This is a genomic window from Vibrio sp. SALL6 (assembly GCF_002002385.1).
GTDB lineage: Bacteria > Pseudomonadota > Gammaproteobacteria > Enterobacterales > Vibrionaceae > Vibrio > Vibrio parahaemolyticus.
Genome location: NZ_MQVK01000025.1, coordinates 1 through 57,671 on the forward strand (window position 1 = coordinate 1; position 57,671 = coordinate 57,671).

51 protein-coding genes (1 of these 51 running past the window's edge) are annotated in these 57,671 nt (G+C 44.3%); 24 read left to right on the plus strand and 27 right to left on the minus strand.

Going from position 1 to position 57,671, the window contains the following annotated elements; all coding sequences use genetic code 11:
• Positions 1 to 135 precede the first annotated feature (135 nt).
• A complete protein-coding gene (locus BIW15_RS16810; RefSeq protein WP_077281319.1) occupies positions 136 to 1,260 on the plus strand; it encodes a flagellin in 1,125 nt (374 codons plus the stop codon).
• A gap of 93 nt (positions 1,261 to 1,353) precedes the next feature.
• Here BIW15_RS16810 and crr read toward each other — a convergent pair whose 3' ends face one another.
• The 5 genes from crr to cysZ all read right to left on the minus strand — a co-directional run bounded on the left by crr (position 1,354) and on the right by cysZ (position 6,281).
• Positions 1,354 to 1,863, minus strand: a complete 510-nt coding sequence (gene crr, locus BIW15_RS16815) for a PTS glucose transporter subunit IIA (RefSeq protein ID WP_005382041.1) — start codon at positions 1,861 to 1,863, stop codon at positions 1,354 to 1,356.
• 121 nt (positions 1,864 to 1,984) lie between these two features.
• Positions 1,985 to 3,709, minus strand: a complete 1,725-nt coding sequence (gene ptsI, locus BIW15_RS16820; RefSeq protein WP_005489822.1) for a phosphoenolpyruvate-protein phosphotransferase PtsI — start codon at positions 3,707 to 3,709, stop codon at positions 1,985 to 1,987.
• Positions 3,710 to 3,849: 140 nt separating this feature from the next.
• Positions 3,850 to 4,107: an HPr family phosphocarrier protein gene (locus tag BIW15_RS16825; protein WP_005436894.1), complete on the minus strand. Its 258-nt coding sequence runs from the start codon at positions 4,105 to 4,107 to the stop codon at positions 3,850 to 3,852.
• Positions 4,108 to 4,405: 298 nt separating this feature from the next.
• Positions 4,406 to 5,374, minus strand: coding sequence for a cysteine synthase A (gene cysK, locus BIW15_RS16835; protein WP_005489833.1), 969 nt, complete (start codon positions 5,372 to 5,374; stop codon positions 4,406 to 4,408).
• 163 nt (positions 5,375 to 5,537) lie between these two features.
• Entirely contained in the window at positions 5,538 to 6,281 is a 744-nt protein-coding gene (gene cysZ / locus BIW15_RS16840; RefSeq protein ID WP_005489850.1) for a sulfate transporter CysZ, read from the minus strand.
• 249 nt (positions 6,282 to 6,530) lie between these two features.
• Between cysZ and zipA the strand changes: the two genes are divergently transcribed.
• From zipA to BIW15_RS16860, 3 genes are all read left to right on the plus strand, one after another.
• Entirely contained in the window at positions 6,531 to 7,481 is a 951-nt protein-coding gene (gene zipA, locus BIW15_RS16845; protein ID WP_053302527.1) for a cell division protein ZipA, read from the plus strand.
• 89 nt (positions 7,482 to 7,570) lie between these two features.
• Positions 7,571 to 9,583 (plus strand): NAD-dependent DNA ligase LigA, encoded by a 2,013-nt coding sequence (gene ligA, locus BIW15_RS16850; protein WP_069485216.1) that lies wholly within the window; start codon positions 7,571 to 7,573, stop codon positions 9,581 to 9,583.
• A 510-nt stretch (positions 9,584 to 10,093) separates the two neighbouring features.
• Positions 10,094 to 11,503, plus strand: a complete 1,410-nt coding sequence (locus BIW15_RS16860) for a porin (RefSeq protein ID WP_005454568.1) — start codon at positions 10,094 to 10,096, stop codon at positions 11,501 to 11,503.
• 43 nt (positions 11,504 to 11,546) lie between these two features.
• On the opposite strand, the gene BIW15_RS25150 is transcribed toward BIW15_RS16860, so the two are convergent.
• From BIW15_RS25150 to bcsE, 6 genes are all read right to left on the minus strand, one after another.
• A complete protein-coding gene (locus tag BIW15_RS25150) occupies positions 11,547 to 11,729 on the minus strand; it encodes a hypothetical protein (protein WP_071651861.1) in 183 nt (60 codons plus the stop codon).
• A 540-nt stretch (positions 11,730 to 12,269) separates the two neighbouring features.
• Entirely contained in the window at positions 12,270 to 12,731 is a 462-nt protein-coding gene (locus tag BIW15_RS16865; RefSeq protein WP_077281320.1) for an NfeD family protein, read from the minus strand.
• Positions 12,732 to 12,740: 9 nt separating this feature from the next.
• Entirely contained in the window at positions 12,741 to 13,658 is a 918-nt protein-coding gene (locus BIW15_RS16870; RefSeq protein ID WP_005454552.1) for an SPFH domain-containing protein, read from the minus strand.
• A 157-nt stretch (positions 13,659 to 13,815) separates the two neighbouring features.
• Entirely contained in the window at positions 13,816 to 15,441 is a 1,626-nt protein-coding gene (bcsG, locus tag BIW15_RS16875; RefSeq protein ID WP_025579384.1) for a cellulose biosynthesis protein BcsG, read from the minus strand.
• Complete coding sequence (locus BIW15_RS25155; RefSeq protein ID WP_020840228.1) at positions 15,441 to 15,617, minus strand: hypothetical protein; 177 nt, start codon at positions 15,615 to 15,617, stop codon at positions 15,441 to 15,443. The genes bcsG and BIW15_RS25155 overlap by 1 nt, the downstream gene beginning before the upstream one ends.
• A complete protein-coding gene (gene bcsE, locus BIW15_RS16880) occupies positions 15,614 to 17,197 on the minus strand; it encodes a cellulose biosynthesis protein BcsE (protein WP_025499877.1) in 1,584 nt (527 codons plus the stop codon). Before bcsE ends, BIW15_RS25155 begins: the two co-directional genes overlap by 4 nt.
• A gap of 477 nt (positions 17,198 to 17,674) precedes the next feature.
• Between bcsE and BIW15_RS16885 the strand changes: the two genes are divergently transcribed.
• Genes BIW15_RS16885 through BIW15_RS16910 form a run of 6 tightly spaced genes read left to right on the plus strand, consistent with a single transcriptional unit; the run spans position 17,675 to position 28,421 of the window.
• Complete coding sequence (locus BIW15_RS16885; protein WP_025499879.1) at positions 17,675 to 17,872, plus strand: hypothetical protein; 198 nt, start codon at positions 17,675 to 17,677, stop codon at positions 17,870 to 17,872.
• Complete coding sequence (gene bcsQ / locus BIW15_RS16890) at positions 17,869 to 18,648, plus strand: cellulose biosynthesis protein BcsQ (protein ID WP_025578527.1); 780 nt, start codon at positions 17,869 to 17,871, stop codon at positions 18,646 to 18,648. The genes BIW15_RS16885 and bcsQ overlap by 4 nt, the downstream gene beginning before the upstream one ends.
• A gap of 3 nt (positions 18,649 to 18,651) precedes the next feature.
• The gene (gene bcsA, locus BIW15_RS16895; protein ID WP_025578525.1) at positions 18,652 to 21,285 is read left to right on the plus strand and encodes a UDP-forming cellulose synthase catalytic subunit; all 2,634 of its coding nucleotides are present in this window, start codon (positions 18,652 to 18,654) and stop codon (positions 21,283 to 21,285) included.
• A complete protein-coding gene (gene bcsB / locus BIW15_RS16900) occupies positions 21,275 to 23,560 on the plus strand; it encodes a cellulose biosynthesis cyclic di-GMP-binding regulatory protein BcsB (protein WP_077281321.1) in 2,286 nt (761 codons plus the stop codon). The genes bcsA and bcsB overlap by 11 nt, the downstream gene beginning before the upstream one ends.
• A complete protein-coding gene (bcsZ, locus tag BIW15_RS16905) occupies positions 23,560 to 24,666 on the plus strand; it encodes a cellulose synthase complex periplasmic endoglucanase BcsZ (protein WP_077281322.1) in 1,107 nt (368 codons plus the stop codon). The genes bcsB and bcsZ overlap by 1 nt, the downstream gene beginning before the upstream one ends.
• Positions 24,657 to 28,421, plus strand: coding sequence for a cellulose synthase subunit BcsC-related outer membrane protein (locus tag BIW15_RS16910; RefSeq protein ID WP_077281323.1), 3,765 nt, complete (start codon positions 24,657 to 24,659; stop codon positions 28,419 to 28,421). The genes bcsZ and BIW15_RS16910 overlap by 10 nt, the downstream gene beginning before the upstream one ends.
• 58 nt (positions 28,422 to 28,479) lie before the next feature.
• Here BIW15_RS16910 and BIW15_RS16915 read toward each other — a convergent pair whose 3' ends face one another.
• The 3 genes from BIW15_RS16915 to BIW15_RS16925 form a co-directional block, all read right to left on the minus strand.
• A complete protein-coding gene (locus BIW15_RS16915; RefSeq protein WP_005454528.1) occupies positions 28,480 to 29,334 on the minus strand; it encodes a co-chaperone YbbN in 855 nt (284 codons plus the stop codon).
• Positions 29,335 to 29,782: 448 nt separating this feature from the next.
• Positions 29,783 to 30,610: an SDR family oxidoreductase gene (locus tag BIW15_RS16920; RefSeq protein ID WP_025525610.1), complete on the minus strand. Its 828-nt coding sequence runs from the start codon at positions 30,608 to 30,610 to the stop codon at positions 29,783 to 29,785.
• A gap of 38 nt (positions 30,611 to 30,648) precedes the next feature.
• A complete protein-coding gene (locus BIW15_RS16925; RefSeq protein WP_025521849.1) occupies positions 30,649 to 31,566 on the minus strand; it encodes a TIGR01777 family oxidoreductase in 918 nt (305 codons plus the stop codon).
• A 285-nt stretch (positions 31,567 to 31,851) separates the two neighbouring features.
• Between BIW15_RS16925 and BIW15_RS16930 the strand changes: the two genes are divergently transcribed.
• The 6 genes from BIW15_RS16930 to yfcE all read left to right on the plus strand — a co-directional run bounded on the left by BIW15_RS16930 (position 31,852) and on the right by yfcE (position 35,085).
• A complete protein-coding gene (locus BIW15_RS16930) occupies positions 31,852 to 32,586 on the plus strand; it encodes a DUF1538 domain-containing protein (protein WP_017448755.1) in 735 nt (244 codons plus the stop codon).
• On the plus strand, positions 32,583 to 33,374 hold the full coding sequence (locus tag BIW15_RS16935; protein WP_005454529.1) for a DUF1538 domain-containing protein: 792 nt from the start codon (positions 32,583 to 32,585) through the stop codon (positions 33,372 to 33,374). Before BIW15_RS16930 ends, BIW15_RS16935 begins: the two co-directional genes overlap by 4 nt.
• The gene (locus tag BIW15_RS16940) at positions 33,364 to 33,714 is read left to right on the plus strand and encodes a P-II family nitrogen regulator (protein WP_005382084.1); all 351 of its coding nucleotides are present in this window, start codon (positions 33,364 to 33,366) and stop codon (positions 33,712 to 33,714) included. The genes BIW15_RS16935 and BIW15_RS16940 overlap by 11 nt, the downstream gene beginning before the upstream one ends.
• On the plus strand, positions 33,711 to 34,118 hold the full coding sequence (locus BIW15_RS16945) for a CBS domain-containing protein (RefSeq protein ID WP_025442175.1): 408 nt from the start codon (positions 33,711 to 33,713) through the stop codon (positions 34,116 to 34,118). Before BIW15_RS16940 ends, BIW15_RS16945 begins: the two co-directional genes overlap by 4 nt.
• A 142-nt stretch (positions 34,119 to 34,260) precedes the next feature.
• A complete protein-coding gene (locus BIW15_RS25350; protein ID WP_011105727.1) occupies positions 34,261 to 34,470 on the plus strand; it encodes a hypothetical protein in 210 nt (69 codons plus the stop codon).
• Between the two features lie 69 nt (positions 34,471 to 34,539).
• Complete coding sequence (gene yfcE / locus BIW15_RS16955; protein ID WP_077281324.1) at positions 34,540 to 35,085, plus strand: phosphodiesterase; 546 nt, start codon at positions 34,540 to 34,542, stop codon at positions 35,083 to 35,085.
• Positions 35,086 to 35,143: 58 nt separating this feature from the next.
• Here the strand turns inward: yfcE and BIW15_RS16960 are convergent, their stop codons facing one another.
• Genes BIW15_RS16960 through toxR form a run of 4 tightly spaced genes read right to left on the minus strand, consistent with a single transcriptional unit; the run spans position 35,144 to position 37,651 of the window.
• Positions 35,144 to 35,422, minus strand: coding sequence for a SelT/SelW/SelH family protein (locus tag BIW15_RS16960; RefSeq protein WP_021823418.1), 279 nt, complete (start codon positions 35,420 to 35,422; stop codon positions 35,144 to 35,146).
• 21 nt (positions 35,423 to 35,443) lie between these two features.
• Positions 35,444 to 36,199, minus strand: coding sequence for a sulfite exporter TauE/SafE family protein (locus BIW15_RS16965; RefSeq protein ID WP_025504342.1), 756 nt, complete (start codon positions 36,197 to 36,199; stop codon positions 35,444 to 35,446).
• A 46-nt stretch (positions 36,200 to 36,245) separates the two neighbouring features.
• Entirely contained in the window at positions 36,246 to 36,761 is a 516-nt protein-coding gene (gene toxS / locus BIW15_RS16970) for a transmembrane regulator ToxS (protein WP_005454545.1), read from the minus strand.
• An 11-nt stretch (positions 36,762 to 36,772) separates the two neighbouring features.
• Positions 36,773 to 37,651, minus strand: a complete 879-nt coding sequence (gene toxR / locus BIW15_RS16975) for a transcriptional regulator ToxR (RefSeq protein ID WP_077281325.1) — start codon at positions 37,649 to 37,651, stop codon at positions 36,773 to 36,775.
• A gap of 270 nt (positions 37,652 to 37,921) precedes the next feature.
• On the opposite strand from toxR, the gene htpG reads away from it, so the two are divergent.
• The 3 genes from htpG to hemH all read left to right on the plus strand — a co-directional run bounded on the left by htpG (position 37,922) and on the right by hemH (position 41,859).
• Positions 37,922 to 39,826 (plus strand): molecular chaperone HtpG, encoded by a 1,905-nt coding sequence (gene htpG, locus BIW15_RS16980; RefSeq protein WP_005478520.1) that lies wholly within the window; start codon positions 37,922 to 37,924, stop codon positions 39,824 to 39,826.
• Between the two features lie 320 nt (positions 39,827 to 40,146).
• The gene (gene adk, locus BIW15_RS16985) at positions 40,147 to 40,791 is read left to right on the plus strand and encodes an adenylate kinase (protein ID WP_005454556.1); all 645 of its coding nucleotides are present in this window, start codon (positions 40,147 to 40,149) and stop codon (positions 40,789 to 40,791) included.
• 105 nt (positions 40,792 to 40,896) lie between these two features.
• Positions 40,897 to 41,859: a ferrochelatase gene (gene hemH / locus BIW15_RS16990; protein WP_077281326.1), complete on the plus strand. Its 963-nt coding sequence runs from the start codon at positions 40,897 to 40,899 to the stop codon at positions 41,857 to 41,859.
• Positions 41,860 to 41,935: 76 nt separating this feature from the next.
• On the opposite strand, the gene BIW15_RS16995 is transcribed toward hemH, so the two are convergent.
• The gene (locus BIW15_RS16995; RefSeq protein ID WP_005454549.1) at positions 41,936 to 43,324 is read right to left on the minus strand and encodes a peptide MFS transporter; all 1,389 of its coding nucleotides are present in this window, start codon (positions 43,322 to 43,324) and stop codon (positions 41,936 to 41,938) included.
• Between the two features lie 333 nt (positions 43,325 to 43,657).
• Here BIW15_RS16995 and rfaH point away from each other — a divergent pair, with 333 nt between their 5' ends.
• Positions 43,658 to 44,158, plus strand: a complete 501-nt coding sequence (gene rfaH, locus BIW15_RS17000) for a transcription/translation regulatory transformer protein RfaH (RefSeq protein ID WP_077281327.1) — start codon at positions 43,658 to 43,660, stop codon at positions 44,156 to 44,158.
• Between the two features lie 107 nt (positions 44,159 to 44,265).
• Here the strand turns inward: rfaH and asnB are convergent, their stop codons facing one another.
• The 4 genes from asnB to nagA all read right to left on the minus strand — a co-directional run bounded on the left by asnB (position 44,266) and on the right by nagA (position 50,197).
• Positions 44,266 to 45,930, minus strand: coding sequence for an asparagine synthase B (gene asnB, locus BIW15_RS17005; protein ID WP_023585938.1), 1,665 nt, complete (start codon positions 45,928 to 45,930; stop codon positions 44,266 to 44,268).
• A 242-nt stretch (positions 45,931 to 46,172) separates the two neighbouring features.
• A complete protein-coding gene (locus BIW15_RS17010) occupies positions 46,173 to 47,762 on the minus strand; it encodes a cation:proton antiporter family protein (RefSeq protein ID WP_005454558.1) in 1,590 nt (529 codons plus the stop codon).
• Between the two features lie 81 nt (positions 47,763 to 47,843).
• On the minus strand, positions 47,844 to 49,058 hold the full coding sequence (locus tag BIW15_RS17015; RefSeq protein ID WP_005454586.1) for an ROK family protein: 1,215 nt from the start codon (positions 49,056 to 49,058) through the stop codon (positions 47,844 to 47,846).
• A gap of 2 nt (positions 49,059 to 49,060) precedes the next feature.
• Entirely contained in the window at positions 49,061 to 50,197 is a 1,137-nt protein-coding gene (nagA, locus tag BIW15_RS17020; protein ID WP_005478503.1) for an N-acetylglucosamine-6-phosphate deacetylase, read from the minus strand.
• Between the two features lie 489 nt (positions 50,198 to 50,686).
• Here nagA and nagE point away from each other — a divergent pair, with 489 nt between their 5' ends.
• Together nagE and glnS are read left to right on the plus strand one after the other, a co-directional pair.
• Positions 50,687 to 52,258: an N-acetylglucosamine-specific PTS transporter subunit IIBC gene (gene nagE, locus BIW15_RS17030; RefSeq protein WP_005454584.1), complete on the plus strand. Its 1,572-nt coding sequence runs from the start codon at positions 50,687 to 50,689 to the stop codon at positions 52,256 to 52,258.
• Between the two features lie 235 nt (positions 52,259 to 52,493).
• A complete protein-coding gene (gene glnS / locus BIW15_RS17035; protein WP_025500207.1) occupies positions 52,494 to 54,164 on the plus strand; it encodes a glutamine--tRNA ligase in 1,671 nt (556 codons plus the stop codon).
• Positions 54,165 to 54,293: 129 nt separating this feature from the next.
• Here glnS and fcrX read toward each other — a convergent pair whose 3' ends face one another.
• On the minus strand, positions 54,294 to 54,743 hold the full coding sequence (fcrX, locus tag BIW15_RS17040) for a ferric iron uptake transcriptional regulator FcrX (RefSeq protein ID WP_005489847.1): 450 nt from the start codon (positions 54,741 to 54,743) through the stop codon (positions 54,294 to 54,296).
• Between the two features lie 199 nt (positions 54,744 to 54,942).
• On the opposite strand from fcrX, the gene BIW15_RS17045 reads away from it, so the two are divergent.
• Positions 54,943 to 55,446: a DUF4442 domain-containing protein gene (locus BIW15_RS17045; RefSeq protein WP_077281328.1), complete on the plus strand. Its 504-nt coding sequence runs from the start codon at positions 54,943 to 54,945 to the stop codon at positions 55,444 to 55,446.
• Positions 55,447 to 55,496: 50 nt separating this feature from the next.
• Here the strand turns inward: BIW15_RS17045 and fldA are convergent, their stop codons facing one another.
• From fldA to BIW15_RS17060, 3 genes are all read right to left on the minus strand, one after another.
• The gene (gene fldA / locus BIW15_RS17050; RefSeq protein ID WP_077281329.1) at positions 55,497 to 56,030 is read right to left on the minus strand and encodes a flavodoxin FldA; all 534 of its coding nucleotides are present in this window, start codon (positions 56,028 to 56,030) and stop codon (positions 55,497 to 55,499) included.
• A 48-nt stretch (positions 56,031 to 56,078) separates the two neighbouring features.
• Complete coding sequence (locus BIW15_RS17055; protein WP_005461613.1) at positions 56,079 to 56,300, minus strand: DUF2788 domain-containing protein; 222 nt, start codon at positions 56,298 to 56,300, stop codon at positions 56,079 to 56,081.
• A 112-nt stretch (positions 56,301 to 56,412) separates the two neighbouring features.
• Entirely contained in the window at positions 56,413 to 57,180 is a 768-nt protein-coding gene (locus BIW15_RS17060; protein ID WP_024702835.1) for an alpha/beta fold hydrolase, read from the minus strand.
• A gap of 92 nt (positions 57,181 to 57,272) precedes the next feature.
• Here BIW15_RS17060 and seqA point away from each other — a divergent pair, with 92 nt between their 5' ends.
• On the plus strand, positions 57,273 to 57,671 hold the 5' portion of the coding sequence (seqA, locus tag BIW15_RS17065; protein ID WP_005489857.1) for a replication initiation negative regulator SeqA. It continues 144 nt past the right edge of the window; the window shows 399 of its 543 coding nt (coding positions 1-399); the start codon lies at positions 57,273 to 57,275; its stop codon lies off the right edge, out of view.

Sequence of the window (57,671 nt, forward strand, 5' to 3'; positions counted from 1 at the left end):
GCTAAGTCTTCTAGGTTAATCTACCTAACACGACAAGATACAAAAGCCAGGCTCATCCCTGGCTTTTTGCTTATCGGCTATACCGATTTAGATGCGTCCTAACAGGATGTTCGACAAGGCATTCATATCGATTAGATGGTCTCTTTAAATACCAATGTTGCCGCAATGATGACGCAGCGACATCTTAGCCAAGCAGCTGATCAAAACGTTGAGTCACAGAGAAACCTGTCTTCGGGATATCGGATTAACTCAGCAAGCGACGATGCTGCAGGCCTACAAATATCGAATACTCTCCATGTTCAAACGAGAGGGATTGATGTCGCCTTAAGGAATGCTCACGATGCCTATTCGGTCGCTCAAACCGCAGAAGGCGCGTTGCATGAGAGCAGTGATATTCTGCAACGGTTACGCTCTCTCGGGCTTCAGGCCGCAAATGGCAGCCATGAACAGGATGATCGTACAAGTCTTCAACAAGAAGTGATTGCACTACAAGATGAATTGGATCGTGTGGCAATCACGACGACATTCGCGGATAAAAACCTCTTCAATGGCTCTTATGGTTCTCAGAGTTTTCATATTGGCGCCAATGCGAACTCTATATCATTGACGCTCAGAAACATGCGTACGCACATACCTGAAATGGGCGGGCAACATTATCTGGGTGACAGTTTAGACAAAGACTGGCGGGTGACGAGAGATGACCAACAGTTCGCGTTTGAATATCAAGACAATGAAGGCCAAGCGCAATCTAAAGTATTAACACTCAAAGTAGGCGATAACCTTGAAGAAGTGGCAACCTACATTAATGCCCAGCAATCGGTAGTCGATGCTTCCGTAACGCAAGATCATCAACTGCAGTTTTTTACCTCGACACTGAATGCGCCAGAAGGCATCACATGGAAAGGCAATTTTGCCGATGAGATGGATATAGGTTCCGGTGAGTTGGTGACCGTTGATGATCTCGATATGTCGACAGTAGGAGGCGCTCAGCTTGCCATTGGTGTGGTGGATGCGGCGATAAAGTATGTTGATTCTCATCGCAGTGAAATCGGTGGATTTCAGAATCGTGTAAGTGGCACGATCGATAATTTAAACACCATTAACCGGAGTGTTTCGGAATCAAAAGGGCGAATTCGAGATACAGACTTTGCTCGGGAGTCGACAGTAATGGTGCGCTCTCAGGTGCTGCAGGATGCGACAACTGCATTACTCGCTCAAGCGAAGCAAAGGCCGAGCTCTACACTAGGCTTGCTCAGTTGAACGTGTTTCAGCGATGCGCATCGGCCAGAAAAAATTCAGATAATAAAAAACGCTGCCATTGGCAGCGTTTTTTCGTGTTCGGATAAGTAAAAATTACTTAGTTACACGTAGAACTGGAGTTTCACCAACAGTTACAGAACCAGAAAGCTTGTTCAGCTCTTTGATTTCATCCATGTTAGAGATAACAACTGGAGTTAGTGTTGACTTCGCTTTCTCTTCTAGAAGAGCTAGATCGAATTCAATTACAGTGTCGCCAGCTTTAACAGTTTGACCTTCTTCAGCGATACGCGTGAAGCCTTCGCCTTTAAGTTCAACTGTATCGATACCGAAGTGAACGAAAAGCTCAACACCGTCGTCAGACTCGATAGAGAATGCGTGGTTAGTTTCGAAGATCTTACCGATAGTACCGTTTACAGGAGCTACCATTTTGTTGCCTGCTGGCTTGATAGCAATACCGTCACCAACGATTTTCTCAGCGAAAACAACATCTGGCACATCTTCAATGTTTACGATTTCACCAGATAGTGGTGCGATGATTTCGATTGCACCAGCGTCAGCGCTGTCATCAGATACAAGCTTCTTAAGTTTGTCAAACAGACCCATTGTGTCATGCTCCTAAGGTTTGGTTTTATTCTGTCGAATTATAGTATACCAATATAGCCCATTAGACGACTTTTTTCGCCGTCTAATGGCCATTAAGTATTGAATAACTTGGTACTACTGATTATTGAGTTTTCTCAGCAATGAACTTTTCAACTACTGCTTCAATTTCTGCTGCAGTAGGTAGAGAAAGTGCTTCTTCAGCCATTGCTTTCACTTCTGCGAAGTTAGAGTTACGGATAACTTTCTTCACTTTAGGGATAGAGATACCGCTCATTGAGAACTCATCCAGACCCATACCTAGAAGTAGAAGTGTTGCACGCTCATCGCCTGCAAGCTCACCACACATACCAGTCCACTTACCTTCAGCGTGAGAAGCGTCGATAACTTGCTTGATCACGGTTAGTACAGCTGGTGATAGAGGGTTGTAAAGATGAGAGATCATCTCGTTACCACGGTCAACCGCTAGAGTGTACTGAGTAAGGTCGTTTGTACCGATAGAGAAGAAAGATACTTCCTTCGCTAGGTGGTGTGCGATCGCTGCTGCTGCAGGTGTTTCAACCATTACACCGATTTCGATGTTTTCGTCGAATGCAAGACCTTCAGCACGTAGCTCTGCTTTGTACTCTTCGATTGCGTTTTTAAGCTCGCGGATTTCTTCAACAGAGATGATCATTGGGAACATGATACGTAGCTTACCGTGTGCAGACGCACGTAGGATGCCACGTAGTTGATCACGAAGAATTTCACGACGATCCAAGCTGATACGTACTGCACGCCAACCTAGGAACGGGTTCATCTCTTGAGGTAGATCCATGTATGGTAGATCTTTATCGCCGCCGATATCCATAGTACGGATGATCACAGCTTGACCGTTCATTGCTTCTGCAACTTCTTTGTACGCTTGGTACTGTTCTTCTTCAGTTGGTAGCGCAGTACGGTCCATAAATAGGAATTCAGTACGGTACAGACCAACGCCTTCACCACCGTTACGGATGATACCGTCACAGTCTTTCACTGTACCGATGTTGCCGCAAACTTCTACGCGGTGACCATCTGTTGTTTCTGCGTGTAGGTCTTTAAGTTTTGCTAGCTCTTCTTTCTCAGCTAAGAATGCAGCTTTAACTGCTTTCGCTTCTTCTACTTCAGCTTCTGATGGATTAACAACGATCTTGTTGTTCATCGCGTCAAGAATCAGCATGTCGCCATTCTTAACTTTCTTAGTGATGTCGTTAGTACCAACGATAGCAGGAAGCTCAAGAGAGCGAGCCATGATAGAAGTGTGTGAAGTACGACCACCGATGTCACAAGCAAAACCCAGCACGTAGTCTAGGTTGATTTGCGCTGTTTCAGATGGCGTTAGGTCGTAAGCAACTAGGATAACTTCTTCATTGATGTCGCTTAGCGAAACGATGTTGATGCCTAGTGCGTTCTTCACGAAACGAGAACCGATATCACGGATGTCAGTTGCACGTTCTTTTAGGTATTCGTCGTCTAGAGACTCAAGAGCACATGCTTGCTCTTCGATCACTGAGTGGATAGCGTGATCAGCAGTCATCTTGTCGTTTTTGATAAGTGCTAGGATTTCTTCTTCTAGCTCTTCGTCTTCAAGAAGCATGATATGACCTTCAAAGATCGCTTCTTTTTCTTCGCCGAAAGTTTCAAGCGCTTTTTGCTTGATAGTTTCTAGCTGAGCTGCAGATTTGTTACGAGCGTCAAAGAAACGTGCAACTTCTGCTTCTACTTGATCATCAGAAATAGTGTTTGTGTTTAGGACAATTTCATCTTCTTGAAGTAGTAGTGCTTTACCGATTGCAATACCAGGAGATGCTAGGATGCCTGAAATCATAGCCTTACCTTAAGTTTGGTCAACTTTATAAAACGGGAGAATAATGGGTGCGCTAACGAATAGTTTTAGCTTAGTTTTGAGCCTATTTCCAACGAAGCCATTTTGCTTTCACAAAATGGCTTCTGGAGTAGGAGACCGGATTAGTGTAGTTGGTCCATTAGAGCAACTAGGTGGTCTACAGCTTGCTGAGCTTGTGGGCCTTCAGCAGAAATAGTAACAAGAGTACCTTTTACTAGGCCTAGTGTTTGTAGTTTGAATAGGCTCTTAGCGCTAGCGCTTTTACCGTTAGAAGTCACAGTGATGTCCGCGTCGAATGCTTTAGCTTCTTTAACGAACTGTGCAGCTGGACGAGTGTGAAGACCGTTTTCTGCTGTGATTTCTACTTGCTTCTCGTACATGTGATATACCCCAATAAATGTATTTTTTTGTTAGTTTGTGACTAGATTTAGCTTAACTGCTTTATATCTTGTGCGCTAGCACGGGAGAGTTCAAAGCGTGTCAGTTCTGATACTAGTCAAAAGTTTGGTAACTACGCAACTGTTTGCGTGCGCAATTACTTTGAAACCTTTTTGTGTTCTGCTTCTTTATTTTGAAGCTAGAAATAAAACACCCTGATATTACCAAAGGTAGGGCAGGGATCAACAAAAAAGCCCCTGAACGGGGCTTTTTTAGACGAAAAATTGATTTGACCACATATTATTGTTGGTTCTCTTTTTCGGTAAAGATACCAGCAAATAGCGCCGTACTTAGGTAGCGTTCACCAGAGCTTGGCAGAATTGTTACGATGGTTTTTCCTTCAAATTCAGGTAGTTCTGCAATTCGGTTTGCAGCAACGACAGCGGCGCCTGAAGAGATGCCTGCAAGGATGCCTTCTTCTTCCATTAGTCGACGAGCCATCTCAATTGCTTCTTCAGAAGTCACTGGCTCAACTCGGTCGATAATGTCCAAATCTAGGTTTCCAGGAATGAAACCTGCACCGATACCTTGGATTTTGTGTGGTGCTGGTTGAATTTCTTCGCCTGCTAGTGCTTGCGCGATTACTGGTGATTCTGCAGGTTCTACAGCAACAGAAGTGATCGCTTTACCTTTCTCACCTTTAATGTAACGGCTTGTACCAGTGATAGTGCCACCCGTACCAACGCCTGCTACTAGCACATCGATTTCACCGTCTGTCGCATCCCAGATTTCAGGGCCAGTTGTTTTCTCGTGAATTTGCGGGTTAGCAGGGTTGTTGAACTGTTGTAGAAGAAGGTATTTTTCAGGATTGCTTGCTACGATCTCTTCTGCTTTAGCAATTGCGCCTTTCATGCCTTTTGCTGCTTCAGTTAGCTCAAGGTTTGCGCCTAGTGCTTTAAGTAGCTTGCGGCGCTCAAGGCTCATTGATTCAGGCATAGTTAGAGTCAATTTGTAACCGCGAGCGGCTGCTACGAACGCTAATGCGATACCTGTGTTACCACTGGTTGGTTCTACTAGTTCTACGCCTGGCTTTAAAGTGCCAGCTTTTTCTGCTTCCCAAATCATGTTTGCACCGATACGGCACTTAACGCTGAAGCTTGGGTTGCGTGCTTCAATTTTCGCTAGAACGTTACCTTTGCTCACTTTGTTTAGGCGAACTAGGGGCGTATTACCAATGGTAAGAGAGTTATCTTCGTAGATTTTGCTCATAGTGATGTTCCTTCATTACACGTTGTGTGAATATGGATAGAAGAATATGCGGTATAAAAAAAAGGGAAAAGGATTAAAAAGTTATATCTTATTAGGTTGGCCGAGAATTTAGTAAAAAGAAAGGGAAGCGCATCGAACAGCCTTCCCTTTCACTAAATTTGACCTAGCGCTGATGTTTAAACTCTGCCACCCACATGGCGGTCGCACCGCATATTGCAACAGGCATGACGATAAGGTTCAAAATTGGAATCGTTGTGAATACTGAAACCAACACACCAAAGCCATAGGCTTTACCTTGCTTTTGTTTCAATTTGTAACGCATGTCGTTGAACGGAATTTTGTGGTTATCGAACGGGTAATCACAATATTGAATCGCGAGCATCCACGCGGTAAAGATAAACCATAAAACCGGGCCAACAGTTTGCCCTAGTGCCGGGATAAGTAAGAGCAAAAACAAGCCAATTGCTTTAGGCAGTATATAAAGCAGTTTTCTCCATTCGCGAGCAAGTACGCGAGGCACATCTTTTAGAACAGCCGTAAAGCCGTCGTCATTAATTTTTTTTCCGGTTAGTGTCTCTTCAACTTTTTCTGCTAACAGCCCGTTGAAGGGAGCGGCAATAAAGTTGGCTAACGTGCTAAAGAAATAAGAGAAGGTGGCCAGTATCGTTAGAGCAAGTAGGGGCCACAAGATATACGTGAGCCAAGAGAGAAACTCTGGTAACTGTCCAATCCAACCTTCAATCCACATGTTCAAGTGGGAGAATAGATAGAAGATAGCCCCACCCACGAGAATAATATTTGCTAAAAGTGGTAACACGACAAAACGTCTTATCTCTGGAGAGAGCGCCAATTGAATTCCGTATAGGAAGTAACCGAATCCGGTTCGTTGCTGATTGTTAATCTTCATATCCAATATTTTCGTGTGAGTGAGAACTCATTGTACCTGTCGATGATTTTCTTTCAATGCCCTAACAATTAGGGTCTTGCAAAGTGGAATCGTGGCAAGAATCACAACAAAAAACGGAACTTCTTGCATTAAGTTGTTCTAAACCTACATATAGTTTTGGTAAAGTAAACGTATCATTCAGATTTATTGCACTTGGGTTGCTGCTCAAGGAATTGCGAGTAGTAAAAACAGGTATATTGAGAGTAAATAATGCAGGAATTGCGATTCGTACTCATTGTTGTTGGCGCATTAGCCATCGCGGCATTGCTGTTTCATGGTTTGTGGAGCAGTAAGAAAGAAGGCAAAGCAAAATTTGGCAACAAGCCACTTGGTAAGCTGGATGTTGACCAAGGAGATAAAGATTCGGTTGAGCAAGAGCGCAGTTTCGCTCCTGCCCCTGAAGACGATTTCGAAATCATCCGTAAAGATCGCAAAGAACCAGACTTTGGGATGGAAAATACGTTTGATAGTAAGTTTGAGGCAGATCCCTTGCTTGGTGGTGTGACAGAAGAAAAGCCTTCTGTAAAAGAAGAAACTGAGGAAATCCCTTCTTTTGTCGCGATGAAAAACGATGTTGAAGATGTAGCAATTCAGCCGTCTGAAGTCGAAGAGCCAATGCAAGAGGTGATTGAAGAAGAGATCATGCCTTCTGCATTTGATGCGCCTAAACAAGAGATGGAAATGGTTGAAGAAGTGTCTCCTGCCGTTGTTGAACAACCAGAAGAACCAAAGCCAGAGCCGGAAATGCAAGTGATCGTGTTGAATGTTCATTGTGCGGGCGAAGAGCCATTTATTGGCACTGAACTTTTTGACAGTATGCAGCAAAATGGTCTTATCTATGGCGAGATGCATATCTTCCATCGTCATGTTGATTTATCTGGTAACGGTAAAGTGCTGTTCAGTGTGGCTAACATGATGCATCCGGGCACACTTGAGCATGGTGATCCCGCAGAGTTTTCGACGAAAGGCATTTCCTTCTTTATGACGTTGCCTTGCTATGGCGAAGCTGAGCAAAACTTCAACTTGATGTTGAGAACTGCGCAGCAGATTGCGGATGATATGGGAGGAAATGTTCTCGATGACAAGAGAAACTTAATGACTCCTGACCGTTTAGCTGCTTATCGACGCCAAATAGTTGAGTTTAATGCAGCTAACGCATAATCTTACTACCCAATTATAAAAGGGCTCCGATTGGAGCCCTTTTTCATGGATTCCCAACCTCATCGATTGACAATATACGGGGCTTTACTATGTCTGAATCAGTACATCAACGGCTAGAAGAACTCAAAGAGTCGTTGCACTACCACGCCGTTCGCTACTACGTGGAAGATAATCCAGAGATTCCAGATGCAGAATACGACCGCCTAATGCGTGAACTGCTAGAAATTGAAGCTCAACATCCTGATTTAGTGACGGTTGATTCGCCAAGTCAGCGAGTGGGTGGTAAGCCGCTTTCTGAATTTAGTCAGGTGACACACGAAGTCCCAATGTTGTCATTAGATAATGCATTCGACGACAGTGAACTCGACAGCTTCCATAAACGTGCTCAAGACCGAATCGGTGGAGAAAGCATTAAGCAGTATTGTTGTGAACCAAAGCTAGATGGCTTAGCCGTGAGTCTGCTGTATGAAAACGGTGTTTTAGTTCAAGCGGCAACGCGTGGTGATGGTACTACGGGTGAAAACATCACTGAAAACGTGCGCACCATTAATGCCATTCCTCTGAAGCTGAGGGGTGATGACTGGCCGGCTCGTCTTGAGGTTCGTGGTGAAGTATTTATGCCGAAAGCGGGCTTTGAAAAGTTGAATGAGCTTGCGCGTCAGAAGGGCGAAAAAGTATTTGTGAACCCTCGCAATGCAGCAGCAGGCAGTTTACGTCAATTAGATTCGCGTATTACGGCTTCGCGCCCACTTAGCTTCTACGCATACAGTGTTGGAGTTGTGCAAGGGGCTGATTTGGCAGCTAGTCACTATGAGCGTTTTCTACAGATAAAATCTTGGGGACTGCCAATGTGTCCAGAGACCAAGCGAGTCGACAGTTTGGCAGACGTAAAAACTTATTATCAAGACATTCTGCAGCGTCGTGATGCATTACCCTACGAAATTGACGGAGTCGTGATCAAAATTGACGATATTGCCGTCCAAGAGCGCCTGGGTTTTGTTGCTCGCGCTCCACGTTGGGCGATCGCATACAAATTCCCGGCTCAAGAAGAAATCACCACATTGAATGAAGTTGAGTTCCAAGTTGGCCGAACGGGAGCGATCACTCCTGTTGCTAAGTTAGAGCCCGTGTTTGTTGGTGGCGTGACGGTGAGTAACGCAACGCTGCATAATGCGGATGAAATTGAGCGCCTTCAAGTAAAGATTGGTGATCAGGTCGTGATTCGTCGTGCTGGCGATGTGATTCCTCAAGTGGTTTCTGTCATCAAAGAGCGTCGACCAGAAACGGCGCGAGATATTATTTTCCCAACTCAGTGTCCTGTTTGTGGTTCGCACGTAGAGCGTATCGAAGGGGAGGCGGTGACTCGATGTACTGGCGGTTTGGTTTGTCAAGCTCAACGTAAGCAAGCGCTCAAGCACTTCGTCTCACGTAAAGCGTTGGATGTTGATGGTTTAGGTGACAAAGTTATCGAGCAATTGGTCGATCGTGAAATGGTAGAAACACCTGCCGATCTGTTCAAGCTTTCGGCTGGTGTGTTAACCGTATTGGATCGCATGGGGCCAAAATCTGCTCAAAACATTGTTAATGCATTAGAAAAATCGAAGTTAACAACCTTGCCACGTTTCTTATACTCGCTAGGTATTCGAGAAGTGGGCGAGGCAACGGCGGCAAACCTAGCTCAACACTTTAAATCACTGGAAGCGATTCAAGCTGCAACGGAAGAACAACTTATTGCTGTTCAAGATATTGGTGTGGTAGTTGCGAAGCACATTACGACTTTCTTTGAAGAAGAGCAAAACCAAGCCGTTGTTCAAGATCTCCTTGTGCAAGGTATCCACTGGCCAGAAATTAGTGCACCTGAGCAAGGCGCAGAACTGCCACTAGAAGGTAAAACTGTCGTGCTAACGGGTACACTATCTCAACTTGGACGAACTGAAGCAAAAGAGGCGTTGCAATCTTTGGGTGCAAAAGTCACTGGCAGTGTTTCCAAGAAAACCGATATTTTATTTGCTGGTGAAAATGCAGGTTCTAAGCTCACTAAGGCTCAAGAATTGGGTATCGAGATAAAAACTGAGCAAGACTTGCTTGAATTGATAAATTAAGCACTATCAAAAAAGATAAAAAATAACTAAAAGCCCCACAGGCAAAGCTTGTGGGGCTTTTTCTTTACGCATATTAAGTGTGATTGTATGTCTTGGTTTTGTGTTTTCTGCGTTTCAGTGATCAGGATCTCCCCTTCGAATATCCGAATCTATTTGTATTCAAGTCTGCGATGCACTTCATGTTGAATGTTTACGTGGTGATTTAAGTATTTGAATTTAAATGTATATATTCAATGTTGCGGTGTTGGTGTTAAAAATAAGATCTGGATCAATAACTTATATGGAACTTTGGCGTGGCTCATATTTTTTTAGAAAAAAAATAAGTTCCGTTTGGATGTTTTTAGGTGCGAAGTTAGTCTTAATGGCGTGGATACACGGTGTGTATGCAGGAACTAAAAAAAACCAAATTAGAAATAATGAGGTTTAATCAGGAATTTACTTCTCTCCTTCGGCGGCCAACTAAAGGTGAGATAGAAAAATACAGCTATATCCATTTTTAGGAGTTTTTCCATGGACAAATTTTTTAAGGTTTCAGCGTTAACTGCAGCAATGTTTGGTGTTGTTGCTGTTGCTCCAGCTACTGCATCGACTGAGAGTGCAGCGGGTGGTGAATACGTAGAGAAAGTGAACGAATTTATGCATGACTCTAGTCTTAATGCAATGTTCTTAGTTGACACTCGTTCACGTACACGTACTACAGGTAAACCTGGTGGTGAGAACGGTGACCGTTGGAGCCGTCTAAACTACTCTTCTTACAACGCTATCCTAGACTTCACTTCTGGCTACCACGATGGTTGGGTTGGTGCAGATGTTGCGGCTTACTACTCTGGTGATCTTTACAACGACAGCCTTTACAACTCAAACGAAGGCTACCTATGTAACGAAATCTCAACCTGTAACAACCTAGACTGGGGTGCAGGTGACGGCCAACAACTTAAAGTTTACAAAGCTGCGCTTAAATTCAAAGCAAACGAAAACTTTAACGCTCGTGTAGGTATGCTACAAGCTGGTGGTAACGGTACTATTGGTAACGTATGGAGCTTTGTACCTGGTACTTACCGTGGCTTCGAACTAAACGCTAAGCTAGGCGACTTCAACCTAAGCTACTTCGGTGCAGACCAATTCACAGCACCTTGGCTACTTCACGAAGATGACTACGCACCAGCGCTTTGGTCTGACACTTCATGGAGCTACCTACACTCTCTAGGTCTAAACGGTAACCTAACTGACAGCTTGTTCTTCCAAGTTGGTCTTGGTCAAGCGACTGGCGTTAAATACGCAAATGGTATCGACTGGGGTGCAGGTCAAGTGACTAGCTACCACAACGAAACTGACAACACATCTTACAAAGCTTACTTGAAGTACACAGTAAGTGACCGTACAACTCTTGCATTTGACTTCTACGGTGTTGATGACGATGTGAAATACGATGGTCTAGGTTTCCACACTGGTCTATCTTTGAACCAGTCTTTCGGCAAGCTAGCATGGATGTCTGAACTACGTTACACAGACACAGACAACCGTTCTGACTTCGTTCCACGTACTATCCATACTTACGGTATGAACAACGGTACTTGGTCTCAGTGGTGGGATGCTCTATCTGACTGGAACAAAGCGGGCGAGCTAGCATGGTACAACCGTCTATCTTACAACCAAGGTAACGGCTGGAACTACTACCTAGGCTTTGGTTACGGTTCTGGTGCTGACTCAGCTGCAAGCGGTGCATCTGGTGACTGGGATTACGAAAGCGAGTACGCATTCAACGCAACAGTATCTTACTCTCTACAGAGTGGTGCGCTTAAAGGCTCTACAATCCGTCTACACGGTACAATCCTAGAGCGTGACGAGTACGCTGGTGCTGGCGACGCGGACGAGACAGACCTACGTCTACAAGTTCTTATCCCTTACAGCTTCCACTAATCAATTAGTGAATAATCAAAAAGGAGCCTAATGGCTCCTTTTTCTATTTTACTTCTCTGCCGTCATACATTTTGCAATATAACGGTGGCAGCATGTGGACATTACCATTTGGTAATTCACATTTCACTTCAGGTGCTAATGTTCTTCCTCCTGAAGCGCCATTTGCTTGAATAGTAAATGGAATTGTAGCTGAACATATTAATAGTATTCCGGCTAATAATTTCATAACGATCACCCTCTACGTTTAAGACTTTATTACGCCTGTTACCCAAAGTTTGTGTATTTGGCGTGCTAAGTACTCAAACAAAAACATGTCTCTCTACCTTAATACCGCTCACACATACCACAGTAAATGGTGTCACCCATTGTGTGTCCAACCGCGCTGGAACAAGCTCTGCCTTTGGCATGGTGAGGACCAACTCAGTTATCAATAAAACGGTAGGAAAGACTTTTCTACTTACCTAAAATATAAGCATTTACCTTTATGCTTATGGATTAAGTATGTATAGGGAGTTGGAAAGATCAAAAATTAATTCAACACTGTTTTATTTTTTATATTGAAATTAGATTGAAAATGACAGGAAGCAGTGAACTATCTTTTTGATTAATTCTTAGTTGATGAATATCAATAGGATTTACAAGATGGAATTTAATAATATTTATATTACTTATTTTTTAAGGACAAATTGAATAACACGATGAAATAAAAAGAGTTGAGAGAAAAGAAAGTAATGAAGCAGTCTTTACTTCATTACTTTGACATAAATTACTCAGAAATAGGCTCCACAATGAGGATTATTCCATCGATCGCAACGATTTTTACGCGAGTACCAGCTGGGATATTTTGCTCACATTGTGCTGACCAGGTGGTATCGGCGATGCGAATTCTGTTTAACCCAATTGAAAAATTTTCCTCGAGTATCACGCTGCGGCCAATCAACTGCTTGTACTTTTGGTTGAGATCTCTTGTTTGATCATCTTGTTTGTCTCTTGACCACTGGCGTCGCCACCATAACCAAGTTGTCAGCAAACTGAAAGTCGCGAAAGATAACCATTGAAGTTGCCAGCCGAAAGGGAGCACTGCCAATAACGCTCCCACTAATAACGCCGATAACCCCAACCACAGAAAGTAACCCGCTGTACCAAGTAGCTCAACGGCAAGCAGCACAAAGCCGAATGCAAGCCAGTGCCAAAATGTTATGCCATCAAGCTGGTTGAACAAGTCCATAACTGGGTCCTAATCTTTATTTTGTTGTTTAAACATTTCTGCGATGCCCGCAACAGAGCCCATGAGTCCGGTTGCTTCCAAAGGTAGCATAATGATTTTTCCGTTTTCAGCTTGACCAATACTCTTGAGAGCTTCTGTGTAGCCTTGCGCGATGAAGTAATTAACGGCTTGCATATCGCCTTTTGCGATGGCTTCGGAAACCATGTAAGTCGCTTTTGCTTCCGCTTGAGCAGCACGCTCACGCGCTTCAGCATGGAGGATAGCAGACTGTTTTTCACCTTCTGCTTTTAAAATCTGCGATTGTTTGTGACCTTCTGCTTTGAGGATTTCTGCCTGACGGACACCTTCAGCCTCGAGAATTTCAGCACGTTTATTACGCTCTGCTTTCATCTGGGCGTTCATTGCAGCAGTTAGATCGGCTGGTGGCTGAACATCTTTTATTTCAATACGCGTGACTTTTACGCCCCAAGGGTTTGTTGCTTGGTCCACGATCGCTAGCAGCTTGGTATTGATCATGTCACGTTGGCTCAGCATTTCATCGAGTTCCATCGAGCCAAGTACGGTACGAATATTCGTTAGCGTTAGATTACGAATCGCGTGTTCTAAATCGTTTACTTCGTAAGCCGCCTTAGCCGCATCGATAACTTGAACGAAACCAACTGCATCGATCACCACGTTTGCGTTATCTTTTGAAATGACCTCTTGTGCTGGAATATCAAGCACACGTTCCATCATATTTACTTTTTGACCAATTTTATCAACGAATGGAATGATCAAGTTTAAACCCGGCTTTAATGTGTGGGTGTAGCGTCCAAAGCGTTCAACTGTCCAGTTGTTTCCTTGTGGAACCGTTTTGATGGCTGAAGACAAGATAACGACAGCGAGGACGACGAAAATACCGATAGTGATCAGTGAATCGATAGGCATGATTTATTCCCTTGAGTGCATAATGACTGATTCATTTTCACGCATTTTGGGGTTGTAGACAATCGAAGATGTTGAGAAGAAACGATAGCGGGGCGATTTTAGGCAAAACAAAGGCCGGATTTCCGGCCTTAGACTGCATTGTATGGTTTAGTTGGGACTACTTTGTTGGGTATTCAATCCAACTAGAACCATCAAGAGAAACATAATACTTCCCTTGTACTTCAATCACAGTAGAACCGGAGTTCTGCGCGACAATGCGTGTTTCTGGTAGGTTCTCCGTCAATATTGAAGGGCTAAACGTCTTACTTTGATAAATGTTTTTATCCAGAATATTCGACACGAGCTGTGACAACGCCAGATAGCTAGAGGGCGCATTGACGTGTTCTGTGCTGCCCTGACGTTGAATTCCTTCTCCGAAGATTTTAATTCCTACCGGGGTGTGAACGATCGTTGGCGCAGGAATTTCTCGCATACCTGAAATCTGCATTCGGTCTCCTCGCATACCACCACCATGTTCTGGTACCAAGGCCACAACAATGTTGCGCTTTGAGGACTCTAAGGTTTCAAAGAACGCGTAGAGATCATCAAGCAAATTCTTAAGGCGCATTTTGTAGCTAGCAATGGATGTGCTTGAATTCGTATTGATGATCCGGTTGCCATCGTGTAGTGAAATTGAGTTGTAGAGTGCCACGACTTTGTCGTCACTACTGTTAAGTCTTTGCTGCCACCAGTTATCCAATACTTGTTTATCGCGGAAGATCGAAGAGCCATCAAAAGATTTTTGGTAAGGAGCTAAACCTTCTTGAGACATAAGAGCCGCTTGTAAGTCACCGTCTTTCTTGATCAATTCAAGGAAGCTATCGAAGACACCATTGTGGTTCATCAGTAAATTTTCTTTGAAGCCTAGCTCTTTCAAACTTTCGAACAAGTAGCACTGTTTTGAAGGTGCTGGTTGGAACAGTTGACTGTGTTCCTGTTGACCGCAATTGGCTCGTAGCAGACGAATGACCGCAGGCCCGCTGTATGACGTAGCGGAACTAAAATTGTCGAACATGATGTCAAACTCTTTGAACAGAGGATGATCGGCCAGTCCTGCAATTTCGATGTCATCCCACGCGACCGAACAAATACTCAAGAACAACAAATCAAAAGGAGCATCCATTGCGCTGCTGGTATCGAATATCACACGTCGGGAGGCTTCTTTAGAAAAGAAATCTGCAGTTAATGTGTTGAGACTTGCATCGTTAATTTCCGTTATTTGAGGTTGTTTGCTAGCAGTAACCTCGGTTGGTGGCTGTTGTTGAGTTACTTCTGCAGCCACTGTTGTCGGAGGTTCAGTCGTCATTGGCATACTTATATAGATCATCGCAATAACCACAAAGACTGAAACTCTAACAAACTTGCTCAAAATAAAGTACGCACCACATAAAGCGAGCAATCCGAGTATTGCTTGGAATGATAAAAATCGTCCCAAAAGTTCGACCAGATAACTCAATTCAAACTGCATTAATTGTCCCGCTTGAGCCCAAAGACGGTCTAGCGGAGGGAGATAAGAATCGTAATGCAAGAGCCACGCTGCGGCGACAAATACAACGATATGACGCACCGTATTTAGGCTTTTCATCGAGATTGGCAGCAGGATGAAGATCAACAGCGCAAAGTTTTCCATTGGATGGAAATCGATGATTCCCTGAAAATAGAGCGCTATTTTTGCGATAAAGTAAATGTTCCACCAGCCCAATCCTATAGTGAAGGGGGTAGAGTCATGAGAATGCGATGTCATTACTTAAGCTTCTTGGTGTTAGTGGCTGATGTATCTAGCTCAAAATAGCGCGAGCGTTTTAAGTGCTTGTGGTAAAAGCGTGTGGTTGCGTTTACTAGGTCACGAAGAAAGTATCCTAGGAGTAGGCCAATACCTAAGCTGATACTCGCGGTCAGTAAAAAGTCGTTAATATTCATGAACGTTCCTTAAGCTCAATGGCCTTTTTGACAGCAAACAAAGGGGGAACATCAACCATGGAATTGGTGGTGGTATGGAATATTTCCCTCTCTGTCGTCAAGGTTGAAACGTCATCGGATATGACGGCTTCATCTTGAACGATGAATTTTAGCTCTGTTTCGATATCTAATTGAGTATCAAACGTGTGAGTTGAGTGAAACAAGTCTCTCACTGGAAACTCAAATATATTGTTTAGTGCAATATCAATATCGCTTTGTCGAATAGCACTGAACAAGACATATAGAGCTTTTTTGCAGGCTGTCACAACGTCGCCATCTCTTCGAATATGGCAAAGACGTAAACATTCCTCTGCCGTCATGCCTGGCAATAAGTTCAGCTTGATGAGCGCAAAGTTCACACTTGAGTGTGTTGAGTGGGAAATGACGTCAATACAGTATTGGTTAAAGTCCTGGTTTTGTAAGTAGCCTTTGCTACCAAACTTAAGGTCATGCTTTAAGAGCGCCTCTAAACTGTCAGGAATTGGGCGTGTAAGCACTTGGCCTTGAATTGCTTCAACCTGAGTCATAAAGCGCATATGGGGGATCTGCGCATGTGAAATGAAGTTCGCCCCCGCGCGAAGTAAGAACTTTTCATCTGCATATCTCAGACATTGTTGGGTCTCCCTGACAATAATCTTTAGCTGACGACCATATGCGGACCTTAAACGGTAGCAATCTAACGCGATCTGTTGAACTTCGCTTTGGTTATCACAGCTGAAAACAATAGTTGAAGAGCGAGGGTTGTTTAACATCGCTATGAGTTCTTGATTACTCTCGGCCATACGCATCCCTTTTGGGGCTTTCTCGTTTTCTCTGAAGGCTCTTCTACTGATATATATTCTATCACTATCCGATTTGTCTTCCGGTATGACACGAGATTGATGCGTTTCGTAAGGCGTTGCTTTTAGCTTCTTATCTTTAGTGCTAGAGAGAAGGTACTCGTCTTGGGAAATTACACCGTGTTTATTGGACCAAAAATCCACAAGATAGCAGTAGCGAGCGTCATCTAATGATGTCATGGTCGCCAAACCTGCAATGTATCTATTATGAGAAATCAGAATGGGCTTTAATAGTGAAGTCGTCAGATGCCCATATATACAAACACTAATAGTGAGTTTTTTATTATTTGCCAGTTCATTTAAGTTTTGTAGGAAAATACTTACAAAATAATCGTCACTTGATGATACCAGTGAATCTGGAACTACTAATATATATGTAGAGAGTTTCTTTATATTTGTTTGATGAATATCTTTTGCAAGCTTTATAGCGTTTGGCGCTTTATTTGTGAATTTGTGGCTAAGAAAAAAACACTGTTCAAGATGATTTTTAGATAAGTCATTGAATTTGCATAAGGCCTCATCATTCAATGCAGACAAAAAAGTTTCCTTGTCTGTAAAGCTTGTAAGTGAAGTGTTGTTATTTGCTGGTAGCGTACTGAACAAATAATCAATAACCATTTGCTTATGTGTAAATAAGTTTACATAAACAGAATTTATCTCTCGTTCAGAAGTAATTGCGGATAACCCGGAGATTGCTGACATCAAAAGGCCTTATAATCAATGGTTTACTGTTATTGTGCGTTGTGGCTTACAATCCGCTGTATGCTAATCGTTACAATGTTACTTTTCTTGGCGACAAGAAAATGACGCCGAGATATTAAACGAAATTGATCAAAAATTAAAATAGTTATAGCATTGCTTCATATGATGTTTATAAGTTTAAACTCAATAATTTGCAAGTCTATGATTTACTAGTAAATTATTCTTTGTGCTTATATATCGTAAATGGATAATTACAATTCATCTTCATAACCCCTGTTTCTGAAGTCAAACATCATTTAGGGATTTATTAATTATGTGAACTATAAATAATCCTGTTCACATTCATTAGCATTCTGTAAATATGAGACGCATAGGTCGATGCGTCAATTTTTCAACAATGGAATTTATACTGCAAAGAGTAACTGGCGGGATTGCCATTACCGCAGTTTAAACACCGTTATATTGTGAAAAAATGTTATGACTGAGTCTGCAAAAGATATTAATTCGATCTACTCTTCTTATAACTTATCTCAACATAAGTATATTGAAACAACAGAAAACGAGTCTTACGTGCAAGCTAAAAATAAGTGGTTGGTCTTTCAAGCCAACAGTGCTCGTAATGCTCTGCCTCAAGTGCGTAATAAGCAGAAAGGTTTAGAAACGGAAGCGATATGAAACGCCTTCTTTTTGTTAGTTTAAAAGGTGGTTGTGGCTCAACGACCGTCGCTGCGAACTTGGCACAAGCATTAGTTAAGATAAACAAACAGGTACTGGCCATTGAGGTGGTGCCTAACAGTTTACTGCAAACTCATCTTGGCTTGCCGCAGGAAGAGAAAGATGGCTGGGCGAAACAACTTCTTTCAGATAAACCTTGGACCCAGGCTGGTTATGAAAGCCCACAAGGTGCACTTTTTTTACCGTTTGGCCATCTGAATTCTGAGCAGTTAAAAGCGTTCTTTAACGAGCGTTCTCACTACCTATCAATGCTAGGTGAAATGACGTTGCAAGTGAGCGAAAACCGTGGTGAGCAGTGGCTGCTTTTTCACGCCGACTTAGCAGAGCTTACTGATCCTGAAGTGCGATCTTTTGTCGACTCAATGGATATGATTGTGGTGGTGGTAACGGCAGATGCCTTGAGTTATCTCACTCTTCAATCTTGGCTACAACATGAAGAGCTATCGAGATTGCTTCGCTCTGACAAATTACGTTTTTTGGTGAATAAGTATCAGCCAGAAACCGAAATTGGTCGTGATTTCATGTTGGTGCTGAAAAAGGAACTTAGCGAATCGTTGATTCCTGTTTCGATTCATCGAGATACGGCATTGTTTGAATGTGTGGCAAACCTGACGACCGTTCAACACTATTCGCCATCGAGTCAAGCCGCAAAAGATTTTCAGTCTTTTGCTTTTTGGTGTGTATCAGCGTTATCAAGCGCTCAGGACCAAAGCTAATTTATGCGAAGTCTTAATTTGATTTTCCAACGCTGGGTAGTGGACCAATTCAGACTACAGAAGAAAGCTTACGAGCAAGCCTGGAATTGCAAAACAAACTGGGTTGGTGAGTGTGCTTTGTCTTTTTGGTTTTCATTGAGTTTTGTATTTTTAAAGCCAGTTATTTCGGGTGTTCCCTCATGGCAACTGCCTTTGGCTTACTATCCAAACGTTAATTTTGCTGCGCCGAGATGGTTTGATCCTGTGCGTTTTGTTATCCAAAGCGTGTGGTTGCTTTGCTTCAAGCAAAACGTAAATACAGCATGGTCCAAAAAAACCAGCAGCTTAGCGATGACTTTAGCCGAGCAAATTCGCAATGCGTTCTACTTGCCATTTGAATTGGTTGCAAAAAGCGTCCGCTGGTTAGAACAGACAGCGAACAACATCAAAGATCCACGAGTTCGAGAGCGTATTAAAGCAAGTAAGTCAGCGATGGCGTTGAACTACACCTTGCTGTTTTTCGTGGTGTTAATCGCTTTGCTGTGTTTTACGGTGCCATTTGGTTATCAGGCTCAGACTGTCTTTGTGTTGTTACTCTGGGCATTAGCGATGATGGTTCGTCGCATGCCGGGTCGTTTTCCTACCATGCTTTTGATCATCTTGTCGGTCACGGCCTCATGTCGATACTTGTGGTGGCGTTATTCGTCTACCCTGAACTGGGACGATCCTGTTGCTTTGTTTCTAGGGGGCGTTTTACTTCTAGCTGAGACGTATTCTTGGATTGTGCTGATGCTTGGCTATTTCCAAAATATCTGGCCATTGAATCGCAAACCAGTATCGATGCCACCGGATCAGTCAACTTGGCCAACTATTGACTTGATGATCCCTACTTACAACGAAGATCTTGATGTCGTGAAAGCGACGGTTTATGCCTCGTTAGGTGTCGATTGGCCGAAAGACAAACTCAACATCCACATTCTGGATGACGGCAAGCGTGATAGCTTCCGAGATTTCGCCAAAAGTGTAGGGGTGAACTACATCCGCCGCCCAACGAATGAACATGCGAAAGCCGGTAACATTAACTATGCGTTGAAGCATACCAGCGGTGAGTTTGTTGCGATTTTTGACTGTGACCATATTCCTACACGAGCATTCTTTCAGCTCACAATGGGGATGTTCCTGAAAGATCCAAAGTTGGCGCTTATTCAGACGCCGCACCATTTCTTCTCTCCGGATCCTTTTGAGCGTAACTTATCGAACTTTCGTAACGTGCCAAACGAAGGCAACTTGTTTTACGGCCTGATTCAAGATGGTAACGACTTATGGGATGCAACTTTCTTCTGTGGCTCGTGCGCTATTTTACGTCGAGAGCCTTTAGAGGAAGTCGGTGGTATTGCAGTCGAAACCGTGACGGAAGATGCGCACACTTCTTTGCGCATGCACCGTTTAGGCTATCGTTCTGCATATCTGAAGCAGCCGATTTCTGCTGGTTTGGCGACAGAGACATTGTCTGCACACGTTGGGCAACGCATTCGTTGGGCTCGCGGGATGGCGCAGATATTTAGGGTAGATAATCCATTGACTGGAAAGGGTCTTAAGCTCTCTCAACGGCTTTGTTACGTCAATGCCATGCTGCACTTTCTATCTGGTATCCCAAGGATTGTATTCCTGATCGCACCATTGGCTTATTTGTTGCTGCATTCCTACGTGATTTATGCGCCAGCGCTGGCGATCATTTTGTACGTATTGCCCCATATGATCCACGCGAGCATGACCAACTCTCGTATGCAGGGTGACTACCGTTATTCGTTCTGGGGTGAGGTATACGAAACCGTGCTTGCTTGGTATATCGCAAGGCCAACAACGGTGGCTTTGTTTGCACCCCATAAAGGGACATTCAACGTAACGGCAAAAGGCGGTTTGGTTGAAAAATCTCACTACGATTGGGTGATCTCCCGACCATATTTGGTTTTGGTTGCACTCAACATTCTGGGCTTTGCTGTAGGGATTTACCGAATGGGGTGGGGACCTCAAGACGAAATCGGTACGGTTATCGTGAACCTCGTTTGGACGATGTACAACTTGTTGATTTTAGGTGCAGCTGTCGCCGTTGCGGTAGAAGCCAAACAAGTGCGAAAAGATCACCGAGTAGAGGTGGCGATTCCTGTCGCGGTAAGGCTTCACTCGGGGCACTTGATTCAAGCGCAGATGAAGGATTTCTCTTTGGGTGGCGTACGCATTGAAATAGACGGAGTCGATGAACCAACCTGTGCGTACCTACTTGGCCAAACCTTAGAAGTGATCCTCAATCGCGGTGGTCAAGAATTCGTGTTCCCGATGACGGTTGCCTATGCTCATAAGGGGATATTTGGTTTACAACTCAACGAATTGTCTCATCAACAACAAATCCAATACGTCCAATGTACATTTGCACGTGCAGATACGTGGGCGAAATGGCAACAAGGCTATCAATCAGATAAGCCTCTATCGAGTATGCAGGCTGTACTGCAAGTCGGCTTTAATGGATACAAACGCTTGCTGCAACATTGTCCTAAGTTTGTTCAGGCCAGTGTGGATGCACTTTTATTTTGTATCGAATTTATTTGGTCACTAAGACCTCGTTATGTCCCAATCAGGACCTCAAGTCATGCTAAATAATAAAAAACTAACGGCGTTGACGACGGCTATCACTCTCATGTGTATGTCGGGCAGTCTCGCGGCACAAGAAGTAAGTCAGCAACAACCAACGCCTTTGGCACAGCAAGATGCTGAAAATTCGACCGTATTTAAGCGTGTCATTCCATTTAGTCAATTGGGTTACAGTGGTTCAATTGCTATTCAAGGTAGTGAGGCCAGTGCTTATATTGGTTTCGGTTCGCGACTCGATGAGGTGGTGTCTAAAGCCACGTTGTACTTTGACATCACACCTTCACCAGCGTTGCTCTCTTTGGTTTCTCACGTCAAAGTGTATTTGAACAATGAGCTTATGGGAGTGGCGTCAATCGTCGATGGTCAGCAAGGTAAAAAGTTGAGCTTATCGATGCCGCTGGATACTCGTTACTTCAGTAACTACAACCAAATTCGCTTTGAGTTGATTGGGAATACTCAGAAAGACTGTGCCAACCCAAATGACTCGAGCATTTGGGCCGAGATCAGCCAAAGCAGTCGAATTGAAATGTTTGCCCAAAAGACAATGCTGGAAAGTGACTTGAGCTTGTTGCCAGCGCCGTTTTTTGATGTCCGTGATTTTAGCCAGTTAAATCTGCCCGTCGTTATGGGTGGCAAATATGATCTGGATGATGTCAAAGCAGCTGGTGTCTTGAGCTCTTACTTTGGTGCTCTTGCGGGTTGGCGTGGAGCTCAATTCCCTTTTAGTGTCGACACGTTACCTAAGCGCAACGCCATTGTCTTTGTTACCAATGACAACAAACCTGAGTTTCTGAGAGATTTTCCAGACACGGATGGCCCTCGTCTTCAAGTTATCACTCACCCAACTGACCCGTACGTGAAGCTTCTTCTAGTGATAGGCCGTGACAGTAAGGATCTTAACGTTGCGGTGCAAGGTTTGGCGTTGGGAAACCAACTTCTTACTGGGCCAATCGCGAAGATTAATGAAGTCAAACAAATCAAACCACGAGTCCCGTACGATGCGCCAAACTGGGTGAGTACGGCTCGTCCCGTTGCATTATCTGAATTAGTCGAACAAAAAAGCATGTTGCAAGTGGAAGGTCGAACGCCTCCTCCAATCAACGTGAGTTTGCGCTTACCACCCGATCTCTTTACTTGGCAGAGCCGTGGTATACCGATGGATCTTAACTATCGGTATTCGCCACCTGCTGCGGATCATTCTGGTTCTCGCCTGACTTTGAGCATCAATGACCAGTTCATTGAGGCGTTTAACTTAACCACAAAAGGCCAAGGTGGTGAGTCTAACCGTGTGCGTGTTCCTCTATTAGATGACAGTATTCTGAGTGGTGATGCGCTTGTTCGTATTCCGGCCTTTAAAGTTGGCAGTAAAAACCAAATCGAGTTTGAGTTTGGCTTTGCGTCGGTGACCGATGGGCAATGTCAGGTGACGCAACCAAGTAAGCAATACGCGGTCATTGATGGTGACTCTACGGTTGATTTTAGTGGTTTCCCTCACTACATCGAAATGCCAAATATGCGCGCTTTTGCTACTTCTGGTTTCCCTTACACTCGCATGGCCGATTTGTCAGAAACTGCGATTGTTGTTCCAGAGAGAGCTCCAAAAGAAGTGTTGCAGACCTTCTTAAACGTCATGGGGTCGTTAGGACGTGATTCTGGGTACCCAGGTATTCAGGTGCTTTTGACAGACAAATGGAATGCTGAGCAACTAAAAAATAAAGACATCCTGACGATCGGTGTTGTGGATGCACTAGAAGAAGCCGCTAATAATCCTGACCAAGTTAACTTAGTGGTTAAAGAGGGTCAGAGACAAATTCGCCTACCAAGCAAAAATGAAAAGCAGCTCGGAATGAACTGGATGAGTCCAAGTGATGCTCGTCAAGTGGCCGCGGATTATGTTTCTGTTGAGGCTGAGGGCTCTTTTGCTGCTATTTATGGTGCAGAATCGCCATTTACGAAAAAACGCAGCGTCATTTCTATTATGGCGGCTCACCCGTCAGATTTTGCGTCGGTTGATCGCGCTTTGGCTGACTCCGGTAAAGTGGAGCACATGTTTGGCTCGGTGGTGACGTTGAGAAATAACGAAGTAGCAAGCTACAACGTGGGTTCGCACTACTATGTCGGTAAGCTTCCTGTGTGGCAGCTCGTTTGGTATCACTTCTCTAATCACCCAGTCATCGTTGCGTGCTTTGCCGCCTTGCTAGTGGTGATCGTAACCATTGTGCTTTGGCGCGTATTACGTCAAGTCGCGTCTAGACGTTTAGAAAAAACTGAGGAAGAGGAATAATGAAAAAAGTCATCTCGTTCCTTATGTTGTTGGTGTCTCCTTACTTGTGGGCTAACACCTGCGAGTGGCCACAATGGGAAACATTTAAGTCGGTATACATGGAGCAAGGCCGAGTCGTTGATGGCAGTGATGAGCGTATGATTACAACCTCGGAAGGCCAATCTTACGCATTGTTTTTTGCGTTGGTTGCCAATGACCCTAAAACCTTCGATCAGGTTTTAAAATGGACTCAATCACATTTGGCAGGTGGGGATTTGACGGCAAGGCTGCCTGCTTGGTTGTGGGGAAGAAAAGAAAACGGTCAGTTCGGAGTGTTGGATTCTAATCCAGCATCAGATTCTGATTTGTGGATAGCGTACTCCCTAGTTGAGGCGGGAAGATTATGGAATAACTACTACTATCAGACCCTTGGACATCTGGTCGCGAGTCGTATTCTACGTGAAGAAACCGTCAACGTTGCAGGAGTTGGAACGGTATTGTTGCCAGCTCCAACTGGCTTTGATGCCGACAGCCAGTACCGTGTGAATCCGAGTTATGTTCCGTTACAACTGATTGCTCGTATGCAGTCTCTGTACCCGCAATACAACTGGGATTCAATGTATAAGGCAAGTGTTCACATGCTAGAGAAAACGATGCCAGCTGGCTTTAGCCCAGACTGGGCAACATTGAGAAATGGTCGTTATAGCTCAGATGGGGTCACTGGGCCGATAGGCAGTTACAACGCGATCCGCACTTATCTTTGGGTGGGCATGTTAAATGATCAAGTTTCAGAAAAAGCAGTATTAGTGCAAAAAATGCAGCCGTTTGTGGCGGCAACCAAAACCCTTGGTGCGCCCGCGAGAGAAGTAAATACTGAAACGGGTAAATATACCCAATCAGGAAGTGCAGGTTTTTCTGCTGCGGCTCTTCCGTTGCTCGCGGCTTCTGGTGAATCTGCGCTGTTGGAGGCGCAGTTCAGTCGTGCTCAAAATGAACTTGTGATGGACAAAAACGATCATTATTACGACAACGTATTAAGTCTATTTGGGCTTGGTTGGCATGCAGAACGTTACCGTTTTGGTGTGCAAGGTGAATTGCTTCCTGTATGGAGCGAGAGATGTCAGTAACAGGACGCGCGTTATGGTGGATTCCACTGGTTGCTTTGGCGACTGGTGGCGTCGGCACTGTGCATGCAGAAAGCTTTAGTTCAAAACCTCTGACAAAGTCGCAGCTCGCACTGGTCTACAAGCCTATCGAGCTGGTTCAATTTTCCACATCATTAGCACGAGTTGACTCGGTTGAGTGGTTGGTTGAGCAGCTAAAACTAGCAGATGCGATTGGCCGAGATGATATTGTCGAGAGTACTCTGGAGAGGTTGTTCGCGATTGAAGAAAGCAATCCAACGGGGCTTTTCTATCAAGCAAATATGTATCTGAAACGTAAGCAGCCAGAATTAGCAAAACCCGTATTTGATCGCTTAATCAGGCAGGCGCCTCATTCGCCTCAAGCGAAAAACTTGTCATCGATTATGGCCATACAGGGAGAGAAAAGAGCGGATTATCAGCGCGCTCAGTTGCTTGCAAAATCTGGTCGTTATGATGAAGCGATTCAAGCTTACAAAGCTCTTTTTCCAAATGGAATGCCATCACCAGCATTACAACTTGAATTCCTACAGTTGCAAAGTAATTTGCCTGGCAGTTGGAGCTCGGTAAAACAGGGACTGGAACGTTTAAATGCAAATTATCCTAGTGTTCCGTCTTTTCAACTCGCGTTAGCCAACCACATTCGCAAAGAGAATCCTGCCGATCCATGGATTCTCGATACCTATAAAAAGTTAGCGCTTGCTCCTTCGGTTGGAACAAATGCAGCAACGTCGTGGTTGCGTGCATTGGATCAATTGCCTATTTCAGATCAAGTTGTTCAGCAATATGCCATTTTAGCTAGCTACTACCCGTCTGACATGGAGATTCAAAGAGCGAATCAAAGCGCGAAAGAGCGCTGGAAAAAGGAAAAGGAACTACGAAAAGACCCCACCTATCTCGCTAAGCTCAAAGGGTTAACGTTGCTCGAGGAAGATAAAACCGACCAAGCAGAAGCTCAGCTGCGTTATGCGTTGACGACTCGTCCGCGAGATCCTGAATTACTTGGTGCTATGGGTAAGGTTTATCTACGTAGAGGGCAGCAACAAAAAGCGCTCGAATACTTTAAACAGGCTCAGCACTTAGATCATAATCCTGACTCGGCCTCAAAATGGGCAGCGCTAATCGAGACTTCTCAATATTGGGCGTATCTTGACCAAGGTGATGCCTTGGTCGAAAAAGGCCAGTTTAAGCAAGCAGAAAGCGCTTATCAAAAAGCGATTCAAGTAGATAAATCCCAACCTTATGCTTATTCATCATTAGGCTCTTTGTATCTGGTACAAGAAAATTATGCCGCGGCAGAGAAGGTTTTCAAACAAGCTTTGCAACTGGATAGCAGCAATAGCTCTGCATTGCGTGGTCGCTTAGATATTCGTATTCAGCAGCAAGATTGGTCTGGCGCGGAAGCACTCGCGCGCAGTTACTCTGCCCCACAGCAGAAAGTGGTCGCTGAAAAAATAGCGAGCATCAAGTCGGAAGTTATTTTGACTCGTCTGCGGATCGCAATCGCTCAAAATGATCAGGCAACGATGAAAGCGTCCGTAGAGGGATTGATAGCGCTACAACCAACCTCCCCATGGTTAAGGCTTGATATTGCTGATGTTATTCATTCAATGGGCGACAAAGTACGCGCGGATACGCTGATGTCCGATTGGGCTACATCTAGTAATGACCCTGAAATGAAATTTGCTTACGCGCTTTATCTCGCGCAGGACTTCAAAGTGAATGAGGCCATCGCTGAGCTAGAGAGCATCGCACAACATGACATGACAGACGCAATGCAGCGCAATTTAACTCGCTTGAAGCTTGATGCTCAGTTGAGAGAGATTCAAACGCGTTACTTAGCTTCTCCTGAATCAGTAACGGCGACATTACGTGCGCTAGAGTCGGATTATCAAGGTCAAATTCAACCGCTCGCTCGTCTAGTGAGTGCGTGGTTAGACATTGATGAAGTTAAGGAAGCTGAGAGGATTTTCCAAAACATTTCGCTTTCAGAAGATTGGTCAACCGATGACAAACTGGCTTACGGCAGCATGATGGTAAGCTTGAATCACTTTGAAGATTTTGATCGTTGGTACGCGGACTTAGCATTAAATTCCGCAACACAAGATTTAAGTGCTTCGGAAGCATTACAGCTTGATGAACTCAAAACCCGTCGACTGTTGAGTCAAGCGGATCTGATGCTGGTTAATCAACAGCCTAAGCTTGCGTTGGATTTGTATGAACAAGTTTCTTTAAAGCCTGAGCCATTTAAAACTCAAGCAGAAATTGGCATGTTGCAAGCCAGTGCTTTGACTGGAGATGAAGCGACGTATCACGATATACACCTCATTTTGAATAAAAAGCGCGATAGCTTAACTGCGGCACAGTTGATGACAGTGGCCGCGGTGTTTAATCAACAAGGCTATCGAAATGACGCTAATGCGCTAAATCAGTTGTTGGATGCGATGCCTGATGCCGACGCATTAGCGTTTCGCAATAGCATGTCTATAGCAATGGAAAATCAACAGTGGGCGTTAGCTGAAACACGCGCCTATCAAGCCTTAAATCATGACCGAATGGATAAAAATCGTGAACCTGAAGAGGCAAAAAAAGAACCCCCAAGCTTACGCGAGCTATATGATACTGCTGACGACTACTGGTTGACTCGTAACGTCAAATCGGACATCGATAAACTGCATGATCGGAGTGATGGTCATGTCATAATTGGCTGGGATTACAGTGCACGAGATGGTCGTAATACTTCGAATCAAGTGCCCATAGAAGCACGAATCCCGATTGAGAGCTGGGATGGGCATCTGTTGCTAAAAGCCGATTATGTTTCTATCGATTCAGGTCAGTTGGACTACTATGAAAAAACCACCGATTCTGACAGCACTTCGTTCCAAAATGACGCATCAGGTATGGCATTTGGAGTGGGCTGGCAAGCTGAAGATTGGTTGGTCGATGTCGGCACGACACCAATTGGTTTCGACCATACTACATGGGTTGGTGGTGTGCGCATCAATGGGGATCTAGGTGAGTTAGGTTGGACTGCAGAAGCTTCGCGTCGCCCAGAGACCAGCAGCACGCTTTCTTATGCTGGAATGTCTGTCCCTAGCAGCACGACTGACCCTCAAGGGACTAAATGGGGTGGGGTTATCCGTACTGGTGTGAAGTTGAACTCAAGCTGGGACACTGGTGGGCCTTACGGTCTTTGGAGTAGCTTGCAGTATCATAGTTTGACTGGTGAAAAGGTTGAAGACAACACTCGTTTAGGCGTGTTAGGTGGGGCGTACTATAAGTTAATTGCAACGGATGACCAGCGTTTAAGTATTGGTACGAACTTAATGTACCTTGATTACGACAAAAATTTGGGTGAGTACACGCTAGGTCACGGTGGCTACTACAGCCCGCAAAGTTACTTCTCGGTGTCTTTACCTATCAACTTTTATGGTCGATACAACAGCTCTTGGTCATATCAGTTGAGTGCGTCCGTCTCCAACTCTTGGACCAAGGAAGACGCACCATACTTATCGACAGTAGCGACGTCAGACAAAGGTGGTGGTTTTGGTACATCATTGGAAGCAGCGGTGGAAAAGCGAGTCAGTAAACGTTGGTACCTTGGCGCATTAGTCGATGTGCAGCGTTCTGAGTTTTATACTCCAAACCATTTTATGCTTTATGCCAAATACACCTTTAATGATCGTTGGCAACCAATAGAATATCCACCAGCAGCCCCAATGCTGTATAGCGACTTTTAACAAAAATAAAGGCCGGATTTCCGGCCTTTATTGTCTTATTTTTAGAAGAACTCTGGGTTTAGTACAAGATGGAGTACAGCTGGCGACGATATTTACTTGCAATAGCGTTGCCTTGTCCTAAGGCGCTTAAGATATCCATAAAGGTCTTCTTCACTTCGCCATCTTGCGCGCCTAGGTTTACTTTTAAAATGTTCCAAAGTAGCTCTAGCGCTTCTTCATCACGACCCACTTGGTTGTATTGTACTGCTAGCTCACATGCCAATTCGAAATTGTCTGGGTTAGCAGCCAACTCTTGTTCCAAGCGCTTTAATTCTGGACTTTCAGCCGCTTGCTGATGCAGTTCCAGTTTCGCGATTAAGCTTTTGTAAGAGTTGTCTTGATACTCCAGTGGGATGGTTGCTAACAACTCTTGTGCTAATTCGAATTGTTTGGTTTCTAGCAAACAATCGGCTTTCGCTAATTTTACATCACCGCGTGATTGCAGTTCATCTGACAGCGTTTGAATGACGTTCAGAGCTTGTGCATGTTCGCCTTGTTGAAGCAGTTCGCTTACTTGCTTCAATAGTTGCTCGTCAGGGCTTGGCAAATGTTTTTGTAGCATTGCGCCAATCGCTTCGATTGGTTGAGGCCCGCCTAAGCCATCGACCGCTTGTCCATTAACAAACAACGCGATTGTTGGCAGTACTTGCACACCAAATTGGGAAGCAAGCGCTGGTTGATCTTCACAGTTCAGCAGAGCCAATGTAAAAGCACCATTGTACTGTTGAGTGAGAGCTTGCAACTCAGGTAGCACTTGTGCGCTTTCTGGTTGAGCGTTGGCCCAAAAATGAATCAGAACGGGCGTGTTCATTGATCCTTCAAGCACTTCTCTAAAATTCTGTTCTGTTAACTCAACGATAAATGGGGATTGCATCTGAGTGTCCTTGCTTTTAATTCAGGTCGATGTCTGTAGATATGGAGCTAATTGAATGGAAAATCAAGCGGGTCGGGCATATTAGGAAAAACGCTGCCGAAGCAGCGTTATCCTATTTGCAAGCGAAAGTGCAATTAATTTGGTGGTTCTCGCACGTTAGATAGCAGAGCATGGCATCGTGCAAGGTGTGGTATCAAAATAGGATGAACATCGTCAACACTACACCCACACTAAGCCAGTTCAGCTGATTTAATGTCATTGTTGCCTCGCATTCGTACAAAACATACTGGGTGGCGATACCAAATCTTTTTAAGTTCAAAATCTTAAGAGGAAGTCTTAATTGATAAACTTAATAAGAAATTGATTCGAGCGCGTGAGGTTTTTTAAACCTACGTGCTCATAATGACATCACATTGTTACGATGAAATTACATTACGACAAAATATTTCTATGCAGCTTGTCGCAAAATTTTATCGAGGACACGAGTGGGTAATAATCGTTTCAAAATCGCAAACAACTTGGTTGGTGTCGTAATGCGATAGCGAATTTTAGGTTTATTGCTGGTTAGCGCGTGAAGAACGGGTTCGATACAAGCTTCTGCGGGCAGCACGAATCGATTATTCGATTTATCGTTATCTAAACGCTTTTTCTGTCCTTCATACGCGATACGGTGAGGGCTTGAATCTACGTCAATCCATTGCTCAAAAGCGTGCAGAGCGTTGTGTCTAAATTGCGTTTCAATGGGGCCGGGCTCTATCAACGCCACTTTGATGTCGGTATCAGCAAGTTCGAGCCGTAATGTGTCTGTCCACCCTTCTAGGGCAAACTTTGAGGCGTTGTACGCCCCACGATACTTCATTGCGGCAAAACCCAAGACGGAACTGTTTTGAATAATGCGTCCTTCACCCTGAGCACGCATAGTGGGTAGTACCTCTTGAACCAATTGGTGCCAACCAAAAAAGTTGGTTTGAAATTGTGCTTTCAATGCTTCGGTAGGCAGATCTTCTAATGCACCGGGCTGACCATATGCGCCGTTATTGAACAGGGCATAAAGCTGGCCTTGAGCCAATTCGATCGCTTGTTTTGCGCCACTAGTGATGCTTATTGGGTCGTCGAGGTCGAGGTGGATACAGGTTAACCCTTCTGATTGGAGTCGTTGAACGTCATCAAGCTTTCTACAAGAGGCGATGACGTTAAAGCCTTGTTTATGGAGTGCATGAGCACAAACGTACCCGATGCCCGTTGAGCAACCCGTAATGAGGATGGATTTATTCATGTGTTAGCTTAATGCGAGAGACAGATAAGCTTTATCATTCAACAGCTTCTATCTTGAAGCAAGTGCTTCAGTGCTGGTTCTATTCTTGAGTAACTAAATTTAAAGCCAAGCTCGGTGAGTTTCTTAGGTTTGGCTCGCATACTGTCAAACAGCAAACATGCCGATTCTCCCATCGCCAATGCCATGACCCATTTAGGTGTGAATAGAATATGAGGACGTTTGAGTGTTTTCGCTAACGTGCGGCTAAATATCCGGTTAGTCACAGGGTGAGGGGCGCACATGTTGAAGGCACCATGCGCGTGAGGGGTTTCAAGCAGGTACATAATGGCACGAACCATATCGAGGATATGAATCCAAGGCATGTATTGATTGCCATTGCCAAGCGGTCCGCCTAACCCCAATTTGTAAGGCAAGAGCATTTTCGCGAGTGCTCCGCCATTAAGCCCGAGTACGACGCCTGTCCGGAGAAAGCAAACGCGGGTTTGTTCGGACTCAGCTCGTTTGGCGATTTGTTCCCACTTAGCGCAAACCATATGCGGGAAATCGTCGTTATTCACATGAAGACACTCATCGAACGGATGATCCTGCTGGTCGCCGTAATAACCGACAGCAGATCCACTAAGAAACACAGAAGGCGGTTCGGTACTGGCGTGAATCAGCTCAACAATTTGCTCGGTAATTTTCCAGCGACTGTTGCAAATTTTCTCTTTTTGCTGCTCCGTCCAACGCTTGTCTGCGATTGGTTCTCCTGCGAGGTTGATGACAGCATCTATGTTGTTGAGATCGGCGAGTTCATCAAGAGAAGCAAGGTACTCGATATTACCTAAATCAGCGTACTGCAAGTGCTGTTTGGCTTGGTCTGGCGATCGGGTCAGTAACACTATCTGATGAGTGGTGAGCAGTTTGAGTAACTCAGACCCTATAAACCCAGTTCCACCTGTAAGTAATATCTTCATAGCATCTCTTTGAATGTCAATATATTAGAACATTATAGTCGTTTTGCGCCTCGCTTGATCAGTTCAGCGCTGCTTATCATGCGTTCTTCCATCTTTCAGATAAATTTTCGTGGTGGCTCATCCAGTTCACATATTAGGAAAATGTAACCAAATGTTAGTGGTGACATAAGGTTGTTCACGTTTGTGAGTAGAAATTTATGCCACACTGAGAGTAGATGATAAGGATATCACCGGACAGGTCTCGCCTTCAGAGCCAATAACTTGTTCGTCAAAGGGAGGATTTGCATGGAAGCACTCACTGCTTTGTTCCGCGCTCTGTTTAACAGTGCCCGCGATCTTCTTCCTATTGTGATTGTTATTACCTTCTTCCAATTGGTGGTTCTGCAAGAGCCTTTACCTAACTTGGTCTCGATTCTTTTTGGTTTGTTGTTGGTCATTTTAGGCCTGACGTTTTTTATTTTCGGGCTAGAACTCGGCTTGTTCCCCATTGGCGAAAATATGGCACAAGCCTTTGCTCGAAAGGGCAGTGTGTTTTGGTTATTGATTTTTGCGTTTTGCTTGGGGTTTGGAACCACTATCGCAGAGCCAGCATTGACTGCTGTTGCAGAAGAGGCCTCAGAGGTGGCGGCTGAAGGCGGGATGATCCCTAATTCCGAACAATCCATGACGGAGTATGGCGTTGGCCTGCGGATCACGGTGGCTTTTTCTGTTGGGGTTGCGATTGTGATTGGGGTGCTGCGCATCTTAAAAGGGTGGCCAATTCATTACATGATCATCGGTGGTTATGTTGGCGTTGTGACTCTCACTTGGTTTGCGCCAGAGTCGATCATCGGCGTTGCTTACGACTCGGGTGGCGTGACCACGTCAACGATTACCGTCCCTTTGGTGACGGCATTAGGTGTGGGGTTAGCTTCGGCCATTAAAGGGCGTAACCCTATGGTGGATGGTTTTGGGTTGATTGCGTTTGCCTCTTTACTGCCAATGATGTTTGTCATGATTTATGGGATGGCCGTTACATGATTTCATTCGAACATTTCTTAGATACGTTGCTGTCCACCATTCGTGATGTGATCCCGATTGCGGCGATTATTTTTGGCTTTCAATTGGCTGTGCTGCGCCGCCCAGTGAATAACCTCAAAAAAGTGTTGCTCGGTTTTGCGTATGTCATTGTTGGATTATCGTTGTTTTTACTCGGTTTGGAGATGGCATTGTTTCCGTTGGGCGAAACAATGGCGGTGCAGTTGACCGCTCCTGAATTCGTCCGAGAGTTTAAAGTCTCTATTGGGCAGGCGTTAGAGTGGGTCGACTATTATTGGGTGTACACCTTTGCTTTTTTTATCGGCTTTAGTACGACCATTGCTGAGCCATCTTTGATTGCAGTGGCCATCAAAGCCAATCAAGTGTCTGGTGGCAGTATTAGTGTAAATGGCTTACGAGTTGCGGTTGCTTTAGGCGTAGCGATAGGTATCGCGCTTGGCAGTTATCGTATTGTGGTGGGCGACCCGATTCATTACTACATCATTGCGGGGTATATCGTCGTGGTGATTCAAACCTTTTATGCGCCTAAGTTGATCATTCCACTTGCCTACGATTCAGGTGGTGTCACTACCTCTACCGTGACAGTGCCTTTAGTGACGGCGCTTGGGTTAGGATTAGCGTCAACTGTGCCAGGCAGGAATCCGATGATTGATGGCTTTGGGCTTATCGCCTTCGCCAGTTTGTTTCCAATGATATCCGTAATGGGGTATGCGCAAATTACTCAGTGGCTTAATAAAGACACCTCGGAGGACGAAGAAAATGCGCTTTAAATTGATACTCGCGTTTGTTGAAGACAGCAAAACAGACAAGGTGCTCGATGCGGCTCGTGATGCAGGAGCAACGGGGGCGACCGTGATCAATAATGCTCGTGGTCAAGGTTTAAATCAGAAGCGGACGTTTTTTGGATTAACCCTAGAAGTGCAAAAGGATGTTCTGCTTTTTGTGGTGGAAGAGCACCTTTCTCGGCACATACTTGAGACCATTAATGAAGTGGGAGAGTTTGACCGAGAGTCGGGGCAGGGGATTGCGATTCAAATTGATATCGAGGATGCCGTAGGTGTTGCGCATCAAGTCGAAACGTTGACCAAGGTGGTTGAGGATGAACTATGAGTAATCAAACGATAGTACGAGTAAGGGATGTCATGGCTGCTACTTACGTTATGGTAGATGGACTGATGACCGTATACGAAGGCATTACTCTAGCAAAGAAGTATCAAGTGAAAGCGCTGGTGGTCAAAAAGCGCGATGACAACGACGAATACGGCATTGTGCTAATGAATGATATTGCGAAGAAAGTGTTGGCAAATAACCGTGCCCCTCAGCGCACCAATATCTACGAAATCATGACTAAGCCTGCTTTGTGTGTCGATCCTAATATGAACGTTAAATACTGTGCTCGTCTGTTTGAGCGATTTGGGATCAGCCGCGCGCCCGTGATTGAAGATGGCGAAGTGATCGGCATGGTGAGTTACAACAATATCGTGATTAATGGCATGGTCAGAGAGGATGGCTAAACTGTGTAAGTAACATGCGTAATATTTTTCTCAAGTCAGCGACATGCGTCAATCTCTAAGATATTGATTATTAGTGATGTTGCATATATTTTCACAGGCGCTATTCTTTGTGCCCTAAGCATATAGTTGAGGAATTTAAATCATGCCTTTAGTCTCTTGCCCTGTGTGTGAGAAACAAATATCGAAACGTGCTCACACATGTCCAGGGTGTGGGGAACCGGACCCGTTACACCATTTAGCGAAGTCGAAGTTCATTTCGATGGTTTTTTGGACATTAGTTTTAGTCGGTGCCGGATATTTTGCTTGGTTCCATTTGCTACCAATGCTGATTGAGACTGTGCGTCATCAGTAATCGGGAAGTCGGTTGAGCATTCGTCAGAATGCCGTAGAATAGCCTCATACATTTTGAGGAGACAACGTCGTGAAACTATTTTTTGCCTCAGACCTGCATGGCTCTTTGCCAGCAACCGAAGAAACCATCAAGTTATTCCTAGCATCAGGTGCAAAGCATTTGGTGCTGTTGGGTGACACGTTGAACCACGGACCACGCAACCCGATTCCGGAAGGGTATAACCCGCCCCAAGTGGCGGAGCTTCTCAACCAATACAGTCAGCAAATCATTTCCGTACGCGGTAATTGTGACAGCGAAGTAGATCAAATGCTGCTGAACTTCCCAATGATGATGGATTACGCGTGGGTATTGCTAGAGTCTGGTAAGCGAATCTTTCTGACGCATGGCCATTTGTACAACAGTGATAAAAGACCGCCTTTGCGAGAGGGTGACATCATCGCTCATGGTCATACGCATGTTCCCGTAGCCGAAATGAAAGAGGGTGTGATGATCTTTAACCCTGGTTCAATGACTTTCCCGCGTAATGGTTTACCAAGAAGCTTTGGATTACTGGATGGGAATACGTTCAGTGTTCAAACGCCAGAAGGTGAAGTGCTGGCGCAGACGACGATTTAACGACCAACTAAGGTTAGTCGCTACGAAAATGATTTAAATAAGGGAACCGAGTGTTCCCTTATTTTGTATCGGAATGACCGAGATCGCGCTCTGGGTCGATGATGTCTCTTACGCGCTGTTTTAGTACTTTTGCCTCAGGAAAACCGCCGTCCTTCTTACGTTCCCAAATTTGCTGGCCATTGCAGAAAATCTCGAATCGACCACCTGTGTCTGGATGCAAACTGATGGTTTCGATTTCTTCGCTAAAAGTATGCAGCAACTCTTGTGATAGCCAAGTCGAACGCAACATCCAGTTGCATTGTCGGCAGTAATAAATATCAATGATTGCTTTATCCATGAAAATTTCCTTTTAACTGGGTTAAACCAGCAATTTGATGCCCACGGCAAACGTGAGAATTTCGAACGCAATTTTAATCACTCGGTTGCTATAGCGAGTTGCGGCCCACGCGCCTAAACTGCCTCCAAGAAAAGAGCTCAACAACAATACTGGTAACCAAGCCCAGTGAATCGGTGCTCCTGCTTGTACAACCGCGACGCCGCCAATACCATTCCAAAACAGTCCGACACAAATCATGGTGTAGGCGACCGCTTGTTTGTAATCGAACCCAAACCAACGCACAAGAAAGAGAGTGACAAGCAACCCAGAGCCAGCGGTTAAAGACCCGTTGACGATGCCTATCAACATGATGCCAATACCACCAAGAATCCAACCCAATTGATTGCGATGCTTAATGATTTCGGTTTGCCCCAGCTGCTTTTTCAAGCGGGAATAAATACCGAGTGCCAGAATCATACTGCCTAGCATCTTTTCCGCAATACCATCAGGGATATGAACGATGAGGTTTGCGCCAATCACAACGCCTATACTGCCAACAAAAATCAGATAAAGGGCGATGGGCAATTTAATGGTGCCGGCTTTGAGGTGAGTGCTTGCAGCTCCTAAGCCTAAAGCAACAGAAGCCACTTTATGAGTGCCTAGTGCAACGGAGAACGGTAAGCCAAGAAAAATAAGTAGAGGAAACTGTAGCAAACCGGCGCCGCCACCAGAAAGAGATGCCAACGTATTTGCAACGAGCGAGCCGAAAAAGAGAGTGAAAGTGTCTAACCAATCCATGAGAAAAAATTAAGGGGGCATCTTGCCCCCTTATCACTAATTAAATTCAGTTTCTAAACAGTACCGTAGAACCGTGATTTAGGCTAGTTAATAGCAGAGTCTTCTCATTAACCACGTCAATTCGGCGGCTTTGTTCTGCATCTAGCTTAAAGATTTGAGTAATTAAACGTAGTTGCGCTTCAGAAAAATCCTTGGATTGAGAAGAAGAAATATCTTTGAACTCAGAAGGAGAAACAAGCAGATAGTTATCACTCACTTCCCAGCGACCTTTCTCTGAAATATTAATTGTCGATTCAGCCGTCGAGCCTTGTGCGAACAGTTTGATGTTTGCCACGCGAATGTAATCGCCATTCGGCAGGTACTTAACGTTCGACTCCACATTCACTCGACGTAACGGGCCTACGGTATCGTCTGGCAAGTTATCAGTAATCACAGTCACCATGGTTGACTGCCATTCATTTGATGTAAGCACTTGCTCAACTTTAAGGTCACTGCCCCAGTACAACCAACCACTGAAAAGGATAGATACGGCCAAAACCGCAGATGCTACTTTAATCTTCATGCTGGCCTCCTTTATTTGCAGATGTCTGTTGGATCGTTTTGACCTGCGAAAATACGCAATGTCACGTTCTCATACGAGTGGTTGCTGTCATGAATGTAGTTCAAAATCAGCTGGTTATTTTGTCCGCCAGTGGCAATCACTTCCACTGGTAAGGAGTCTTCTGCATGGTGCTTAACGTAGCGTTCAATGCACTGCTCAATAGAAGGCAACCAGTTGTTGATTTGCGGGTGATTTACAGGTGTCATCACTGGTACGTTCTGATACTCACCAATCTGACGGAACTGAGATTCCGCAGGGTTTGTAAACAGCAGTACGCAAATCGGTAGTAATAGTGCCAAAAATAAAATAACGCGTGGAATCCATGGATTCACAGCAGAAGCCACAGGTGCTTTTTCAGGTACTACTGGCGCTTCTGGTTCAACGATTGCGTCAGAAGGCGTCGCCAAAGACGGCTCTACGATCGTTTCTACCTCATTAGCAGAGGCGTCATTGTTATCAGAAGCTGGCTCTTCAACTTCAATTGAGCTTGGGTCTGAAGAAAGTGGGCTTAGGCGTTCAACAGTACAAATGAGTTGATAGCCTCGTTTTGGAACGGTTTTAACAAACTCTGGAGATTTGGTTGAATCCTTCAACATCTTACGCAGAGTAGAAATCGCTTGAGTCAGGCTTGAGTCATCCACCTCAAAACCTTGCTCACGCCAAACAAACTCGTGAAGCTCGTTACGGGTTAAAACTTCGTTTGGTCTCTCCGCCAACATCAGGAGTATACGGCTTTCGTTGCTTCCTAATCGTACAACTTCGTTGCCGCTTTGTTGGTCAGCGAGCGAATTACTATTTGGATCAAAGGTAAACCTTTGAGCAAGTAGAAATTTGGTGCCGATGTTAGTCATTTAGTTCTTCTTAGATGGATGATGTTGTAATTATGGTGATTTATATCACAAAATTACGTTTGCGCATGGGAGATACGCGACGTTTTAGATGCTTTTAGGGGGGTAGGATAATTAAATTTTTCTAAAAAAACACCGTTTTTAGCAATATTGACCTTGAATTTACATTTGTCAGCCACATGTTAAATGACATCTTAGTGTGGTGATTTCATGGGGCTAAATCACAAAGTCGTCCCTGAAAAAGCCTGTTAGTTTAGATGTTATGGAGCACACATGAGCGAAACCGTATCTCAAAATAAAGAAACTCGTGGTTTTCAATCAGAAGTAAAACAACTACTTCATTTAATGATCCATTCTCTTTATTCCAATAAAGAGATCTTTTTGCGCGAGCTGATTTCTAACGCATCAGATGCATCAGACAAATTGCGTTTTCAGGCACTTTCGAATCCAGATTTATATGAAGGTAACGCAGATCTTGGCGTTAAGCTGTCGTTTGATGAAAGTGCAAATACCCTAACGATTTCTGATAACGGTATCGGTATGAGCCGCAATGACGTTATCGAACATTTAGGCACCATCGCAAAATCAGGCACCGCGGAATTCTTCTCAAAGCTTTCAGAAGAGCAAAGCAAAGACTCGCAATTGATCGGCCAATTTGGTGTTGGCTTCTACTCTGCATTTATCGTTGCTGATGCGGTGACCGTGCGCACTCGTGCTGCAGGTTTGCCAGCAGATGAAGCTGTGCAATGGCATTCTGCGGGCGAGGGTGAGTACACCATTGAAAACATCACTAAAGAATCTCGTGGTACTGACATCATTCTTCACATGCGTGACGAAGGTAAAGAGTTCTTAAATGAATGGCGTCTGCGCGATGTCATCAGCAAGTACTCGGATCACATCGGCATTCCTGTTTCTATCCAAACTGTAGTGCGTGATGAAGACGGTAAAGAGACAGATGAGAAGAAATGGGAGCAAATCAACAAAGCTCAAGCGTTGTGGACGCGCAATAAAGCAGATATCTCAGATGAAGAGTACCAAGAATTCTACAAACACGTTTCACACGATTTCGCTGATCCATTGGTGTGGAGCCATAACCGCGTAGAAGGTAAAAACGACTACACTAGCCTACTTTACATCCCATCGAAAGCGCCATGGGATATGATGAATCGTGATCATAAGTCAGGTCTGAAACTGTACGTGCAACGTGTGTTCATTATGGATGATGCTGAACAGTTTATGCCGTCTTACCTGCGTTTCGTACGTGGCTTGATTGATTCAAACGATCTGCCACTCAACGTTTCGCGTGAAATTCTACAAGACAACAAAGTGACTCAGTCGCTACGCAATGCATGCACGAAACGTGTACTGACCATGCTTGAGCGCATGGCGAAGAATGATGAAGAAAAATACCAATCATTCTGGAAAGAGTTTGGCCTAGTGTTGAAAGAAGGCCCAGCGGAAGACTTTGCGAACAAAGAGAAAATTGCAGGTCTGTTGCGTTTTGCTTCAACAGAAGTTGATTCTGCGGAACAAACCGTTGGTCTCGCATCCTACGTTGAGCGCATGAAAGAAGGTCAAGATAAGATCTACTACTTAACTGCAGACAGCTACGCGGCGGCGAAGAATAGCCCTCACTTAGAGCAGTTTAAAGCGAAAGGCATCGAAGTCATTTTGATGTTCGACCGCATTGACGAGTGGTTGATGAACTACCTAACTGAGTTTGATGGTAAGCAGTTCCAATCGATTACAAAAGCTGGCCTTGACTTGAGTAAGTTTGAAGACGAAGCCGATAAAGAAAAGCAAAAAGAAACCGAAGAAGAGTTCAAATCGGTTGTTGAGCGTACCAAGTCTTACTTGGGTGATCGCGTGAAAGACGTGCGTACGACCTTTAAACTTGCATCTACGCCCGCAGTCGTTGTGACGGATGATTACGAGATGGGGACTCAGATGGCGAAGCTGCTTGCTGCCGCAGGTCAAGCTGTGCCAGAAGTGAAATACATCTTTGAAATCAACCCAGAGCACGAACTTGTTAAGCGCATGGCGGATGAAGCGGATGAAGAAGCGTTTGGCCGCTGGGTCGAAGTGCTACTTGGTCAAGCCATGTTAGCAGAGCGCGGCTCGATGGAAGATCCAACGCAGTTCTTGGGTGCTATCAACAAGCTTTTGACTAAGGTTTAATAAGTCATCAATATCGAAAAGCTCGCATAATGCGAGCTTTTTGTTTGTTGTCGCAAAATTTCGCATTACAGGTGTTGAGTTAATAATCAATAGCTGCAGAAAGAGGGTGTTGTTAACATTCTTTAGTCTTAATTCACTCTTTGCTCTGTGAACCTGTGATAGAATCTGTGACTTGAATGTGAGTAATAAGGCGTGTATTTTTGCCCGCCTATATACCTTATACCGAAACTTATCGTTGCGAGCGCTTCTAGGGTTTATGCCTGCGAAGCACAGCTATTGTGAGCTTCGGTATAAATCTTAAATATAAAAGAGGATAAATCATGCGCATCATTCTTCTAGGTGCTCCAGGTGCAGGTAAAGGCACACAAGCAAACTTCATCATGGATAAATACGGTATTCCACAAATCTCTACTGGTGATATGCTTCGTGCTGCTATCAAAGCAGGTACAGAACTTGGCAAACAAGCTAAAGCTGTTATCGACGCTGGTCAGCTAGTTTCTGATGAAATCATCCTTGGTCTTATCAAAGAGCGTATCGCTCAAGACGATTGTGAGAAAGGTTTCCTACTAGATGGTTTCCCACGCACTATTCCTCAGGCTGATGGCCTAAAAGAAATGGGCGTTGAAGTAGATTACGTTATCGAATTCGACGTAGCTGACGATGTGATCGTTGAGCGTATGGCTGGTCGTCGTGCTCACCTTCCTTCAGGTCGTACTTACCACGTTGTTTACAACCCACCTAAAGTGGAAGGTAAAGACGACGTAACGGGTGAAGATCTTGTTGTTCGCGATGACGACAAAGAAGAAACAGTACGTGCACGTCTAGGTGTTTACCACGAGCAAACTGCACCACTTATCGATTACTACGGTAAAGAAGCTGCAGCAGGCAAAACTAAGTACCTAAAATTTGACGGTACTAAGCAAGTAGCTGAAGTAAGTGCTGATATCGAGAAGGCATTAGCATAATAGGTAATACCTATTATCAAAATTTTTAATAATTTTGTTATAGTGAAGCGGCCGTAAGGTCGCTTTTTTTATACATTTTATATGCTGGGAAAACAAAGGGACGCAATGCAAACTAAAAATAAACAAGGTGTGTTACTGGTTAACCTAGGAACACCTGATGAACCTACCGCTCCAGCGGTTAAGCGCTTCTTAAGTCAGTTTCTTCATGATCATCGTGTAGTCGATATGGCACGATGGCTTTGGTGTCCAATTTTACATGGTGTGATTCTTCCAATACGCTCGCCAAAGGTCGCTAAGTTGTATGAATCGGTATGGATGGAAGAGGGCTCACCTTTAATGGTGTATTCCAAACGCCAGGCAAAGAAACTTGCTCAGCATCTCGATATGCCTGTGGAACTCGGCATGACTTATGGCAACCCAAGCCTTCAATCTGGTTTTGAAGCTCTTATCGCTCAAGGTGTGGAAGAGGTTATTGTGCTACCGTTGTACCCACAATATTCTGGGACAACCACCGCAGCCGTGTCTGATGGAATCACAAAAGCGTTTAAGCAACTGCCAGTGATGCCAGCATTCAGCTTTATTCGCGATTATCACGATCATCCAGTGTACATCGAAGCGCTTGCACACTCGGTTCGACAATACTGGGAAGAGTATGGCAAAGGGGATTACTTGCTGTGTTCATATCACGGTATTCCTAAACGTTATGCAGACAATGGCGACATTTATCCTCAGCATTGTGAAGCGACCACTCGCTTGCTCGGTGAGGCGCTTGGTTTATCATCGGATCAGATTGGTATGTCTTATCAGTCTCGTTTTGGCCGAGAAGAGTGGCTACAGCCTTACACTGATAAAACATTGGAAACCATCACCAGTAAAGGCGTGAAGAAAATTGATATCATGACTCCTGCATTTTCATCTGATTGTTTAGAAACGTTGGAAGAAATAGCTGGAGAGAACAAAGAGATCTTTATGGAAGCGGGTGGTGAGCAGTTCCACTATATTCCATGCCTTAACGACGATGACATGCATATCGATATGATGGCAGAACTAGTACGCAGCAAGCTGTAGAGCTTTGGTTTTCTGTACTGAATGAATACAGAAAAGGGTCGCGATTGCGACCCTTTTTAGTAACTTTGAAACCATGTTAAGCAACTTGTGTTTGTTGCTCTTCAATTTGTTCTGCAGTGCTGTGAGTGTTTTCTGCACCGTGCATCCAACGAACAAGCGTGTTCGAGAATAACATTAGAATCACACCACTGATCAATGCGGTTACTGCGATGCCACTAAAGATAGCCATTGCACCAAGTTCACCCACATGAGAACCCACGTAACCAGCGACATAGTTCGCAATAGCGTTACAACCAAACCATGCACCCATCATCAACGATGCAAGACGTAGCGGAGCCAGTTTGGTTACAAGAGACAGACCAATAGGGGATAGGCACAGTTCGCCCAAAGTATGGAAGAAGAACGCGCCAACTAGCCATAGCATGGATGTTTTCACGTTAGTATCACCACCTTGTTCCATTACTGCACCAACCATGCATAGGAAGCCTAGTGCCAAGAAGAACATAGCTAAAGCAAATTTCGCTGGTGAGTTTGGTTCACGTTTACCTAGTTTCACCCATAGAACCGCAAGGACAGGCGCAAGCGTAATGATAAAGAATGGGTTTAGTGACTGGAACCAAGCTGCAGGTACTTCAAAACCGCCAATCATACGATCGGTGTACTGCTGAGTGTAAATGTTCATCAGACCGCCAGCTTGCTCGAAACCAGCCCAGAATACGATAGTAAACAGGCTCATCACCAAGATAACTTTAATGCGATCTACTTCTTCTTTGGTAAGAGGCTGTTTTGTTTTGGCGTTCTTATTGTTTAGGTCGCGTTTCGCGGCTGGCTCACGGCCAATATCACCAAGCCAAGACTGTGAAAGTGACATTTGCATGACAAGGCTGATTATCATACCCACGCCCGCTGCTACGAAACCTGCTTTCCAACCAAATGAGTTCGTTACAGATCCAGAAACCACGCCGGCTAGCAGAGCACCAAGGTTGATACCCATGTAGAAGATAGTGAAAGCGCCATCACGACGGTTATCACCTTCATTGTAAAGGTCACCAACCATGGTAGAGATATTTGGCTTGAATAGACCGTTACCACAAATAAGCAGAGCAAGACCTAAATAGAAAGTGTGAAGTGCTCCGAAGCCTAGTGCGTCAGCCGGAAGTGCCAGTGTGAACTGGCCGATAGCCATTAATGCACCACCAAGCAAAATTGAGCGGCGTTGGCCAAGGTAGTTATCGGCAAGGTAACCACCAATCAATGGGGTAATGTAAACAAGGCCGGTGTAAATGCCATAAAGGTCGAGCGCGTCTTTCGTTGACCAGCCCAAACCACCATTCATTGTGGTATCAGTTAAGTAGAGTACTAGAATGGCACGCATTGCGTAGTAGGAAAAGCGTTCCCAGAGTTCTGTGCCGAACAATAAGAACAAGCCACGAGGGTGACCGAAATATTGATGTTGGTTTGACATAAGCTCTTCTAATAGTAGTTATTACATTTTTTAACGACACCTACGTATACATTGCAATTTAACTGCTTACAAACAATAAAATTTTGCCTTACGACTAAATAACATTGTTAAGTCACTGTTTATTTTTGATTTTGTGGAGCTTTTGTTGGTGGTTGGTGTGTGTTACAAACTTAATTTTCATTTTTGCCTATGGACTTATTTTCTTAACCTTTTGAAAAAGTGTAAGTTATGCGAACAATGTATAATGTTCTTCTTATGGATAATTTGAATATTCATGACTCACCTTTAGCTTAATGCTAGGATGAAACAAAAATATAATTGGCTAGTAATAAAATGAAACGTTGGTATTTACTTTATTGTAAGCGTGGAGAACAAATAAGGGCTAAGCAGCATCTTGAAAATCAAGGTGTTGAGTGCTTCTACCCAACTGTAGAAGTCGAAAAAATCTTGCGCGGTAAGCGACAAAAGGTCGAAGAACCGTTGTTTCCTTGTTATGTATTTGCACGTTTTGATTATGAACAAGGCCCGAACTTTACGTCGGTTCGGTCGACGCGCGGTGTTGTCGACTTTGTTCGATTTGGTGCCCAACCAAAAGAAGTTCAAGGCGATCTTGTGTTTGAGTTGAAGCAGCTAGAGAAATGCTGCACAGAAAAAAACATACCCGAATGCATGCCTAAACCAGGTGATCAGGTTCGTGTTAAGAGCGGACAATTTGCAGGTATTGATGCCATTTTCCAAGAACAAGACGGAGAGAAGCGTTCAATCATGTTGGTGCAAATGATCTCGAAGCGAGTGCCAGTTAGCATTGATAACACCGATTTAGACTTAAAGTAGTCGCTAATAACACCAACACAAAAAAGAGGTGCGCACGCACCTCTTTTTGATCTTAACGTCAACAAGTTAAATAATTGGGCTGGATTGCTGCTCCAGCCCAATTCTACTTAGTAAGCGTCGTTGTGAACGGTTTGCACTGCACGGCCTGAAGGGTCAACACAGTTCTTGAATGACTCATCCCACTCAATCGCTTTCGCTGATGAACACGCTACAGAAGGACCACCTGGTACACATTCTGCAGCTGATGGTAATGGGAACAACTCCTCAAAAATTTCGCGGTATACGTAACCTTCTTTAGTTGTTGGTGTGTTGTATGGGAAGCGGTACTGAGCCGTTTCCATCTGTTGATCGGTCACTTTCTCTTCTGCTACGGCCTTCAAAGTGTCAATCCAGCTGTAACCTACGCCATCAGAAAACTGCTCTTTTTGACGCCAAGCGATTGAGTCTGGTAAGTAATGCTCAAAACATTCGCGAAGAATGTGTTTTTCCATCTTACCGTTGCCACACATTTTGTCTGCAGGGTTTAAGCGCATTGCGACGTCAATAAACTCTTTATCCAAGAATGGTACACGGCCTTCAACGCCCCATGCCGCCAACGATTTGTTCGCACGGGCACAGTCAAACATGTTTAGAGCCAGCAGTTTACGAACCGTTTCTTCGTGGAACTCTTTTGCGTTTGGCGCTTTGTGGAAGTACAAGTAACCACCGAAGATTTCATCAGCGCCTTCACCAGAAAGCACCATTTTGATGCCCATTGCCTTGATTTTACGGCCCATAAGGAACATCGGCGTTGAGGCACGAATCGTTGTTACGTCATAAGTCTCGATGTGGTAAATCACGTCACGAATAGCATCCAAACCTTCTTGAATGGTGTATGTCATTTCGTGGTGAACGGTACCAATTTTTTCTGCCACTTCACGTGCTGCTTTTAAGTCTGGAGCGCCTTCAAGACCAACCGCAAAAGAGTGAAGTTGAGGCCACCATGCTTCTGATTTTTCATCGTCTTCGATACGCATCGCAGCATAGCGTTTTGCTACCGCAGATGTGATGGATGAATCCAGACCACCAGATAGTAGTACGCCGTATGGTACGTCAGTCATTAGTTGACGTTTCACCGCTGCTTCCAGTGCTTCTGTTAGTTCTTCTTTACTCGTGCTGTTACCTTGAACAGCGGCATATTCGTTCCAGTCACGGATGTAGTAACGCTGAGGTTCTGTATCTTTTGAGCTGTAGTGCGAACCTGGAGGGAATTCGCTGACTGTTTTACAAACGGGTACGAGTGCTTTCATTTCGGAAGCGACGTAGTAGTTACCGTGTTCATCGTAACCTTGGTAAAGTGGAATGATACCGATATGGTCACGACCTACTAGGTACTCATCTTTTTCTTCATCGTACAGTACGAAAGCAAAAATGCCGTTTAGCTCTTCAAGAAGATCAGCACCCATGTCTTGATACAGCGCTAAAATAACTTCACAGTCAGAGTCTGTTTGGAATTCGTACTTGCCTTCGTAGCGAGCGCGAATCTCTTTGTGGTTGTAGATCTCACCGTTAACGGCAAGGATTAGTTTTTTATCAGGGCTGTATAGTGGTTGAGCACCGCTATTTAGACCAACGATAGCCAAGCGCTCGTGAGCTAGGATTGCTCTTTCTGAAGAGTAGATACCAGACCAGTCAGGGCCACGGTGACGAAGCTTTTTCGACATTTCTAACGCGATAGGACGCAGTGCCGCTGCATCACTTTTAATGTCTAAAATCCCAAATACTGAACACATACAACATCCTTTCTAAACTAAACAATTTCTAATCGGTATGGATTCAATTTGCCATTCTGAGTAAAAAAAGCAACGTTTTGTGATTAAAAAAATGATAAAAAGCCTTGTTGATTAAATAATATTTAACTTATTTGTTGTTTTAATGAATGGAATTAAGGTTTGGTATGAAAATTAAACAAAAAAGCCTCTCTATTGATAGAAAGGCTTTTAATTGGTAGTAGCGTTGTTGCGTATTTTTAGGGTTATTTTATTGAAGTGAACTGAGGTTCTAGTTGTTTGCACACGTGTCGCGCAAAACCACTACCTGCTTCGCTGTATATATTAAAGGCAGCGTCCACACCACTTTCCAACAAACCTTCTAGTTGGTCTGGATATTCTGCAATAGCGGCAATTTGCCCTTTGTAGTTTCTACGCTGAAGTTGTTCTAGTGCCGTTTGATTACCTTGATGGTGTGGCATTGCCAATAAAACTAACTTTACGTGACCAGTATCTAGGATTCGTTCCCAAAAATCTGGGTCGGTAGCATCCCCTGAAATGACATTACGTCCTTCTGAACGGTGTTGTTGTGCTGCTTCTTCACGGATCTCAATCCCCAGAGAAATCTTGCCGTAACGTGCGCGTAGCTCGTCATATGCACCGGTACCAATTCGCCCCATGCCTAGAATAAGTACTTGAGCATGTCCCGGGTTGATCAACTGGTCACGTTGGTTGAGTTTCTCTGCAGCCGTTTCTTGTAACCATTTACCGGAATGTTGATAAATTTTATGGCCCAAGCGATTTAGAGGTGCTGAGATAATAAAGGATAGTGAAACCGCTACAGCAATGGCTGCGAGCATGTCACTCGGCATCCACCCCATTTTGTACGCCAGGCCACCGACAATGAGCCCGAACTCGCTGTAGTTAAACAGTGATAAAGAAGCGAGTAGGGAAGTACGCACGCGAAACTTAAAGTGGTTGATGGTCAGGAAGTATAGCAATCCTTTAATAGGCAGAAGGACAATGAATAAAAGCGCTAGTGCGATACCCGTTAGACTCAAAGATGCGGATAGGCCGATATTTAAGAAGAAGCAGACGAGAAAGAGCTCTTTCATATTAAATAGCGATTTAGACAACTCTGACGCTTTACGGTGACCAGCGAGCATCATGCCAAGAATCAAGGCGCCAAGGTCTGGTTTCATTCCAACTAACTCAAACAGTCCGGCACCCACAACAAGCGCGAAGAAAATGCCGAACAGCACTAACATCTCGCCGTGGCCTACTTTATCCAATAACTTGTAAAACAGCGGGCGCAGAAGAGGAAGAGCAAATAGACCTATGGCGTACCATTCTGGCACTTTGCCTGTCGAAACAGTCAGAAACACGACGGCGAAGATATCTTGCATAACCAAAATACCGATGGCCAGTGTGGCGTATGTCGCGTTGAGTTCACCTTTTTCCTGCAGTGTTTTTACCGCGAAAACAGTGCTAGAGAAGGAAAGTGCAAAGGCTAGGAGCAATATCTGCCCGCTTTCCATACTTGCAAGGGACGTTAATCCAAGCAGTTTTAGTCCTGACAACGCAAGGGCAAAAAAAGCGGTTGAAAGAATATTGTGCGCTGTTGCACCGCCCCAAATTTCTTTGGAAAGCAATGTTTTTACATCGAGCTTTAAGCCAATAGTAAAAAGCAAAAGAGTAACGCCGAGATCAGCCAGAGTGACAATAACGTCATTACTTTGATAGCCAAAGGCATGTAAGCCAAAACCTGCTAGTAGAAAACCAACTAGAGGGGGAAGGCTGCATTTGAGCGCGATGAAGCCTGCTAAAAAAGCCGTTGTAATTAGAATAATTTCCATACTGTTGAGCTAGATTCCTGATATACGAAAACGGGCTGTGAAAACACAGCCCGAGATTGTAACTCAATTAGTTGTATAAACTTAGTCTTCTAGTAACTTTTGTAACAAAACGCCATTTAACATCGCTCGTTTTATCATGGCGAAAGCGCCCATTGTTGGCTGCTTATCAATGTGAGAAGCCACAATTGGAAGATCGTTATGGAATGTTTTCAGTGACTGGTTTTCTACATTTCTTTGAATTGCAGGGAAAACAATGTCTTGTGCAGCGGTGATGTCACCTGCAATCACGATTTTTTGTGGGTTAAACAAGTTGATGGTGATAGCGATGGCTTTACCCAACTGGTTACCAACACGTACTAAGCTCTGTTTCGCGAGCTCATCACCGTTCATAGCATGAGTGCATACATCTTCAATCGTAATGTGCTCCAATTGCGTTAAGCTAGACTCATAGCCTTGTGCTATGAGCTGTTTAACGCGTTGGATGATCGCTGGGTTAGCAGCAACCGTTTCAAGACAGCCAAAGTTGCCGCATTGGCATTGCTCACCAAGAGGGTCAATTTGAATGTGGCCAATTTCACCTACGTTACGGTTAAAACCTAGAAACACTTGGCCGTTAACAATGATGCCTGCGCCAGTACCGCGGTGTACACTGACTAAGATAGAGTCTTGGCAATCTTGGCTAGCACCAAAATAATGCTCCGCAAGTGCCATACCACGGACGTCGTTACCGACAAAACAAGCCGTATTGAACTTCTCTCGGATAATTTCACCAAGCGCAAGGTTATCAATATCCGTATTTGGCATGTACTCAACGACGCCTGTCGTAGGGTTAACTAGGCCTGGTAACGTAATACCGATAGCAATCAACTGGTCAATTTTATCTTGGCAACGACTTACGAAGTCTTTTAATAAATCAATAAGACCTGCAATCAAATCGGCTTGGTTGGTGTAGTGAAGTTCGTGTTGATCTTCTGCCAGTGCAGTGCCGCCTAAGTCATAGAGACAGAATTGAACGTAGTCTCGACCCAAACGAACGGCGATAGAGTGAAAAGGCTTCACTTCAGTGGTCAATGAGATTGCTCGACGACCACCTGTTGAAGCTTGTTGGGCGACCTCTTTAATGAGGCCGCGTTCCAATAGTTGACGGGTGATTTTGGTAACACTCGCTGGAGCGAGCTGGCTAACATCCGCGACTTGAATTCGGGAGATAGGACCTTGCTGATCAATCAGCCTGTATACCGCAGCGCTGTTAAGCTGTTTTACTAAATCTACATTACCAATCTGTCCGCCATTCATGCTTAATTTTGCTCGTATTGTCCGTTAACAACCGTCGCTTTAACGTTGAAGTCACGATCGAAAATAGTCAGGTTTGCAACCATGCCTTTTCGAATACGGCCGAGACGGTCCTCAACGCCAATTGCTGTCGCTGGGTACAGTGTAGCCATTCGTAGAGCTTCTTCTAAAGCGATACCTGCGTGCTCAACTGTGTTCTGAACTGCTTCAATCATAGTCAGAGCTGAGCCGCCTAGTGTGCCGTTTTCATCAACACACTTACCATCTCGGTAATATACTTTCTTACCGACAAAAATAAAGTGATCAATGTTAGCACCTGCCGGAGCTGTGGCATCGGTCACCAAAACAAGCTTTTCACCTTTGATTTTATGAGCAATTCGAATGTTTGCGTAGTCTACGTGGAAGCCGTCAGCAATGATGCCTGCGTAGATCTCTGGTGTATCGTAAATAGCACCAACCACTCCTGGCTCACGACCAACCATAGGAGTCATCGCATTGAATAGGTGAGTTGCAAAAGTAATACCGGCCTCAAAACCTTTGCGTGCTTCAGCATAGGTCGCGTTTGTGTGACCGATTGATACCACAATGCCTGCAGTTTTTAGGCGTGCGATATGTTCAGGGTCGTTCTGCTCTGGCGCAAGAGTTACTTTGGCAATGATGTCTGCATTTGAGCAAATAAGGTCAATCATGCCGTCATCGGATGGACGGATGAAGTCAACGCTATGAATACCTTTTTTCGCGACGTTAAGGTATGGGCCTTCAAGATGTAAGCCAAGCGATTGGTTTTGGTATTTTTTGTGATATTCGCGAGCTGCGGAGATTGCCGCGCGCATATCTTCATCAGAAGAAGTGATCAGCGTAGGAAGGAAGCTGGTACAACCCGACTTTAGGTTTGCTTCGTGCATGATTTGCATCGTTTCTGCTGTGATAGCATCGTTCAACATGACGCCGCCACAACCGTTCAGTTGCAGGTCGATAAAACCAGGACTTAAGTTAGCTCCATTAAGATCTTTTACTTCAATGCCTTTCGGTAGTTCAGCAACGGGCACAATGGATTGAATTAGATCGTTTTCAACGATGACCGCATGATCGGTAAGAACATCACTACCGGTATAGATTTTACAGTTACTTAGCGCGTACATAGTCAGCTAGTCCTTATAGATGAGAATTCAATTTCTGTATCGTTATCTAATCGGCGACTGAATGAGTCATGTGGGTACTTAGTTTGTATCACTGAATTAGATAACGAGTCACATACAGCAAGTTGCGTTTTATCGATGTCATTGTCAGAGTAACTAACTGAAAAATAATAAATGAATTGTTTTTTATGATTCTTTTTCAGAGCAAAGTTACTAAGAATTACCCGCCGAGATACCAAAATAACACTGATTCTGCCTTGCATAAAGTGCGAGAATATTATCTTTAAAACGCCATTTTTTCGTATAATAAAATAAGTTTTATGATCTCGCTAGCAAAAACCTTTCGAAAGGGCAAATTGTGGTGATTATGATCACAAACAATGAGCTTTTAATTTGCGGAGCAAAATTAATGTCATAAACTGACGATGACTAAATTGAACGACTGAAATAAGTCATTCAACATAACATCGAATCCTATAGGGGGAACTTAAGGTGAATATTCTCGGATACGCGCAGAAGTTAGGTAAAGCTCTTATGCTTCCTATCGCGACTTTGCCAATCGCAGGCTTGTTACTGCGCTTGGGCCAACCTGATGTATTTGACATCGCGTTTATGGCACAAGCCGGTAACTCAATCTTCTCTAACCTTCCATTGTTATTTGGTCTAGGTATCGCGATCGGCTTATCAAAAGACGGTCAAGGTGCTGCAGGTCTTGCTGGTGCGGTTGCGTACTTCGTACTTACTGCGACAGCGTCAACAATCGATGCGTCAGTTAACATGTCATTCTTCGGTGGTATCATCGCAGGTATCATTGCTGGCCATTCTTACAACGCTTTCCATGCTACACGTCTTCCTGAGTGGCTAGCATTCTTCTCTGGTAAGCGCCTAGTGCCAATTATGGCTGGTTTGTTCGCCCTAGTTGCTGGTGCTGTTTCAGGTATTGTATGGCCAACAATCCAAGGTGGTCTAGATGCACTTGCTCACGGTATCTCTACTTCTGGCGCAATCGGTCAGTTTGTATACGGTACGCTTAACCGTGCTCTAATTCCTGTAGGTCTACACCACGTACTGAACTCTTTCTTCTGGTTTGGTATGGGTTCTTGTCAAGAAGTGCTAGTTTCTGGCGCAACAGCTGCTGGTCAAGCTCTTCCTGCACTACAACAACTTTGTGTTGACCCAGCTCTAGCTAAGACTCTTGTTGCTGGTCAAACTCACACATTTGAATTCGCTAACTCAGTAACTCCAGAAATTACAGCAACTGTTAAAGAAGTAACTGAAACAGTTAAATCTGGTGACCTACACCGTTTCTTCGGCGGCGATAAGAGCGCTGGTGTATTCATGAACGGTTTCTTCCCAGTAATGATGTTCGGCCTACCGGGTGCAGCACTTGCTATGTACCTAGCAGCTCCTGTTGAGAAACGTAGCCAAGTTGGTGGTGCATTGTTCTCTGTTGCATTCTGTTCATTCCTAACTGGTATCACAGAGCCTCTAGAGTTCATGTTCGTATTCCTAGCTCCTGCTCTATACGCGATTCACGCAGTGTTCACTGGTTTATCGCTAGTTGTTGCTAACATGCTTGGTACGCTACACGGCTTCACATTCTCTGCTGGTCTAATTGACTACTTGTTGAACTACGGTCTAGCAACTAAACCTCTACTACTAGGTGCAGTTGGTCTTGGCTTCGGTGCTCTTTACTTCTTCACATTCAGCTTCGCAATCCGCGCGTTTAACCTAAAATCGCCAGGCCGTGAAGATGATGATAGCCAAGCAGCAGCACCAGCAGGTGAAGCAAAAAGTGGTGACCTAGCTCGTCAATACCTAAAAGCGCTAGGTGGTCATGACAACCTAACTTCAATTGACGCATGTATCACTCGTCTACGTCTAACTCTGAAAGATCGTTCAGTAGCTGATGAAGAAGTGTTGAAGAAACTAGGTGCGAAAGGTGTTGTTAAACTAGGTGAAAACAACCTTCAAGTTATCCTTGGTCCTCTAGCAGAAATCGTTGCTGGTGAAATGAAAGCAATCGGCGCAAACGAAGACCTATCGAATGTAAAACTACCATAATTACATCGAACTAATATTTGATTAGAGACCTCCTTCGGGAGGTCTTTTTTTGTTTTAGTGCTTTGAATCTGCTGTGCATTCACGCGAACTCGATAAATATTGCCGTTTTAGCGCGAGTTCTTGTTGTCTAATGGCTTAGAATTGTGGATCATTAGAAACAATGCACTCTGTAAAACCATATCGGATACAGAGTTCCGTTTTCTCTGACAATACTTATATTTTTGAGGTGCTATAGATGAGTGAAGCTGATGCTCGTCCATCAAACTTTATTCGCCAGATCATTGATAAGGATCTAGCGGATGGCAAACACACTAGCGTGCATACTCGATTCCCGCCGGAGCCAAATGGCTACCTGCACATCGGTCATGCTAAGTCTATCTGTTTGAACTTCGGTATTGCTCAGGACTACCAGGGTCAATGTAACTTACGTTTCGACGATACAAACCCTGAAAAAGAAGACATCGAATACGTTGAGTCTATCAAGAAAGATGTAAACTGGTTAGGCTTCGAGTGGGATGGTGAAGTATGTTACTCATCAAACTACTTCGACAAGCTTTACGAATATGCAATTGAATTGATTAACAAAGGCTTAGCGTACGTAGATGAGCTAAGTCCAGAGCAGATTCGTGAGTACCGTGGCACGCTAAAAGAGCCAGGTAAGCCAAGCCCATACCGCGACCGTTCTGTTGAAGAAAACTTAGCGCTATTTGAAAAAATGCGCGCAGGTGAATTTGAAGAAGGTAAAGCGTGTCTTCGTGCGAAGATCGATATGGGTTCGTCATTCATGGTTATGCGTGATCCAGTTCTATACCGTGTACGTTTTGCTACTCACCATCAAACGGGTGATAAGTGGTGCATTTACCCAATGTACGACTTCACACACTGTATCTCTGATGCGCTAGAAGGCATTACACATTCTATCTGTACGCTAGAGTTCATGGACAACCGTCGTTTGTACGACTGGGTACTAGACAACATCACAATTGATTGTCGTCCTCATCAATACGAGTTCAGCCGTCTAAACCTAGAATACACAGTGATGTCTAAGCGTAAGCTAAACCAACTAGTAACCGAAAAATTGGTTAACGGTTGGGATGATCCTCGTATGCCAACAGTATCTGGTTTACGTCGCCGTGGTTTCACACCTGCGTCAATCCGTGAATTCTGTAAGCGTATCGGTGTGACGAAGCAAGAAAACATGATCGAGTTTAGCTCGCTTGAATCTTGTATTCGTGACGACCTAAATGAAAATGCACCTCGTGCGATGGCTGTGTTGGACCCTGTTAAAGTTGTTATTGAGAACTTTGAAGTGGGCGCTGTAGAAAATCTAACGCTGGCTAACCATCCAAATAAACCTGAAATGGGCGAGCGTGAAGTACCGTTTACTCGTGAAGTTTGGATCGAGCGTGAAGATTTCCGTGAAGAAGCGAACAAAAAGTACAAGCGTCTAGTTCTTGGTAAAGAAGTTCGTTTACGTGGTGCTTACGTGATCAAAGCTGAGCGTGTTGAAAAAGACGCGGAAGGCAACATCACAACGATTTACTGTACTTACGATCCTGAAACGCTAGGCAAAAACCCAGCAGATGGTCGTAAAGTTAAAGGCGTAATTCACTGGGTATCTGCGGATAAAGCGCTACCAGCAGAAATTCGCCTATACGATCGTTTGTTCACTGTTCCAAATCCTGCAGCAGCAGAAGACTTCGCTTCAACCATTAACCCTGATTCACTCGTTGTGATCAATGGTTTCGTTGAGCCGAGCCTGGCATCTGCAGAAGCAGAGCAAGGCTACCAGTTCGAGCGTATGGGTTACTTCTGTGCGGATTCTAAAGATTCAACTGCAGATAACCTAGTGTTCAACCGCACGGTTGGCCTACGTGATACATGGGCGAAAATTGAGAACCAATAATCTCAATCGTTACCTATAGAAAAATGCCAGCAATTGCTGGCATTTTTGTTTTTGGATTAAGCAAAACAAAAAGTACAGATACAATAAACGCCAGCTTTAACTGGCGTTTATTTTTAATCTACAAGCAAATTATTTTGCAGGTTTGTGCGCATCTGGGTTTTCTTTGCAACCACCGTCACTGCATTTACCGTATAGGTATAAGCTGTGGTTTGTTAGCGTCACATTGTACTTAGCTGCTATTTCGCGTTGGCGCTCTTCAATGATATCGTCAGAAAACTCAATTACTTCACCACAGTCTAGACATACTAGGTGGTCGTGGTGATGTTGAGTTGACAATTCGAAGACTGACTTGCCACCTTCAAAGTGGTGACGAGTAACAATACCTGCATCGTCGAATTGGTTTAGAACGCGATAAACAGTTGCTAGACCTATCTCTTCACCTAGATCAATCAGCTTTTTGTACAAATCTTCAGCACTGATGTGCTGGCAGTCTGGCTGCTGAAGTACTTCTAGAATTTTTAGCCTTGGAAGGGTAACTTTTAGACCCGCATCCTTCAGCGCCTGATTATTATCTGACATATACTTTCCCGTTGGATCATCTGCAGCGATTTAACAGAATTCAATATTCCTACCATTATAGGCGAAGCGCTAAAAACATTAAACCACGAACTTCAAAGGGTTAATAGAATCTTTTTGTAAATTGGAAATGGGTCGATTATATTACAGATCTGACCAGTTACAATTTTGTAACATGAGCTTAGAGAGGGCACGGACTGCAATGAATAAGCGACTCGCGAAGATTTATAAACCAGGGATTGTGAAATTTGCGTTGAATGTATGGCCACCATTTTGGGGGGCCGGAATTAAAATCTTACATATTTCTGAAGACTTCCGAATGGTTAAAGTTCGTTTGAAACTTCGCTGGTGGAACAAAAATGCCAATCGTACACAGTATGGAGGCAGTATTTTTTCCTTAACCGATCCCATTTACTCTCTCATGTTGATGGGTATTCTACGTGAAGAGTATTACGTGTGGGATAAAGAGGCGAGCATCAACTTTATCAAGCCAGGACAAAGCGATTTGTTTGCTGAGTTTAAGATCACGGATGGCATGCTAGACGAGATCTATCAGATGACTCGAAACGGCGAAAAGTGCTTTCCTGAATTCATTACGCATGTAAAAGACAAACAAGGGAATATGGTATCTGAAGTTCAGCGCAAGTTATATGTGAGAAAGAAGCCTCAATATCGAGAAGAAGAGGCGGTAACGGAAGCGCCTTAATTTAATGCTATAAAAAAGACCTCTAATCGGAGGTCTTTTTTAATACTTACTTAGCCTTCTAGCTCAGCTAGGCACATTTCTTCGTAAATCTGCTTAACCCAGTTTTCGACGCGTTGGTCAGTCAACTCAGGTTGACGGTCTTCATCAATACATAGACCTACGAATTGGCTGTCGTTGCCTTCAACAAGTGCTTTTGAAGCTTCAAACTCGTAGCCTTCAGTTGAAGTATGACCAAGAATTGTGCCGCCTTTAGACTCAACGATGTCACGCACTGTACCCATCGCATCGCAGAAGTATTCTGCGTAGTCTTCTTGGTCGCCACAGCCGAAGATAGCCACTAGCTTAGTAGAGAAATCGATCTGCTCAAGTTCAGGGAAGAAATCATCCCAATCACATTGTGCTTCGCCGTAGTACCAAGTAGGGATACCTAGAAGAAGAAGATCAAAGTTATCAATGTCTTCTTTGCTGCTTTTCGCGATGTCTTGAACGTGAACTAGATGTTTGCCTAGTTGCTTTTGAATCATCTTTGCAACGGCTTCAGTATTACCTGTGTCGCTACCGAAGAAGATACCTACACTTGCCATAGAGTCTATACCTTTACATTGTTTGTTATGGGCAATGGTACTGAGGGTTTAACCTAACCCCGAGCCTTCCCAAGTGAGCTGAATAATACCTTTTGCAATAAAGCCAGCACAGCCTAGGAAAAGGACTAACCATACAATACGACGACCAAAAACAGGTACATTGCCTTGCTTTAGCACATCTTTTATTGCCATCCCGATGAAAAAGAAGATAGCAGCAAAAAGAAGATCGAGCCCAATAGACTCGAGCATATCCATATAGTCGTAAAGCATTTTAGTCCTTCATGCCGAAAAATCTTGGGCGCACTATACCATTGTTACACAGCATTGTTAATGCACTACAAGGAGGGTTATTTCAATAATCTATTGTTGCTTTTCGAATTTGTTAACTCGAAATGTATTTCCGGATCACTCGCATCACTTCAGCTGGTTTTTCTGCGTGTAACCAATGGCCTGTGTTGGCAATAATGTGTGCTTTAGCTTGTTTGAATTGTCGTTGTACTGACGGTTGGTGCTCTGGCATTAAGTAGTCCGAATCTCCGCCTTTAATGAAGAGTGTCGGGATCTCGGTAGGAGCAATATCTTGCCAGCCAATGATCTCAGCATAGTTACTTAATAAACTGTTGACGTTAAATCGCCAAGCCATATGGTCTTCGTTTTTAAACAGCGATTTTGAGAGAAATTGCCTAACGCCATCCATCTCAATGTGTTGAGCTAATATTTCTAACGTTTGTTGACGGTTCGCAGGTTTTTCTTTGATAACGGCCAGCAAACCATCAAATACGTTGTCGTGACGATTGGTCTGGTAAGCTACTGGTGCCATGTCCAATACGACCAACTGTTTCACAAGATTTGGTGCTATATCAGCGAGTTTCATCGCGACTTTACCGCCCATTGAATGGCCGACGATTATCGATGGCTCAACGTTTAAGTGCTGAAGAAGCGTCGCGACATCTTGTGCCATGTCAGTGTAGTTATGAGTATCAGAGTGGAAAGAGAGACCGTGATTGCGTAGGTCGATACTGATCACTGAGTGATCTTCAACAAGATCACGAGCCAATAGGCCCAGATTACTTAAACTACCAAACAATCCGTGAATCAAAACAACTGTTTGGCCTTGGCCTTCCTGCTTATAGTTGAGTAATGCTGACATTTTATCTTATTCGTGATGGGTTTAACGTGGAGTATCCGAAAGGATCTCGTTATAATCCCCCAGAGTTTAAACATTGAGAATGTGAAAAGCGAATGAAAACAATTGAGGTTGATGAGGATCTATACCGTTACATTGCTAGCCAAACTAAGCATATCGGTGAAAGCGCCTCGGATATTTTGCGACGCCTTTTAAACCTTGATGGTCAGTTGCAGGTAGCAGAATCGGCACCAGCAGTAGAGAAGCCACAAGGGATTGTAGTAAGTAAAGATGCGGGCAAAGCAGAATCTATTGATGTAGTGAAAGAGATGCGTTCGCTGCTAATTTCTGATGAGTTTGCCGGTCTAAAGAAAGCGATTGATCGCTTTATGTTAGTACTATCGACCTTACATAAGTTAAATCCAGAAGGCTTCGCACAAGCGACAAACGTAAAGGGACGCAAACGCGTTTACTTTGCAGACAATGAAGAAACCTTACTGGCCAATGGTAACACC

What these genes read in the sequence shown, in the direction of transcription:
- glnS (WP_025500207.1), top strand. Translation starts at nt 52,494, where the DNA reads ATGAGTGAAGCTGATGCTCGTCCATCAAACTTTATTCGCCAGATCATT.
- rfaH (WP_077281327.1), top strand. Translation starts at nt 43,658, where the DNA reads ATGAAACGTTGGTATTTACTTTATTGTAAGCGTGGAGAACAAATAAGG.
- zipA (WP_053302527.1), top strand. Translation starts at nt 6,531, where the DNA reads ATGCAGGAATTGCGATTCGTACTCATTGTTGTTGGCGCATTAGCCATC.
- ligA (WP_069485216.1), top strand. Translation starts at nt 7,571, where the DNA reads ATGTCTGAATCAGTACATCAACGGCTAGAAGAACTCAAAGAGTCGTTG.
- BIW15_RS25350 (WP_011105727.1), top strand. Translation starts at nt 34,261, where the DNA reads ATGCCTTTAGTCTCTTGCCCTGTGTGTGAGAAACAAATATCGAAACGT.
- bcsQ (WP_025578527.1), top strand. Translation starts at nt 17,869, where the DNA reads ATGAAACGCCTTCTTTTTGTTAGTTTAAAAGGTGGTTGTGGCTCAACG.
- BIW15_RS17015 (WP_005454586.1), bottom strand. Translation starts at nt 49,058, where the DNA reads ATGAATGGCGGACAGATTGGTAATGTAGATTTAGTAAAACAGCTTAAC.
- crr (WP_005382041.1), bottom strand. Translation starts at nt 1,863, where the DNA reads ATGGGTCTGTTTGACAAACTTAAGAAGCTTGTATCTGATGACAGCGCT.
- BIW15_RS16995 (WP_005454549.1), bottom strand. Translation starts at nt 43,324, where the DNA reads ATGTCAAACCAACATCAATATTTCGGTCACCCTCGTGGCTTGTTCTTA.
- BIW15_RS16885 (WP_025499879.1), top strand. Translation starts at nt 17,675, where the DNA reads ATGACTGAGTCTGCAAAAGATATTAATTCGATCTACTCTTCTTATAAC.
- BIW15_RS16960 (WP_021823418.1), bottom strand. Translation starts at nt 35,422, where the DNA reads ATGGATAAAGCAATCATTGATATTTATTACTGCCGACAATGCAACTGG.
- cysZ (WP_005489850.1), bottom strand. Translation starts at nt 6,281, where the DNA reads ATGAAGATTAACAATCAGCAACGAACCGGATTCGGTTACTTCCTATAC.
- fcrX (WP_005489847.1), bottom strand. Translation starts at nt 54,743, where the DNA reads ATGTCAGATAATAATCAGGCGCTGAAGGATGCGGGTCTAAAAGTTACC.
- BIW15_RS17060 (WP_024702835.1), bottom strand. Translation starts at nt 57,180, where the DNA reads ATGTCAGCATTACTCAACTATAAGCAGGAAGGCCAAGGCCAAACAGTT.
- BIW15_RS16930 (WP_017448755.1), top strand. Translation starts at nt 31,852, where the DNA reads ATGGAAGCACTCACTGCTTTGTTCCGCGCTCTGTTTAACAGTGCCCGC.
- cysK (WP_005489833.1), bottom strand. Translation starts at nt 5,374, where the DNA reads ATGAGCAAAATCTACGAAGATAACTCTCTTACCATTGGTAATACGCCC.
- fldA (WP_077281329.1), bottom strand. Translation starts at nt 56,030, where the DNA reads ATGGCAAGTGTAGGTATCTTCTTCGGTAGCGACACAGGTAATACTGAA.
- bcsE (WP_025499877.1), bottom strand. Translation starts at nt 17,197, where the DNA reads ATGTCAGCAATCTCCGGGTTATCCGCAATTACTTCTGAACGAGAGATA.
- bcsA (WP_025578525.1), top strand. Translation starts at nt 18,652, where the DNA reads ATGCGAAGTCTTAATTTGATTTTCCAACGCTGGGTAGTGGACCAATTC.
- BIW15_RS16860 (WP_005454568.1), top strand. Translation starts at nt 10,094, where the DNA reads ATGGACAAATTTTTTAAGGTTTCAGCGTTAACTGCAGCAATGTTTGGT.
- bcsB (WP_077281321.1), top strand. Translation starts at nt 21,275, where the DNA reads ATGCTAAATAATAAAAAACTAACGGCGTTGACGACGGCTATCACTCTC.
- nagA (WP_005478503.1), bottom strand. Translation starts at nt 50,197, where the DNA reads ATGTACGCGCTAAGTAACTGTAAAATCTATACCGGTAGTGATGTTCTT.
- BIW15_RS17045 (WP_077281328.1), top strand. Translation starts at nt 54,943, where the DNA reads ATGAATAAGCGACTCGCGAAGATTTATAAACCAGGGATTGTGAAATTT.
- BIW15_RS16925 (WP_025521849.1), bottom strand. Translation starts at nt 31,566, where the DNA reads ATGAAGATATTACTTACAGGTGGAACTGGGTTTATAGGGTCTGAGTTA.
- BIW15_RS16965 (WP_025504342.1), bottom strand. Translation starts at nt 36,199, where the DNA reads ATGGATTGGTTAGACACTTTCACTCTCTTTTTCGGCTCGCTCGTTGCA.
- bcsG (WP_025579384.1), bottom strand. Translation starts at nt 15,441, where the DNA reads ATGACATCGCATTCTCATGACTCTACCCCCTTCACTATAGGATTGGGC.
- BIW15_RS16825 (WP_005436894.1), bottom strand. Translation starts at nt 4,107, where the DNA reads ATGTACGAGAAGCAAGTAGAAATCACAGCAGAAAACGGTCTTCACACT.
- BIW15_RS16935 (WP_005454529.1), top strand. Translation starts at nt 32,583, where the DNA reads ATGATTTCATTCGAACATTTCTTAGATACGTTGCTGTCCACCATTCGT.
- BIW15_RS16945 (WP_025442175.1), top strand. Translation starts at nt 33,711, where the DNA reads ATGAGTAATCAAACGATAGTACGAGTAAGGGATGTCATGGCTGCTACT.
- asnB (WP_023585938.1), bottom strand. Translation starts at nt 45,930, where the DNA reads ATGTGTTCAGTATTTGGGATTTTAGACATTAAAAGTGATGCAGCGGCA.
- toxS (WP_005454545.1), bottom strand. Translation starts at nt 36,761, where the DNA reads ATGAAGATTAAAGTAGCATCTGCGGTTTTGGCCGTATCTATCCTTTTC.
- BIW15_RS17010 (WP_005454558.1), bottom strand. Translation starts at nt 47,762, where the DNA reads ATGGAAATTATTCTAATTACAACGGCTTTTTTAGCAGGCTTCATCGCG.
- BIW15_RS17055 (WP_005461613.1), bottom strand. Translation starts at nt 56,300, where the DNA reads ATGCTTTACGACTATATGGATATGCTCGAGTCTATTGGGCTCGATCTT.
- BIW15_RS16920 (WP_025525610.1), bottom strand. Translation starts at nt 30,610, where the DNA reads ATGAATAAATCCATCCTCATTACGGGTTGCTCAACGGGCATCGGGTAC.
- BIW15_RS16910 (WP_077281323.1), top strand. Translation starts at nt 24,657, where the DNA reads ATGTCAGTAACAGGACGCGCGTTATGGTGGATTCCACTGGTTGCTTTG.
- htpG (WP_005478520.1), top strand. Translation starts at nt 37,922, where the DNA reads ATGAGCGAAACCGTATCTCAAAATAAAGAAACTCGTGGTTTTCAATCA.
- BIW15_RS16810 (WP_077281319.1), top strand. Translation starts at nt 136, where the DNA reads ATGGTCTCTTTAAATACCAATGTTGCCGCAATGATGACGCAGCGACAT.
- ptsI (WP_005489822.1), bottom strand. Translation starts at nt 3,709, where the DNA reads ATGATTTCAGGCATCCTAGCATCTCCTGGTATTGCAATCGGTAAAGCA.
- BIW15_RS25150 (WP_071651861.1), bottom strand. Translation starts at nt 11,729, where the DNA reads ATGAAATTATTAGCCGGAATACTATTAATATGTTCAGCTACAATTCCA.
- toxR (WP_077281325.1), bottom strand. Translation starts at nt 37,651, where the DNA reads ATGACTAACATCGGCACCAAATTTCTACTTGCTCAAAGGTTTACCTTT.
- BIW15_RS16940 (WP_005382084.1), top strand. Translation starts at nt 33,364, where the DNA reads ATGCGCTTTAAATTGATACTCGCGTTTGTTGAAGACAGCAAAACAGAC.
- BIW15_RS16865 (WP_077281320.1), bottom strand. Translation starts at nt 12,731, where the DNA reads ATGGACTTGTTCAACCAGCTTGATGGCATAACATTTTGGCACTGGCTT.
- BIW15_RS16870 (WP_005454552.1), bottom strand. Translation starts at nt 13,658, where the DNA reads ATGCCTATCGATTCACTGATCACTATCGGTATTTTCGTCGTCCTCGCT.
- adk (WP_005454556.1), top strand. Translation starts at nt 40,147, where the DNA reads ATGCGCATCATTCTTCTAGGTGCTCCAGGTGCAGGTAAAGGCACACAA.
- BIW15_RS16915 (WP_005454528.1), bottom strand. Translation starts at nt 29,334, where the DNA reads ATGCAATCCCCATTTATCGTTGAGTTAACAGAACAGAATTTTAGAGAA.
- bcsZ (WP_077281322.1), top strand. Translation starts at nt 23,560, where the DNA reads ATGAAAAAAGTCATCTCGTTCCTTATGTTGTTGGTGTCTCCTTACTTG.
- hemH (WP_077281326.1), top strand. Translation starts at nt 40,897, where the DNA reads ATGCAAACTAAAAATAAACAAGGTGTGTTACTGGTTAACCTAGGAACA.
- BIW15_RS25155 (WP_020840228.1), bottom strand. Translation starts at nt 15,617, where the DNA reads ATGAATATTAACGACTTTTTACTGACCGCGAGTATCAGCTTAGGTATT.